The organism is Weissella fangxianensis, assembly GCF_024718545.1.
Classification (GTDB): Bacteria; Bacillota; Bacilli; order Lactobacillales; family Lactobacillaceae; genus Weissella; species Weissella fangxianensis.
The window spans coordinates 115,343-173,013 of sequence record NZ_JAMXDB010000001.1 but is presented as its reverse complement, the minus strand read 5'-3'; the positions used below and the strand labels follow the sequence as shown (position 1 = coordinate 173,013).

Here is a 57,671-nt window from a genome sequence, read left to right as displayed (position 1 = left end):
TATCCCAAGGTCCTGGTTGAGTAGCCTTAATTGACAATGAGATACGCTCACGTTCTGGATCCAAGCCCAAAACCTTAACCTTAACTTCTTCACCAACTGACAAAACGTCTGAAGGTTGTGAAACGCGTTCGTGTGAGATTTCAGATACGTGTACCAATCCATCAACACCACCAAGGTCAATAAATGCACCAAAGTTAGTCATACGAGCAACTTTACCTTCAATTACATCACCAACTGAAAGTTCATCAAAGATGCGTGCCAAAGCAGCTGAACGCTCTTCATTCAAAACTTCACGACGTGACAAGATCAAACGGCTATCTGCTGCGTTGATTTCAATAATCTTTGCACGGATAGTTTGACCCTTGTATTGGTTCAAATCTTGCACGAAACGGTTCTCAATCATTGAAGCAGGTACGAATCCACGTACACCTTCAACATCAACAACCAAACCACCCTTAACGGCTTGCGTTACTGGTGCTTCCACAATGTCGTCAACACTGTGCTTGCTTGCGATTTCTTCCCAAGCACGACGAGCTTCAAGACGACGCTTTGACAATAGGTATGATCCACCTTCCTTGTCAGAACCGATAGTAGATACTACTACCAAATCCAACACGTCTCCGACCTTGACAAGGTCATTTACGTCCGCATCGCGGTCAGTTGTCAATTCGCGCAAAGGAATTACACCTTCAACACCGGCACCTTCAATACCTACGATAACTTGACGATTATCATCAATTGCCAAGACTTCACCCTTAACTACATCGCCAACTTTAACTTCGGCTACGCTGTCAAGAGCTGCCAATAGCTCGTTGTTCTCTTCGTTCATTACAATATATCCTCCTGGTCACACGACTCTAATGGTTATTATACCTAATCTTGATATATATTACCAGTGTTTTTTACATCTTTTTGAGTTGTGATTATTAATTTCGTAATTTATTTTCAATAATGCGCTTTACTTCAGCTACTACTTCTTGGATTGACAATCCAGTAGTATCTAATTCTGTCGCATCAGATGCTTTCTGCAACGGCGATATTTCGCGATGAGAATCTAAATAATCTCTTTTCTCAATCGCCGTTTCCAATTCTTCTAATGTGGTAGCCATCCCTTTTGCTTGATTTTCCTTAAAGCGACGAACTGCTCGCTCATGGACAGAAGCAATTAAGAAAATCTTCACTTCAGCATCCGGCAATACCGTTGTACCAATATCACGACCATCCATGACAACACCACCAGCGGCCGCTATATCACGCTGTAAGTCTGTCATTGCCGTACGGACATCCCCATAGGCTGAAACAGCTGAGACATTTGCTGTCACTTCAACTGATCGAATATCATCGGTTACTTCTTCATCATTTAAGAAGACACGCTGTACTGGGTTACCTGGCTTAAATGAAATATCGATCTCTGGCAATAATGCGACGACCGCTGCCTCATCGGTCAACTTAATACCTGCTCTAATGGCAGCAAGGGTAACAGTTCTATACATCGCTCCTGTATCAACATATACAAAATTCAAGTCAGTAGCCAAGATTTTAGCAATCGTTGACTTGCCAGCCGAAGCTGGTCCATCAATTGCAATCTGAATTGGGTTCATGATTCACATCCTTATTCAATTTATTACTATTCTATTTTACGCCTAATTCGGTGGAAACACTAGGCATATTTAATAAAAAAAGTTGCGACATTTACTATGTCCCAACTCGATTATATTTAAAATTTATTATTGTACTTGAAAACTTCTACTTGACCTTCAAGCCCTTACCGTAGAAAGTCGCATAATTGCTTGATGTTAACCCGGGATTCAAACTATATAACTCTTCAGGAGTTGTATTATTGGCACGGGCAAAGCTATATAAGGTACCAGAATCAAATGATACTGTTTGCCCTTCTTCTTCAGATGATGCCGCTGCTTCGGATGAAGACTTTGCTGCTGCTTCTGCCTCTGATGAAGATTTGGCTGCTGCCGCCTCACTCGATGATGCTGCCTCGGCCGCTTCGGATGAAGACTTTGCAGCCGCTGCTTCGGATGAAGATTTAGCTGCTGCCTCACTCGATGACTTAGATGCGGCAACCTTAGCCTTTGATTCTGACTTCGCTGTATCGGTTACTTTATTCGTTGATGTTGTTGTTTTTGTTGATGAAGCAACTGGCAGCTCAGTATTTGTTGTGTTATCAGCAGGTTTATTTAGTTCTTGTAGATATTTATATACAGGAACAAAAGACAACACAATAACAATCAATACCAAAATCCCGACAACCATACTAACACGTTTCGATTTACGCCGGTTTTGCGTTCTTGAATACTGCTTGGTTGTATCATCTTTAAAAGATGCCTCCCATGGCTGTTGTTTATCCTTTTTTTCGGTCATGATTGGTGGCTCTCCTTACTATCTTTTTTTACTATCTTTAATAATACACTAACCGCCTTAAAATAGTTAGTGTCACACCTAATCTTTACTGTAAATTAAATAGTTTTTTTAGCTGTTCAGACCAATTTAACACCTTTAACTGATGTTTGCCATCTTCTTTTCTTTCTAAGTGCAATTCTTTTGGATGCCAGTCTGTCACACCCACACTTTCGTCAGTTTGCGATAAACCATCTGTTTCATTACCAAAATAGTCGCTGATTTGATGACGCAACTGACCGTCAGATTTTGCATAATTGATCATTGATAACAAATTATTCTGTCTGATGCGCCGCCGATTATCAAAAATCCGACTAATTTCAACCGTTGTGAGCTGATTAGATTTATAAAAATCTAATAGCCTTATCTGTTCATGGTTTAATATGGTCACCTCAGACTGTTCAACATAACTTTTGATTGCATATGAATCTGGAATCGTTTGATCAATCAAATTAAACTGAATGCTTTCATCGCCAGGAACATATAATAGAATTGCCACCGATTGTTGACCATCACGACCCGCACGACCAATTTCTTGCAAATAATTTGAAAGATCATTACTCAAATGATAATGAATGACAAAGCGAATATTTTCTTTATCGATCCCCATACCAAATGCTGAAGTCGCTGTAATAACATCGATTTCACCTTGCATAAACTGTTGTTGTACACGGTATCTAGCCATCGCGCTCATCCCCGCATGATAGGCAACAACACGCTGCCCAGTTTCACTAGTTAACCATTCAGCCATACTTGTTGCTAGCTTACGTGAAGTAAAATAAACGACCCCTGGTCCACTCGTTGTCTGTAGCAAATACTTTAATCGTTGTTTTTTCTCAAACTCATTTGCCAATTTCTCAGTATGCAAAAATATATTTGGCCGATCAACAGGTTGTTGATAGACAAACCACTTTTCCGGTACAGAACGGAAATTTTCAATAATTGCAGTTATCATACTTGGCGTTGCCGTTGCCGTTAGTAACAGTAACTGCGGTTGATCAAGTTGCTTATGAATGGTTGGTAACGCGAGATAGTCCGGTCGAAAATCTTGTCCCCATGTCACCATGGTATGAACCTCGTCAATAACCATCAAATTAATTGGCACTTGTTTTAATGATATTTGCACCTGCTCTTGGTTTAACATTTCAGGTGAAATGAACAAGAAATGGTATTGTTTTAAGTGCTTTAGGACATTCTTTTTATTTTCAAATGTCAATGTTGAGTTCAAAGCAATCACATTTTTTTCACCAAGGTAATTCAAACGAGCCACTTGGTCCTGCATTAAAGACAGCAATGGTGTCACGATGATCACTAAACCGTCTCGAACAGCACCCATCATTTGATAAATCAGTGTTTTACCACCACCAGTTGGTAAAATTGCTAGCGTCGATTGCTTGGCTAACAAGGCAGTTAAAATTTCCTTTTGACCAGTTTTAAAAGTTTTGAAACCAAACTTAGCTTGTAAAATTTTATCTAAGTTAATCATTGCCATGGTTTACGCTCCCTGTTTGGTCAAATAAATTTCATATAATCGAAAAACGAAAAATTCATCCGGATTATCTGATGTTCGAATATCAGCAAACTGCCAATCATCAATATTACCAGCTAAATGTTCCTGTAAATATCGCAACGTTTCCGGTGTTAAAAATAAGTCATACGGAAAATCTGTTTTAGGTAACCACACCGCTGCCGTTAACAAATGTTCTCGTACCGTACCGATTTTCAAGCGCCGTTGCTGACTAATTGTTGCTATTGATAATCCCTGGTGAACCTGTTGACATGTTAGTTGCACACTTGGCGACAAATTCTGTTGCTGTTGTGTCAGTTGCCACAATTTTTTTAGTTCACTGTTACTATCGGACTGAAGTAAGGTTTGACTCCAAAAAATAAATAAATCAAATTCCCACAGATAAAAGTCGGTAGCCGTCCATGTTGCTGGTAACCCTAATTGATCAGCATTCCGCCCTGGCAGTTGATGGCCAACCCAAGTCGCCACAAATTGATTGGCTGTTTGCTGATCTAATTGTTTTAAAAATTGGGTTAGAGCCATCAGCCAGTTATCGATCAAATGCGATTTATCAGTCTGACGATACCATTTTTTCACTAACATTTTGGTTTTAACATCAATTTGTAACGGATAGTAGCGCTTATTATGATAAGCTGTTTCCGAAATAATTTGATTTGCCAACCAGAATACTTCCCGAAACTGACGAACATTTGCTAAAGGTTGCGTTGTTAATGGCATATACTGCAATTGATAGTGATGCTTATGATATTCCTGCTGGGCAACTACCCCCTTATCTGTCAACAATAACTGACCAGAATTTGGCTGCTGTTCAATAAGCAAACCATTCTTGATGAGCTTTGCAATTTGTTCATCAAAAGTTGTCTTTTCTAATTGAGGAAACAGACCAACAAATGGCAACAATTGGTAGCGTAATCCCCAGTATTCTGTTGACACTGTTAAACGACGCCTTAATAAACCAAAAATCACCCGATGTCGCCGTGGTTGTACCGACGAAAATAGGGTGATCAAAAAATCAGTTATCACAACATGGTCCACCTCTCGCTATTACTAATGACTAGTTTAAGAAAATAGCGTTATAAGTGCAAGCCACATGCTTTAATTTAATTGTGAATGCATATTACTTAATACACGTTGGAATGAGAAAAAGACAGCACCTGAGACCACACCCAGAATAATCCCTTCAATTAAGTTGAAAGGCACGACCATCCAAAGAAGATAACGTCCCATACCAATCGTTGCTTTAATATCAAAATTTGCAAATATGGCATATAGTGGCACCGCATAAATATAGTTTAAAATGACCATCACAATGGTTAAGCCTATTGTTCCTAATACGATCCCCCACATAAATTGTCCTTTTGACAATTTCGTACGTCGCATGACTAGCACAATTATCGTCATAAAGACAGCCATCCCCATAATATTCATTGGTATACCAATCAAATCGCCGGGGCCCTCATTATTAAGCAGTAATTTCAAAACTGACCTTAGAATTAAAATCGTATAGCCCTGTTTCAATCCTAAGAGTAAAGTTCCCAGCAATACAGGAACAATCGAAAAGTCAATTTTCAAAAAGCTTGCTCCGGGCAAGATTGGAAATTGTGGGAAAATCATTAAAACAAATGATATTGCCGACAATAAAGCAATGATCGTTAAGTGACGCGTTTTATTCATGTTACTACCTAATCCTCCGCACTGAAAAAAAGACGGTTTTATTTATGCCAGGGCGACACAAATAAAACCGACTCTATCAGTCAAATTCATTAATTCTTCTGCATACCAGACTTTACTGTCGGTTATGGATTCACACCATATCAACCACAAAACTGTGGGTCGCGGACTTTTTCGTCAAAACGAAATTACCGCCGGTCGGGAATTACACCCTGCCCTGAAGATATTTAGTTATAATATTATAATAACTTTCTAATATATAAATGTCAATAGACATTCAATCAGCCTTTTACCAACGTCCTGCCGACTTACGGAATTGCCGACCAGACTTTAAGGCCTGCACTTCTTCATGCCGTAGTGGTCGATACTCCCCTGGCGTCAAACCAGTTAAGTCAAGCATACCGTAACGCTCACGAGTTAACTTAATCACCTCATGACCGACAGTTCTTAACATCTCTTTTACTTGATGATACTTTCCTTCATGAATTGTTAACTTCACGATAGCTGTATGCTTTTTCTTATCACTTGATAAAATTTCTGCATGAGCTGGGGCTGCTTTAAAGGTATAATGACGACCTTTTTGGACCGTTTTCACTGTCACACCGTGTCGTAATTTCTCTAACTCGTCATTTGTTGGAATTCCCTTGACTTTAGCAACATAGACTTTATCAATTCGATACTTTGGATGCATCAACTTGTTGGCCAAGTCACCATCATTCGTCAGCAACAAAGCACCCGTTGTATCATAGTCCAAACGACCTACTGGATAAACACGTTCTGGTTCATCGACAATATCTGTTACCGTTTGACGACCTTTATCATCGGAATTAGTTGTGACAACACCACGTGGTTTATCCAATAAGAAATAAACTAATTTCTCTTTTGAATCAATGGGGGTGCCATTCACTTCAATATGATCGCTGGGTTCTACTTTTGTACCTAGTTCTCGAATTACCTGTCCATTAACGGTCACTTGACCCTCAGTAATCAACTTCTCAGAAGCGCGTCGTGATGCCACCCCTGCCTGAGCCATGACCTTTTGTAATCGTTCTGCCATTATTTTTCCTCATTACTTTCTGATTGATCTGTTAATTCAGCAATTGTGATATCAAATGAAGATTGTTGTTCTTCTGATGGTAATAACGGTATGGTAACTCCTTGCTGACTTTCTAAATCTTCTAGTGCCTTCGCTGTAACCAATGGTGGCAGCTCATCCAAACTTGTTAATCCAAAATAATTTAGGAAATAACTTGTTGTAACATATAAAATCGGCCGACCAGGCTCGTCAGCACGTCCTTTGCCAGTAACTAAATTACGCAGAACCAATTTTTGAATCGTTGACTGTGATTGGACACCACGAATTTCATCTACTTCAATACGCGTCACTGGCTGTTTATAGGCAATGATTGCTAATACTTCCAGTGAGGCTTGTGATAATGCGGTCGTCAACGGTGCTGTAAAAAACCGATGAATAGTTTCTGATAAATTGGTCTTTGTTACTATTTGATAACGATCATCTGTTTTAAGAATTTGAAATGCACAACTATCATCCTCAGCGTACTTAGTTGCTAATTCTTCTAGTAATCCAGTCACTGCTGGTTTTTGGAATTGTGTAGCTGCTGACAGCTCGGCCACCGAAATGCCTTCATCCCCTGCAACAAATAATAACCCTTCAATTTGCTGTAAGCTATTCTGCATCAGCTTCTTCATCCTCTCTATTTTCTTGATGATAAGGTATATTACCTCGTGAAATATCAATATTACCAAATAATTTATTTTGCATAATAGCCAAATGCTGATGGCGAACAAGTTCTAACATTGCCATAAATGTTGTCACCAACTCATCTTTTCCTGCATCCTCCGCAAAAAGCTGCTCAAACGTCACAACCTGATTGTTGTCTATTTGTACCATAATTTTAGTCATTTGTTGTTGAACTGACCAATTATCACTTTTCACCGAACGTGGCTGTACTTGCTTTCGGTAGCGCTTCTTTACCAGACGATTAAACGCATCCTGTAAGTCATGTAACTCTAACCCTTCTGGCAAAGGGGCCCCTTCGATATCATCTGGAATTGGCATAGGTGCTCTAGAAAACTGTAGCTGGCGCTCTTCTTCCCGAACACGTAAATCACCGGCCGCTTGTTGGTATCGTTGATACTCAATCAATTGCGTCATTAATGCCTCTCGTGGATCTTCTTCTTCAGTAACAAATTCCGCTAATTCTTCATCATATTGAAAGGTATCAGTCTTAGGTAGTAAGTAACTGGCCTTAATTGACATTAACGTCGCAGCCATCACTAAAAACTCACCAGCAACATCTAAATTACGCTCTTGTTCTGCATGTAAGAACACCAAATACTGTGCCGTAATTTCCACAATCGGAATATCCATGATATCCATTTCATTCACACGGATAAGATGTAGTAATAGATCCAATGGACCATCAAAATCCGCCAAATGATATGTTAGTTCTTCACTCATTGCATGTCTCGCCATTTCGTCACATATTTTTGCGTCGCAATTGATCCCATGATTACTTGATCTGGGTATTGATATTGCAATGCTTGATATATCTTACTACCAAGTTCTAACTTTTGGTCAGGTCGTACTTCCGGACTAAACACAATCCGCCGAATCACAACTGAATTGTAAACACTCGCAACCCCGAGCAATACCGTGAAGTGATGTGTATTTTCATCACGCCACAGTAAAATATCTCGGCTATCATCAGATTGATACCAATCGTATTCACGTTGCACGGTGACAATATCTGCCAAATTTGGACTATAGGATAGCAAACCCATAACAATTTTCGATTGATCTTTACGTACAATAATTAACATCATTTCCTCCAATCAATCTAAATTAAGCACGAGGATGTGCTTTCTCATATACCTCAGTTAATCTTTTGTTTGAGATATGAGTATAAATCTGTGTCGTCGAAATATCAGCATGACCCAATAATTCTTGGACAATTCGTAAATCCGCACCATTTTCTAAGATATGGGTAGCAAATGAATGGCGCAACGTATGCGGCGAAACATCTTTTGTAATGCCCGCCTGTTTGACCCATTGCTTAATTAATTTCCAAACGCCTTGCCGTGTTAATTGATGACCATGGTCATTTAGAAAAATGATATGTGAATCTTGTTGTTTACCTAACAATGGCCGACTATTATTTAAATAGTCTTCTAACCATTTAACAGCAACATCCCCAATAGGAACGATACGCTCTTTATCACCCTTACCAACCGTTTGAATAAGTCCCAAATCCAAATGTAAGTTATCTAAGCGCAAATTAACCAACTCACTGACACGTAGTCCGGTTGCATACATGACCTCAAGAATGGTTCGATTGCGCAAACCAAGTGGTGTCTTTATATCAGGTACTTGTAACAGAGCTTCAACCTCTTCCAAAGTCAATACAGCAGGTAAGTGTTGTGCCTTTTTCGGCGAATCAACTTGTTCCATTGGATTACTGGTTATCAATTTGTTCAGTTGCGCAAATTCAAAAAATTTACGTAACGTGGACACCATCCGAATAACCGTGTTACGCGACTTACCCTTTTGTTCTAACTGTCCTAGAAAAGTCATGATAATAAATCGATCAACCGATGCTAAATTATCATACTTCTCAGCAATTAAGTATTGAAAAAACTGCACAAGGTCTTGTTGGTACGAATGTTTCGTATTGGCTGATAAACCACGTTCAACGGTTAAATAATGAAGGTAGTCAACCAAAACATCCTCAAATGGTCCTACCTGCACTCTCATGCTATTCGCCTTCACTTTCTTCTATTAAGAAAAGTCCATTTTCATTTTGTGTAATCCGACGTTCCTTGTATAGACGACCAACTGCACGTTTGAATTGTGACTTTGACATACCGAAGTATTTCTTAATAGCCTTTGGATCAGATTTATCTGTGAACGGTAGGCTATGTGTTGTTGAACGTTCTAATAACGTAAGTAACATTTGGGCATCTTCAGGAATAGCCTCATATGCTCGTGGACGTAACGACAGGTTCAACACACCATCTGGTCGTACACCAATCACTCGTGCCGATACAACCTCACCCAAGCGTGGTTCACGTTGACGCTCATCCGGATGAATAAAGCCAAAGTGGTAATCCGATGTCACAACCAATGTACCCACCTTTTTCAAACGATAGGCGGTTGCTTGTACTTGCTTGTTATGCATATCTGGCTTTGCTGGAATTCGCACCGCCTGCAAAATATCTGAAGACACTAGTTCACCCCAAAGACGGTCTTTTTTATCAATGCGAAGTGTAACCATCAACTTATCACCACGTTGTGGCCATAATTCCTTAATTGTTGGTAATTCATCTAATGAAACCACGACATCTTTATTAGGCAAGCCAATATCAACAAAGACTCCCAAATCACGACGAATATCCGTAACCGTTCCCCAAGCATAATGTCCTAATCGAACTTCTGGTAGATTCTTGGTTATTTCTAATTGGTGTTTTTCATTTTCATAGGCGAATCCTGAAACTAAACCACCAACCTTTAATGGTTTCTTTAGTTCTGTTTTATCAATTTCGTATGTTTCACCATCGATTTGTGCATAGTAATAACGATCATTTTCGTCAGTTACTTTAGCTGTAACAACTTCTCCAAGTTTATGTGTCATTTTCTCTCCATCCTTTTACGTCAGCTGCATCTATATTATATAAGTCCGATGCCACAGCACTGGTAAAGGTTATTCATAACCAGCATCATAGCGCCAGTAATCTTGCTTACTATATCTAATTATCTTAACAGATATGTCATCGATATGATATATGTAAACTAGATTCTCTTGTTTATCTCACCAAAAATGATATTTTTTGCTAAAATAGTTATTAATAATTTGAAAGTGAGTTTAATCATTTATGAAAGCAATTGGTATGGAGCCCCAAGTATTAATCGACATTCTTGTGGGCGCCAAAATTGGTGTCGTCTATTCATTTGGTACTGAACACCGAGGTGATTTAGTAGTCACGTCATATGCCCTGAAGGAAGCTGGATTGCCATCAAACATGGCTGGGGCCGTTGTACAGTTAGAAGATGTTCAAGAAACTGCACCTGGTAACTTTGTTTGGAAATTCAATCCGGAAGTTACCTTGATTCGCCCATTTAAAGTGCACGGCACAATGGAACTATTTGATGTTAATGACCAACTAATCAAACCAGAACCAACAAATTGGTTTAATGTTGAGGCTGAAAATGCAGGACATGAAAAAATCAACAACTGGTTAGACAATTATTTTGCCGAGCATCCTGATCTTGATCGTGTGCCCCGGCAAGAAATCCCTGAAGATATTGCAACATTAGCTACATCATTTGATGATTGGCGTGCTGCTTATTTTGACTTCCTGTATATGCCAACCAAAGCACAAAAGCGCGAATTACGATCAAAGCGTTATGATATTGATCCACTGTAATTGAGAGAGCGAGACAAAAGTCGTTTGGGAACACGTTTAAGCTATAAAATTTATCGGCTTATAATTCGTTCATTTTTAACAAATAGAGGTTGGGACATTTCTTTTGTCCCAACCTCTTTTATATGTTTATTTATATTTTCTTCAACAATGGTCGTAGCATCAACGGAGCAATAATTGTTGAAACAATAATCACGATGACCATATCACCAAAAATATTTTTAGCAATTAGGTTTGCACTTAACCCAATTTGCGCAACAACCAAGCCCATTTCTCCTCTAGAAACCATCCCTGCACCGACTGCTCGTGCAGCTGGTTTATCTAATTTAGCAATTCTTGCCCCCCATTGTGCACCATAATACTTTGTCGCCACTGCTAACACCGTTAACACGATGATTAGTGGCCAAGTTTTCTGCAGACCATTCAATGAGATGTTCAAACCAATTGAGCCAAAAAAGATTGGGAAGAAGAACCAAACGCCTAATAAATTTGAATATTTCAAAATTTTTCCGGAACTGGCCAAGCGATTGACTATAAGCCCAATAATAAACACAATAATTGGTAATAAAGTCGATATACTTAATCCTTCACCACCAAATACTAATACATAGGCACCAACTAATAATAAAGCCAGCATATCATCCAAAACAGCAGCACCCAATACGACTGCCCCAACTTGTGACCCCAGTTGGCCGGCTTCACCAAGAACACTAATGGTTATTGAAATCGATGTCGCTGCAAAGACAATTCCCCAAAAAATCGCAATATCGTAATGATAACCTAATATCAAGGCAACAACTGTAAATAATAACAATGGCACCACTACACCCATCACAGCTGTTAATGTCGCCCCTGTTAAATTACGTCGTAACTGACCAACATCGGTTTCTAGCCCTGCTGTGAACATCAATAATAGGACACCTAATTCTGATAAAGAAGAAATAACTTCACCTGTTGCCACCCAATGTAATATTGCGGGTCCCATAATGATTCCCGCAACCAATTGTCCAACAACTTCTGCAAAACCCAATTTTTGACCAACACGACCTAAAATAATAGTCCCGACAATTAAGATGATCAATTGTACCACTATTCCCATATCAACCTCCAAAAAAAGCGTATACTTCAATCCTAACTGGTTACCCACCCAGGAACTTGAAGCATACGCCCAACCGAAATTCTATTTACTTTTACTTTGATAAATTACGTGAAAACAAATTGCTAAATGGTGATTCACCAGTGTTCGCAACCTGTGTCAAGAAGATTTTAATTGCCGTCTGCGTGGTTAAACCTTGTGACTTGAAAATTTCATCTGCTTTGTCTTTGACGTTGTCCTCAACGCGCAATTGGATTAACTTTTCTGCCATAATGTTACTCCCTTCACAATAGTTACTTTTTATATAAATATTATACCATAGCACAGTTTACATGTACCTTAAATATGAAACAAATACTACACGTTTTTATTCCTTTTTGCTAGTATTTTCTATTTAAATTCACGCATTTCACTTATTTTCAGTATCAAAGATGATTGTGACTGGCCCATCATTTATTAATTGAACTTGCATATTTGCACCAAACTCACCGGTTGCCACGGTCAGCCCGGTATCGGCAAGTTTTTTATTAAATAACTGGTACATCTTATCAGCAAAATCAGGAGCACCCGCCTTAGTAAAACTAGGGCGATTTCCCTTCTTTGTGTCAGCGTACAATGTAAATTGTGATATTGATAGAATTTGTCCACCAACATCTCCAATCGACAAGTTCATCTTACCAGCTTCATCTTCAAAAACCCTTAATTTCGTTATTTTTCTCACTAGGTAATCTAATTCAGCCTCGGTATCACTATCGGCGATACCAACTAACAATACGTATCCCGTACCAATTTGACCAACAACAGCCTCATTAATCGATACACTAGCAGATTTTGCTCTTTGTAGTACTACTTTCATTACTTGAATACTCGCTTTACTTCATAAACATCTTTAACATCTCGAATATTGGTCATAATTGATTCAAGTTGCTCTAAATTCCTGACACCAATACTAAGCGAAATACGCACATCATTGTTATGATCGACCCGACCATTCACAGAATTTAGTGAACGGGTCGTATTATTGACCATCCGAATCACATCATTCAGCAATCGATTGCGATTTGTCGCTGAAACTTGTAGGTCGGCATCATATTCGGTTTTATTGTTACCTTCAGGATTCTCCCACGCCACATCAACCAAACGGTTACCTTGAACTTCAGCGGCTTTCAAATTAGGGCAACTCAAGCGATGAACTGACACACCACGTCCCTTGGTAACATAACCAATGACTTCATCACCAGGTATTGGTGTACAACAATGCCCCAAACGGACCAACATATTATCAACACCTTGAATCACGATTCGATCTTCACGATGTGACTGGTTCTTAGCTGCTTTTGTTTCCTTCTCAAGGGTTTGATGGTGCTCTAAAATAGCTTTTTGTTCAGCTTCTTGACGAGCAGCTTCTACAGCAGCACGTTTCTCTTCAGAAAAACGATTAGCCACACCTTGTGGTTTGATATCACCAAATCCTAGTGATGCATACATGTCATCAACAGCCAAATAATGTAACTTCTCAGCGGCACGGGTCTCATTCTCAGGCTGCATTAATTCTTCAACATTATAACCTTCATCCTCTAACCAGTCAGCCACCATCTTTTTACCAGCTGCAATATTGTCGTCTTTATCTTGCTTACGGAAGTATTGTCTAATTTTGTTACGGGCACGCCGAGTAGAAACCATCGTCAACCAATCACGATTGGGCTGCGCATTGGGTGAGGTCAAAATTTCCACGATATCACCCGTCTTGATTGGAAAATCTAATGGGACCATTCGATCATTCACTTTCGCACCCACGGTATGATTACCAACATTTGTATGAATCGTATATGCCATGTCTAGGGGACCAGCGTCCTTAGGCATTTCGATAACATCCCCTTTAGGTGTGAACACGAAGATACGATCAGTAAATAAATCACCCTTCACTGACTCCATAAAGTCATCAGCATCTTGGGCATCATCTTGTAATTCTAAAATACCTTGAATCACATTTAACTTCTGCTGGTCTGCATTTTGCACATCGGCACCAGCAAAGTTACCTTCTTTGTAAGCCCAATGTGCCGCAATACCATATTCAGCAATTTCATGCATTTTGTACGTACGAATTTGTACTTCCAGTGGCCGACCACCTGGGCCAATTACTGAAGTGTGCAATGATTGGTACCCATTCGCCTTTGGTAACGCAATATAATCCTTAAATCTACCAGGCATCGGTGTCCAGCGAGCATGAATTGCCCCTAATACCGCATACGTTTCAGGAATCGTATCAACTAATACACGAATAGCTAATAAATCATAAATTTCTTCGAAGCGTTTATTCTTATCAACCATCTTCCGGTAAATTGAATAAATATGTTTTGGTCGACCATAAACTTCGGTATTTGCTAAATGTAAGTCGGTAATCGAATGTTTAATTTCATCAACCGCTTCATCAACAATTTCCAAACGTTCCTGACGACGCAAGTTCATCGACTTGGCAATATCATGGTAGGCATCAAAGTTAAGATAGCGTAAGGCCATATCCTCTAACTCCCACTTGATGGTCATAATTCCAAGCCGATCAGCCAATGGCGCATAAATTTCAAGTGTCTCAGCGGCAATTCTTCGCTGCTTCTCTTCTCTTAATGCAGATAAGGTTCGCATATTATGCAAACGATCTGCCAATTTAACAATGATGACACGAATATCATGTGACATTGCGAGTAACAATTTACGATGATTTTCAGCTAATTGTTCTCGTGAGGACTTATATTTAATTCGTGATAATTTCGAAACACCGTCAACAATAACGGCAACATCATGCCCAAAAGCCTGTTCAACATCCGCCAGCGTTGCCGTGGTGTCCTCAACGACATCATGCAGATAACCTGCAACTACCGTATCAGGATCCATATGTAATTCAGCCAATATCCCTGCTACCTGAATTGGATGAATAATGTATGGTTCACCAGATTTACGCTTCTGTTCTTGATGCAAGTGGATGGCAAACTGATAAGCCTTATCAACTTTCTTAACATGCTCATCGTTCATATAATCTGCGATTAAGTCATGCACATCCTGTGCCGTTAATTTTTTTGCTTCTGCCATAAAAATCATCCTTTGTTTTTAGATTCACGCCGATTGGGATTCATACCCGCAGCATCGTATCTTTCATCTATCACTCTGAATAGTTAATTTATTCTAACGCATTTCATAGCTGTTTGTATTGTATTTTGCTTTAAATTTTAATAATTCTCCAAAAAATTAGGGTGTTTTTTTAAATACAACATTATTTTTCCCCAAAAGTGCCTGCATCGCTGCTGTAGTTTTTTCATCATCAGCTAGCCAGTAGGTTTCATCCAAGGCAATTTTGCGGTGATTGCGTTCAAAAACAAGTAACACCGGATTAATACCACGGTGTTGTTGTAAAGTATTTTGCAACATCGGCATCACACCTGCATCTTCAGCCGATGCCATAATCCTCAAGTACCATTGACCAGTTGGCGTCATTTCCGCAGAATTTGGTGTCCGTGCCAAAAGTTCATCACCACTCACGATGCGATTAGCAATCATCTGTAAAGCATCTCGACCACGCTGCTGTTCAATTTTTCCAGTAATTAATAAGACTTTTTCATTAACTAACAATGGTGAAATTTCTTTGAATAGTTTTGGGAAAATGGTAATCGATAGTGTTCCCGTTAAGTCAATACCATCTACAAATGCCATCGGATCACCCTTTTTGGTCCGAATTTTCTTAATATTTTGAATATAAATGATAACTGTGGCCGCAGACAGCCCCACTGTCAAATTAGCAACATCAGTCCTTTGAGAATCAGGTAAGGCAGCTAAATAGGGTTCAATCGGATGACCACTTAAATACACTCCTAAATAATCATGCTCATAACCTAACTTCTCATTCAATGGAAATTCATCAACTTCATGCATTTTCGGTGTTAGTGATTCAAATAATGACATTGATTCACCAGCAAGTCCAATGGCATCAATATAGCCTTGCATAGAACCTAAGAGGGTTTTGCGGTTAAAGCCAAAACCATCTAAAGCACCCGCATAAATCAATGGTTCTAACTGAGAAACTTTACGATATTTGCTTGGTAAACGGCCAATAAAATTCGTTAAATCACGATACTGACCACCCTCTTGTCGTTCTTGAATCAGCGCCTCCCGAAAATCGCGACGCAAGCCACTAATAGATGCCAACCCCATTTGGAGTTCACCTTGCTTGTTCATACTGTAACCTTGCCAAGAATGATTCAAACTGGGGCGTAAAATAGTCACATGACGCAATTTTGCTTCAGAAATATAAATACCAATTTTTTTATGATCAGCAATTGAATCATTCAACACCGCTTTATAAAAAGCGGCTGGGAAATGGGTCTTAATATATGCCAGTTGAAAAGCCAGCTTCGAGTAAGCAACCGCGTGTGAGCGATTAAAACCGTATTGTGCAAAGGTTTCAATATAGCTAAATACTTGCTCAGCAACCTGTTGCTCATGGTGTAACGCCATCGCACCATCAATAAAATTCGACTTCATGGCAGCAATTTTATCATGATCTTTTTTTGACATAGCACGCCGGAGCAAATCGGCTTCCCCCAATGAGAAACCAGCAAAACGCTCAGCAACACGCATAACTTGTTCTTGATAGACAATGATGCCATAAGTAGGTGCTAAAATTTCGGCCATACTGGCATCAGGCACATCTTGTTTTTCTTTTTGATGCTTACGCGCAACGAAATGTGGAATGTTTTGCATGGGACCTGGTCTAAACAGCGCATTTGCGGCCACGATATCCTCAAAACTATCAGGAAGTAACTGACGTAAAATATTTTTCATACCACCTGATTCAAATTGGAAAACACCATTAGTCAAACCATTTTGAAATAGCTTTAATGTGGCTGAATCATCCAACGAGACAGTTGCAATGTTAAATGATTCATGATCAGGAATCTTTTGGATTTCACGAATAGCAATATCCAATATATTCAAATTAGATAACGCCAAAAAGTCCATTTTCAACAAGCCAAGCGCCTCAACAGGTCCTTTGGGAAGTTGTGTGACTAAGCGACCATCATCACCAAGCTGCACCGGCATGTAATTGGCCAGTGGTTCAGCGGATAACACAACCCCGGCCGCATGTAATGACGCGTTACGTGGTAAACCTTCTAGTTTTAAAGCTGTTTGATACAACAATTCACCGTCAACAGGCAAATCTAATAAAGCATTACGGAATGGTAAAGAATCTTCGTATGAAGCCTGTAAGCTTGCCGTCCCTCTTGGCATTGCTTTTGATAGATTATCGATTTGTGTGGGATTCAAGCCAAAAACTCGGGCAACATCACGAATAACTGCCCGCTGAGCCATGGTTGAAAACGTAATAATTTGCGCCACCCGTTCATGACCATAATGTTCATGTAAGTATTCCAAAATCTCTTCACGGCGATTATCAGGAATATCAATATCAATATCTGGCATTTGATGACGTTCCGGATTAAGAAAACGTTCAAAAAGCAAATCATAAGCAATCGGATCAACGTCCGTAATCCATAGCACATAGGCGACTAACGATCCAGCAGCTGAACCACGTCCCGGACCAGTACGAATCGATTTTTTGTGCGCATAATTTAAAACATCCCAAATAATCAAGAAATAATCCGCAAAGCCCAGTTCATTAATAATTCGTAGTTCTTCTTTTAATCGCGCTTCGTATGGCGCCGGATTAATATCCAAATTATGTAATCGATTCGTTAGTCCCGTTGTGGCTAATTCAGCCAAATAATCTTTAGAAGATTGACCCTGTGGTGTGGCATACTTTGGTACCGTCACTGCTGACTGTTCAAGTGTAACCTCGCTGTGCGCTGCTATCCAATCTGTGTTCGTGACTGCTTCAGATAACCCGCGACGTTCATATTCGTTAGACCAATCGACACTTTCTTTTAAATAAGCTGTTGCTGCCTGCTTTTGCGCCAAGCCAACATTAGCAATAATCTCTCCCTGACCCAATTTTTGAATCACTTGGGCTGAAAATTGATCAGACGCATTAGGATATAAGACCGTCTCACTGGCAACTATTCGGGTACCAGTCTGGTTCGCTAGTTCTTTCATTGATTGCATCGTATCTTCACGTAAATTCAATGAAACACCTAAGAAAACATGTGTTGTATCAGTTAATGAAATCACCTTTTCAACTAAGTTTGTTGCTCTATCTGGTTCAGTACCGAGCACGACCGTTAGTTCACCCATACTTGGCAAGATAATATATAATCCAGCCAAATATGGCTTTAATTCCTTTAACGTCGGTTGATCATCTTGTGTATTAATGACACTACTAATCTGCAATAAATTGTGATAACCAATTTGGTTTTCAACTAGAAAAACGATTGGATACGTTTGTGAAGACTGCATGCCAACCAGTTCTGCAGTCAAACCTAAAATCGGTTGCATGCCAGCTTTTTTTGCTGCTTGATAGAAATCATACATACCATACAGCACGTTATAATCCGTCAAGGCAACTGCCTGATAGCCTTTTTCTTGGGCAGCCTTTATCAATTGTTGAGGGGTCATCGGGCTCCGCAACAAACTAAATGCCGTCATGGTTTGCAGTGGTACCATAATAGCCTCCTTCTTTAAAACTTCCAATTGATGAATGTTTATTTTAACTTAATTTCATTATAGCCATTAAAAATAAAAAAGACCACCTGTGACAGTGATCTCCTTCTTACTTATTTTGTTAATGATCATTATTTGTCTGCATGAGGTGCAGCAGATTTTGAAATTGCCACATAAGCAATTGTTCCAATCATACCGATAACCACTGAGAACAAAGAAGTCATGGTTGCATCATAAGTTGCACTTTCAAGCGCACTACCAATGTAGCCAAGAACTTCTCCCAAAATAAATGTCCAAACAAAAACTACAATATACTTCATATTGACACCTCTTAGCATACCGCCAAAATGTTTTACACTCTTATTTTACGCCCCCATGGTTAGTTTGTCACATGTTAATTAATTCACAGTGAACTAACGTCGCGTATATTTCATCAACTGCCAATCATAATCATTATCAGCATCGGCAGGGCCTTGGTCAATGACCTCACCTTGCCACACAGTCGTATCGACCGGTGGCATCTTAACATCCCCAGACAAGTCAGTCTGTAAATATGTCACATATAAGGCATCGGCTGTGGCCATGAAGGTTTCATAAATTGGCTTGCCACCAATAACTTGTAATTTTAAGCCAGCATCATCAGCAAGTTTTTCAGCTTCAGCGATGCTGTAAACCTTTCGAAATCCGTCAGGCACTTCCAAACCTTGATTGTGCGTTAAGACAACGTTTAAGCGGTCCGGTAATGGACGCCCATGAAAACTAGCCATCGTATGACGTCCCATCAAAGCCACCTCATGCACCGTTGCTTGTTTAAAAAAATGCAAATCTGCTTTTTGATGCCAAGGAACCTGGCCATCAATTGCAATTGTACCGTCTAAAGTTTGTGCCCAAATCAAGTTTTGCTCAGCCATTTTATGCACCACCTTCTACAAGTTCAGATAATTCTTCCCATCGTGTCATCTTTGCTTCTAATGCATCATTAGTTTCATCTAATTCTTTTTGTAAATCAGCCAGTTTTGTGAAATCATCACCGCTCACATTCATTTCTTCTTCAATATCACTGACCTTCGTCTCTAACTGAGCAATATCATCCTCAATCGTTGACCATTCTTTCTTTTCGTTCCAAGTTAATTTTTTCTTCTTGGGCGTTGGCGCTTTATCAGCTTTGTCTTCTGTAACAACAGACGATTTACTCTCTTTTGTTGTAGCAAGCGTAGGTGCGCCATACGTGGCCAAATAATCGCTAAAACGACCATTATAGCGATCGATGTCACCTTGACCTTTAAAAATCCAAAGCTTGTCAGCAATCTTATCTAAGAAATAGCGATCGTGGGAAACTGTAATAACAGTTCCAGCAAATGATTGTAGATAATCTTCTAACACCGTTAATGTCCCAATATCCAAGTCATTTGTTGGCTCATCAAGTAGTAACACATTAGGCTGTTGAATCAATAATTTCAACAAATATAGGCGTCGCTTTTCACCACCAGAAAGTTGACGGATCAGCGTCCCATGCATAAATGGTGGGAACAAGAACTGTTCCAATAACTCGGCTGCTGAGATATGGTTACCATCCTGATCCACCACTTCTTCAGCAACTTCACTCAAATAAGCAAGCACACGCTTATCTTCGGGAATTGGCTCGGTAATTTGTGTGTAGTAAGCCATTTTAACTGTTTCACCTATTTCAATCACACCACTATCTAACGGTTGCTGTCCCGCAATCGCATTTAAAAGCGTTGATTTACCAGATCCGTTAGGACCCGTAATACCAATCCGTTCATTTCCCTGCACTAGCTCACTAAAATCTTTTAAAATAGTCAATTGATCAAAGGCTAAATTAGCATTTTCAATGTTAATGACTTTTTTACCTAAACGCGTTTGACCAAGATTGACCGAAACTTCGCCTTCAACTTGACGGGTGCCTTGTTGGGCTTCCAATTCTGCAAAGGCATTTTCACGTGCTTTTTGTTTAGTCGAACGCGCTTTGGCCCCTGCATGCATCCAAGCTAGTTCTTTTTTATACAGTTGTGCTGACTTATGCTCAGCAACTGCTTCCGCACTGACACGTTCGGCCTTAGCAGTGACATACTTTTCATAATTACCCTGATACTCATACAACTTACCAAATGATAATTCAAAAATACGATTAGTGACGCTATCTAAGAAGTAACGATCATGAGTCACTGTCATTACAGCACCACGATAATTAGCCAGATACTTTTCCAACCAAGCGATTGAGTCAAAATCAAGGTGATTAGTTGGCTCGTCTAACAACAATAAATCAGGTGCTTGAATCAGCACTTGTGCCAGACCAACACGTTTACGCTGCCCACCTGAAAGTGCTGAAATTTGCAAGTCTAAGTTAGGTAAATGCAATTGTGTCAGGATATTTTTCACTTCTGACTCAGCCAACCAAGCATCTTGCTGGGTCATCTGCTGCTCTAATTTGGTATAACGAGACAATTTCTTTTCGTCTGTTGGATTTTCTGAATATTCAGCTAATGCCGATTGATAATCACGAATGAGTTGGAAAACCGGTTGCGCACCACTAAAAATAGCATCCATCACCTTTTTATTATCATCTAGCGGTGGCTCTTGTTGTAAGTAACCAATTGTGTAATCCTTCGGTGTATCTATGTTCCCATTATCTGCTGGTACAATTTCTGCAATCGCATTTAATAGGGTTGTTTTACCAGTCCCATTTACACCAACAATGCCGACGCGATCGCCAGTCTCCACCAAAAATGACACTTTGTCTAACAGTGTTTTTTCACCATAAACACTATGCAGATTTGTTGCCCTTAATTGCTTCATTTTATATTATTTCTTCTCTTTCTCTACAATGTCAGCCGCAGCCTGTAGCAAGGCTTCTTTGTCATTCACCTGTTCGCCAATAACAACCAAGTGTTCTAAATCTGCCAATATCTTACCAAACAGTGGCCCAGGTGTCAGGTGCAAGCTTTTCAATAATTCGCCACCATTGATTGCTAACTCTTTTTTATGCTTAATAGGTAGTGCCTGATAACGAACAGATAAGTCTTCAACGTTAGCTGTAACTTCACTTAGCCTAATCGTTGCTAGTGCTGTCGTAATAGCATCTTGCGTTTGATATAGATCCCAATCACTAACATCACCTAATCGTAACTTATTCATCAACGTAATGACTGATTTGGCCGTTTGAATCATATCATTTGGTTGCTTCCATAACTTTAAAAACTCACCAGTATCCTTGGGGCTTAATCCTAACTCAAATGACAATAATGACCAAGCCTGGTTATCATCGGTGGGTTGCGCATTTTGTAATAATTCAGCATACGCAGCTAGGTCCTGATCAGTATTTGCTAAGCCAGGCATAAAATTAACCAAACCACTCTTAATCATCTCAATTAATCCATAACTAGCTGAAGTTCCCTGCATAAGTTTTGTAAATTCTACATTGGTCCGTTCTACGGCAATATTTGCTAACAAAGGCGCATTTTCTGCAATCGCTTTTTGTGTTGCATCATCAATCTTAAAATCTAACTGAGCAGCAAACCTAACAGCGCGCATCATCCGAAGTGCATCCTCATGAAAGCGTTCCTCTGGTTTACCAACCGCACGTAATACCTGTGCTGACATGTCTTGAACACCGCCAAACAAATCAATCACTTCGCCGTCTTTTGTTAAGGCTAAAGCATTGACCGTAAAATCACGGCGCTTTAAATCCTCATCTAAAGACCTGACAAATTTCACCTCATCTGGTCGACGAAAATCGGTGTAAGTTGATTCTGTTCGAAAGGTCGTTGTTTCATAGCCGGTACCATGGTCTAAGATCATCACTGTACCATGCTCAATACCGGTATCTACCGTACGTTTAAATATCTTCTTAATTTCTTCAGGGTAAGCCGAGGTCGCAATATCAACGTCATGAATTGGTTTACTGAGCATTGTGTCTCGCACCGATCCACCAACAAAATATGCCTCATAACCTGCCTTTTCGATTGTTTCCAAAATCGGTAAGGCATCAATAAATTCCGATGGCATCTTATTTATTTTCATGTTTGGCCTCCTCTTTTCTACTATTACTAAGTATACCAGACACCCTAACTTTTTTACGACTTGTACCGTAAGTAGTCACTTTTTATAAATGAATAAGCATTCATTTATCCATTAAGATTCACGACCGTTCAAAACATCTTTAGCCAATTGTAACGCGTGTTCCGCTGTGTCTACCACAGCCATGAACCCTGTCCGATGAATAAAAACAATGCCCTCTTCTTTTATTTGAGGAATTGCGTGCTTCACTTCAAAGCTACCATGGGCAGCTGGAACACCTTGAATCATCCAATTACCATCCTTACGAGGCAAAACAGCAAATACTAATTGATCAAACTGTTCTGCGTAGTCTTTCCATGGGCCTGAAATTGGGACGAATAAAATTTGGTCCGACACAAAAGTCGCTTGTGCAATCACATCTTGTTGGGCAATTTCTTTGGCAACCGTTTTCTTCACACGGTTCTCTAAAATCATTTTTGCGAAAGCCAACGCACGGTCAAAACTATTGGCTTCATCATCTTCTTCATAAAAATCATTAATGATATCGGGTACGGTGAATACCTCACTTTGATATGCTGACACGCCATTGTCTAAGGCATCGATACCAACAATGAAATGACTATCAATTTTCTCATACACTGCTTGCGTTATTGTCGGTGCCAAGTCTGGATTTAAATCAGCAATGTATTGTTTCCCAAATTGTTGCCAAATCAAACCAAAAGCAGCCATGGGTACACCGTTATCATGCTGACGTGTATCATCAATCCCATGATGGTCAAACTCACCACCACCAACGTCGTACACAAAATTGCTTTGATCACCAGTCATTGTTTCATCACGAGTTCTAACAATTGTTAGTGTCGGAAAAAGACGTGTCATAATGACACTCGCAAAGACATCATCAGCATGAAACTTCCCATTATGTGTAACTAAATTTTTATACATTGTTAGTCCTCCAAACCATTTTTCCTATCCTCTATTGTACACGTCATACAATGATAAAAAACGCTGATTTGTCTAAACAAATCAACGTTTAATAATTTTTCTATTGAACAGTAACTGACTTAGCCAAATTACGTGGATGATCAACATCCAAGCCACGGCCTAGTGATGTATAGTACGCCAATAATTGTGTTGGCACAACACTAACCAATGGTGTCAATAATTCATTGATATCTGGCAGAATCAAGTCATCTTCAGGCTTAGCGACTGCTTGACTCACAATCGTATAAGTCTTAGCGCCACGTGCTTGCGTTTCAGCTAAGTTACCACGAACCAAACCAGCCAAGCGTGGTTGCGTCATCATCGCAATCACGGGTGTATCTTCCTCGATCAAAGCTAATGTTCCGTGCTTCAACTCACCAGCAGCGAAGCCTTCCGTTTGAACATATGAAATTTCTTTTAATTTCAAAGCAGCTTCTAGGACGACGGCTGAATCAACCCCACGACCAATATAAAAGGCGTGATGTGCTGGCACCAACATCTCTTCGGCAACTGCTTGAATTTGCTCTTTGTCATCAATGATCCCTTGGATGGCAATCGCAATCTTTGATAATTCTTGTTCTAAATCAACATCTAATTGCTCACGATCAGCCAAAGCATAGGCCAAAATAGCTTCGACCGTTACTTGCGCAACATAGGCCTTCGTTGAAGCCACCGCTATTTCGGGACCAGCAATCAAAGGTAACGCATACGTTGCTTCACGCCAAAGCGTTGACTTTTCAACGTTCGTTAAGGTCAATGACTTAAAGCCTTGGGCATTGATATTTTGCAAAACCTCGCGTGAATCGGCAGTTTCACCCGATTGTGATAAGAAAATAAAGAATGGATTTTCTGATAATAATGGTTGCTCGTAGGCGAATTCTGATGATACATGTACTTCAGTTGGAATACCTGACCAACGTTCGAACAAACGAGCACCCACTAATCCAGCATGATAAGACGTACCAGCAGCCACAATATAAATGCGGTCGGCAGCTCGCATATCCTTCACAATACCTTCACCAATTTGTGGCTGACCATCCTTAGGTAAGTAACGTGAGATCAAGTGACGAATCACCACTGGTTGTTCATCAATTTCCTTTAACATATAGAATGGATAAGCACCCTTATCAGTCTCGGTTGCATCAATATCCAAATGGAAAGGTTCACGATCCATCGCTTCACCAGCAGCACTAAATAATTGCACATTATCTGGATCAACGATAGCCACTTCCCCGTCATGTAATTCAATAAAGTCATGGGTTTGGTCAAGCATCGCTACAGCATCTGACGTCACAACATTAAAATCAGCCCCAATACCAATCAACAAAGGTGACTTTTGCTTAGCAACGTACATCCGCTCAGGCTCTTCACGATCCATCAATAGGAAACCATAAGCAGAATTACTATCTAACAAAGCAATCAACTTTTTCAAAGCTTCAAAAGTGGTTGCCCCCTCCTTAACAAACTTATCAATCAATTGGACAGCAACTTCAGTATCCGTGTCTGATTGGAAAGTCACGTTGGCTAGATAGTCATCTTTTAATTCAAGGTAATTTTCAATCACACCATTATGGACTAAGTAAAAGCGACCGTCTGCAGAAACGTGTGGATGAGCATTGGCAACCGAGGGACTACCATGGGTTGCCCAACGAGTGTGCGCAATCCCAGCAGTTCCTTTGACGTTTTTTTCTGAAACCAATTTTACTAATTCTGAAACACGACCATTCTCTTTCACAAGTTGATCCGTGCCATCAGCCTGATCTGCCACGTATAAACCAGCAGAATCATAGCCACGATATTCTAACTTTTGTAATCCCTTTAATAGAATAGGTGCTGATTGGTAATTATTTCCCGTAAATCCAACAATTCCACAGAACATGTTTTTCTCCTTATACTACTAATACAACGTTTTCACTAATGGTATAGTATTTTTTGTTTATTATTTTAAGTTCAATGACCATTATCACGCGTTGCTTAATATCCGTCAATGACTTTATAACGTTTAACATTGTCTTTTGGTATAAATTGGTATAGTCTTTGATTCTTGGATTATTTATGCTTAAATCTCCCTTAATTATAGCCGAAGATTTTTAAACATAAAAAAAACTGGAACATTACCTGTTGTTCCAGTCTCTTAAATATTCAGCTCAAGTGACCAATAGTGGTCAGAGCCCAGTTAATCATCGCCTAATTAGTGCATATCGTGATGATGATGGCACTTATCCGGGTGGCGCTGAATATCCATGTTTTTATATGCACGAACAGCGCAATCAACTTTTTTGTTCAACATATTAATTCCAAACATAAATTTACCTCCCTTAGTATTTATTCCATGTAAAGATAGTCTTTACATTTCTGTAATATTAACTTGCGGACTAATATTAAACTATTTACCTTAAAAAGTCAATAAATTAAGCATTAACTTCACCATGCAGGTCATAATCCAGTCCATCTTCCTCAATAGCTTCATCAACTCGTAACGGTGTTATCAAATTCACCAACTTAGCAATAATGAACGTTAGGATGACAACGGCAATAATCGTTACTAAGATAGCCCCAAGTTGTGTTCCCATGACTTGCCAACTAACTGATACCCCAGCTAAAGGTTTCGAGGCAAAGACTCCTGTTAAAATACCACCAATGACACCACCGACACCATGCAGACCAAATGCATCAAGGGTATCATCATAACCCAATCGATATTTCATAACGGTTGTTGCAAAGTAAGCACCAATAGCAACTAGCACGCCCATAAACATGGCACCAACTGGTTGTACAAAGCCAGCACCTGGTGTAATAACAACTAGTCCAGCAACACCACCGGAAATTGCCCCGGAAATTCGAACACGCTTGAATAAAATAAAATCAAGAATAACCCATGTCAACATCGCAAATGCTGCGGCGATATTAGTATTAGTAAAAGCAACAATGGCTACCCCATCCGCAGCTAAAGCTGATCCAGCATTAAATCCGAACCATCCAAACCAAAGCAAGCCACCGCCGATAACCGTTGCCATTAGGTTATTACCAGTTGTGTCAGTATTTACCCGCCGCTTGCCAATCATCAGGGCTAACACCAAACCAGATACACCTGATGAAATATGAACCACATCGCCACCAGCAAAATCAAGGGCGCCATGTTGGGCTAGAATACCACCACCCCAAATCATGTGTGCCAAAGGTATATAAACGAGTAACATCCAGGCAATTAGAAATAGGATAAATGCCTTAAAGTTCATCCGACCAACTACTGAGCCAGCAATAATGGCCATGGTAATCATCGGGAACATCCCCTGGAAGAGAGCAAATAGTCCGTCAGATATTCCTAAGTCACGTGTACCCTTGGTCATCGAAACATCATGTAAAAATGCTGCATCTAGGTTACCAATAATTGGACCTGACCCACTAAATGCTAATGAGTAACCGACTGTAAACCAAATGACGCCACCAACGGCAATTGCAATCATCACCATCGCCAATGTGTTAACTGTTGTCCGTGTTTCTGACAAGCCACCATAAAACAATGCCAATCCTGGCACCATCAACCAAACTAACCCTGCGCTAATTAATACCCATGCAACGTCTGCACCATTCATTTTTATCACCTGCGCTTTCTTGAAATAATAACATCAGTATAAGCACATCTCGAAAGGTCGTCAGGAATTATGTTAACAATGCTAACATTCAGTGGTATAGACAAATAAAAAAGTAGTTGGAACATTGTTTTGTTCCAACTACTTTGTCTCGCACTAAAATATATTAATTTGTTGGTACACCAAGTGAATTCATTTCAGACACTGAAACATTACCACCATATAGTGGTCCAGTTTTAGCGGATTTTAGATCCAATGATTTACGTAAGACATTTGTTGCCCGTTGTTTCTCATCACTCGATACAACTTCAGTCGAACCAGATGACAAACTGTAACTATCTCCTTGAATATTATCATTAGAGATATTGCCAGCTGCCTTCGCATACTTACGCGCAATGGTAATCATATCATTGTAAGTTAAGTCAGTTTGCGTTGATGAAGAAACTGAATTTAAGAAGCCAGAGTCCAATAACTTTGTTGGATTATCCTTGGCAGCTTCAATAATTCCCTGCAGAACTAATCGCTGACGAATTTGGCGACCATAGTCGCCCTTCGGATCATCATAACGCATACGCGAAAATGCTAGCGCTGCCTTACCATTCATCTTTGAGTATGTTTGCCCATTATGCGAATAAGTACTTGATCCCTCAGTAAAGCTGTAAACATTGTTACCAGTAGCATGGGCTGTGTCTGGGTTAAAATCAAAGGTTAATGGTGAATTTACTTTTACACCACCAATTTTGTTAACAACCTTCTCCATACCACCCATGTTGACCAAAGCATAATAATCAATTGGGACATTTAGCCACTTCTGAACAGTCTTAATCGTTGTGGCTGCTGAGCCATATGAATAAGCCGAGTTGATTTTTTGTGGGAATGTATTTTCATAACCATCAATCGCAATCAACGTATCACGAGGAATTGACATAATCGTTGTTTTATTTGTTTTTGGATTGATTGTCAAAACCATCATAGAATCGGTACGACCTTTATAATTACGATTTAATTCCCCCGTATCGGTACCCAATAACAAAATTGAAATGGGCTTACCCTTCTTAAGAACACCTGAAACGTCACGTGCTTTTTTGATATTCGGCGCAACATAGGCCTTATCAACAGCACCTTTGGTTTGCATGTATGCATAACCAAGTAAACCAGCTACCGCTAATATCAATAATAACAAAATGCTTAGAATCGTATTTCGTACCTTATGCGATTTCTTTTTGCCTTTTTTATTATTACGTGTTGAGCGAGATACTTTTTGCTCGTCATCCATGAGCTATCCTCCCTAATTGCCACCTATAAAAATTGCTGGCATTCCTACTCCTGAAAACAGGCGTTATTTTGTGTAGTATATTCCACCTATAAAGCATTATACACAAATAAATCGTTAAATAAGCAATGAATTTATTAAAAAATAAAAAAGAATTGAGAACAATTGTCCCCAATTCTTTTTGGAAATTAATTATTGACTAAATCGTCAACAATTCTTTTTCTTTATCAGCAGCAATCTCGTCAACATTCTTAATAGCAGCATCTGTTGCTTTTTGAATGTTATCTTCAACGCTATGTGCTTCATCTTCAGACAAGTCGTTGTTCTTTAATGCCTTTTTAGCATCATCCATCGCATCACGACGAACATTTCGAACGGCAACCTTTGCTTTTTCTGATTCTGCTTTAACTTCTTTAGCTAAGTCTTTACGAGTTTCCTCAGTTAATGCAGGAATAACCAAACGAATGACTGAACCATCGTTTGCTGGTGTTAATCCCAAATCAGAAGCAAAAATAGCTTGCTCAATTCCCTTTAAAGCTGTCTTATCAAAAGGTGTAATCAACAATACACGTGCTTCAGGTACCGTTACCGATGCTAATTGATTAAGTGGTGTCTCTGCCCCATAGTATTCTGCCGTAATATTACGTAGAATTGATGGATTAGCAACACCTGCACGGATGTTACCTAACTCACGACGTAATGCATCGCCAGCTTTGTCCATACGTTCTTTTGCTGATTCAATAATTGCATTAGCCATAATTCTAATCTACCTCCACGGTCGTTCCGATATTCTCACCTAAGACAACACGTTTAATATTGCCAGATGTGTTCATATTAAAAATCACCAGATTAATATCGTTGTCCATTGATAATGTTGATGCAGTAGAGTCCATTACCTTCAGACCCTTAGCAATAATCTCTTTATGCGTTAGCTTTTCAAACATTGTTGCTTCTGGATTCTTACGAGGATCATCACTGTATACACCATCAACACCATTTTTAGCCATTAGAATAGCCTCAGCATTAATCTCGGCGGCACGCAAAGCAGCCGTTGTATCCGTTGAGAAGTATGGTGAACCAGTACCGGCACCAAAAATCACAACGCGTCCCTTTTCCAAGTGACGAACTGCCTTACGACGGACATAGGGCTCAGCAACTTGACGCATTTCAATAGCAGTTTGTACACGTGTTGGAACATCGTGTGATTCAAGTGCATCTTGCAATGCCAAGGCGTTCATGGTGGTTCCTAACATACCAACATAGTCAGCTTGTGCACGTTCCATTCCCAACTTTGCACCTGCTTCACCACGCCATAAATTACCACCGCCAACAACGATTGCAATTTCAACACCTAGTCCATAAACTTCTTTGATTTCCGCTGCGATATTGTTAACCGTTTCTGGATCAATGCCATAGCCGCGTTCACCAGACAATGCCTCTCCTGATAACTTTAACAATACTCGTTTGTACTTTACATCTGCCATTATTCTAATCGCCTCGGTCTCTATTAGCCCATTTGTGCTGCAACTTCAGCAGCAAAATCATTAGCAGCCTTTTCGATTCCTTCACCAACTTCGTAACGAACGAATGAAACTACCTTGCTGTTCTTGCTCTCAACGTACTTAGCGACAGTTTCCTTACCATCACCCTTAACGAATGGTTGGTCAACCAATGCAATTTCGGCCAAGAACTTGTGCAAACGACCTTCGACCATCTTTTCCTTGATGTTATCTGGCTTACCTGCTAGATCATCTGACTTCAATTGCACAGCCTTTTCGTGCTCCACAACTTCAGCAGGAACATCTTCAGATGAAACGTACTTTGGTGCAATAGCAGCAACGTGCATAGCAACATCCTTAGCAACTTGTTCATCAGAACCATCCATCAAAACAAGTGATGAAATACGACCACCCATGTGTGAGTATGTTCCGAATACTTGGCCCTCGGCCTTTTCAACAACTGCAAAGCGACGTAGTGTGATCTTCTCACCAGTAATTTGTGTCGTGTGAATAATCATGTCGTTAACAGTTTGATCATCAGATACCTTCAATGCCAAAGCTTCTTCAACATTTGCAGGTGCAAATTCAACAATTGCATTTGCAACAGCATGTAGCAACTCGTTAAATTCTGCATTGCCAGCAACAAAGTCAGTTTGTGAGTTCAATTCAATGATGGCAGCCTTGTTGTCCTTTGAAACAACGTAAGTCATACCTTCAGCAGCAACAGCATCGGCCTTCTTAGCAGCCTTTGCCATTCCCTTTTCACGCAAAGCATCGATAGCCTTGTCCATATCACCTTCAGTTTGAACCAATGCCTTCTTGGCATCCATCATACCAACGCCGGTCTTGTCACGTAATTCTTTAACTTGTGAAGCAGTAATAGCCATTTTATGGTCTCCTTGTATATGCTAAATCTTATCTCAACTAGTATACACGAAAATATGATGATTTTCTATACACTTATTAGATATCTAGTACCATTTTACATGAGTTTTGCCTAGAGCGCAAAAAAAGCTTATTCCCATAATAGGAATAAGCTTTTTGTCACTTAGCAAAAGATAATTAGTTCTTCTTACCTTCTACAAGGTCAGTTAATTCTTCGATTGATGCAGGCTTGTCACCTTCAGCTGCAAATTCAGCTTCATCAACAGAATCTTCACCTTGGTTACCTTCGATGATAGCATCTGCCATCTTTGAAGTAATCAAACGTACGGCACGGATTGCATCATCGTTTGATGGAATCTTAACGTCAATTTGATCAGGGTCAGCATTAGTGTCGACCATAGCCACGATAGGAATGTTCAACTTGTGTGCTTCTTGCACAGCCAATTGTTCCTTGTGAGGATCAACGATGAACATCAAATCAGGAATCTTAGGCATATCAGCAATACCACCCAAGAACTTGTCCAACTTCTCACGTTGCTTGATTAGCAAAGAAACTTCCTTCTTTGGCAAACGTTCGAAAGTACCGTCGTCTTCCATTGCACGCAATTCCTTTAGACGGGCAATACGAGCTTGGATAGTCTTCCAGTTAGTCAAAGTTCCACCTAACCAACGGTGGTTAACGTAGAACATGTTTGCACGAGTTGCTTCTTCAGCAATTGAGTCTTGTGCTTGCTTCTTAGTACCAACGAACAATACCGTTGCACCATCAGCAGCTGCATCGCGAACATAGTTATATGCTTGGTCAACCAACTTAACTGTCTTTTGCAAATCGATAATGTAAATGCCGTTACGTTCCGTAAAGATGTAATCTGACATCTTTGGGTTCCAGCGACGAGTTTGGTGTCCGAAGTGTACACCAGCTTCAAGCAATTGCTTCATTGAGATTACTGCCATGAGTATCTGCCTCCAAATGTTTTTTCCACCTAGCCTCGCATGTAGCCTGGCGACCCGGTAAAGGGGCACCCGTCAAACTATTGAGAACTAGTGCGTATTTTTTTGGTATAAAACCAATAACTAATGTTACTCACTTTTACGCAATATGTCAATTAAAAGTTTTCTTAGCAAGTGATACACCATGATCTTGCAAAAAATCTTCTTTCTGCTTACGAGTTAATTTTTTAAACATCGCTTCTGCATGTAACGCATCGTGTTTCTTGGTAAATGCTTCAGCGTAAACAAGTGTTAATGGATGCCGTTTAGCGGGCCTAGTAAATTTGGCACCCTTGCCTGCTTCATGCGTCGCAAGTCTTTTACCGACATCGTCCGTAAAACCACAATACAACATATTATCTGCTGTTAACAGGACATACATGTAATAAGGTTTATTCATGCTGCTGACGCCCTTCATAGATTGACCAGACGGCATCTGTATAAGTGTCATCGGCATTATGCGTCACAATTGGTGGTAAAATTTTGGCCCCGGTCAACTTGCCATCTTTGATTGCATCAATCAATACAATATTGGCTGCTTCACCCACTTTAGGATAAACAAATTGAATCTGTTTAGGTGATAAATGATTTTTCTGTAATGACGCTAAAATTTCAAATAAACGATCTGGTCGATGAACCATAAAAAAATGGGCTTTGTTCTTCAACAACTTTTTTGCCGTATATGTTACCAGATCCAAATCTGCCATCAATTCATGCCGGGCAATGGCATAATGTTTATTTTCGTGCATGACCGTATGATCATTATCTACCATAAAGTAAGGCGGATTTGATACCACCATATCTGCTGACCCTGGACGAATATCACTAAAAATATCCCGCATGTCAGCATTCATAATTTGAATTTTATCAGTCAAATCGTTCATTTTAACCGATCGCTGCGCCATACCGGCTAGACGTTCCTGAATTTCTACGCCAACAATTTGACCAGCAAGCTTGTGAGCCATAAACAATGACACAGCGCCATTGCCAGCACCAAGATCAACGGTTAACCCCCGGCCATTCTTACGTGGTTCAGCAAAGTTAGCTAGTAATACGGCATCCAGTGAAAATGAAAAGACCGATTTACTTTGAATAATATGTACGTCATCGTTATATAACATATCGATACGTTCGTCAGGTAACAGTTCAACTTTCATAATTTCTTCTCCTTATGTTGGTCTCCGTTTGCCAAAAGCGCCTACTGTGTGGGATAATAAGGCGTTATTATTAGGGAGGATGAACAACATGTTCTATTCATTCATACGTTATGTCGTTGCAGGAATCGTTTGGCTGATCAACGGTCGTTACAAACTGCTGGGCACAGACAAACTACCTGAGGGCAACTATATTTTAGTGGGTCCACACCGTACTTGGTGGGAGCCCCTATTCTTCGCTCTGGCAGGTCGGCCACGTAAATTTAGTTTTATGGCTAAAAAAGAGCTTTTCAAGAATCCTATTTTACGCTGGATTCTTGTCCATGCCAATGCTTTTTCGGTCGATCGCGACCATCCAGGTCCATCAGCAATCAAAACACCAGTAAAGAACCTAAAAAAGACTGAACTCAGTCTAATTATGTTCCCTTCTGGTAGCCGTCATTCCGAAGAAATGAAAGGTGGCGCATTAATGATTGCAAAACTTTCTGGTGCACCTTTAGTACCAATTGTCTACCAAGGACCGCTAAAGTTTTCAGGGTTATTCAAGCGTAAAAATGTCACCATGGCATTCGGTGACCCCATTTATGTTGACAAACGTGTCAAAATAAACGAAGAAACCACAGCTGAGTTAGGTGATAATCTACAAGCCGCCTTTAATAAGTTGGATGATGAAATCGATCCTGATTGGGTTTACGTTGATCCAAATCCAAAGAAAAAAACTGAAATTAAATAAGGATGCCACTAAAAAAGTAACGGGGTTAGAACACTAGTATGTTCCAACCCCGTTGCTTTTTTATTAATTGCCATAACAAAAAAAGTTGAGCATTTATAACTCAACTTTTTATCGTCACTTACTTCTTTTTTGAAGAAGTTTGTACTTGGTTTTTCATTTGTGCCATCATTTGGTTCAAACGCTTTTGTGAAGGCTTTTGACCCATTGATGTCATCATAGATTTCATCATTTCTTCTGAAATTGGCGGATTGTTCTTAATGTACGTCTCCATTGAGCGACGTGCGATGAAGAAACCAGCGACAGCGCCAACTATCGCGGCAAGAACGACAATAAAAATCCAAATTGTTGTGCTCATTTTATTACTCCAAAATTATATTCAAGTACCATTATAGCGAACTATCCGCTATTTGACTAGTTGCCTGAACAATTAATTACCGCGTAATCCCTTATCACGCTGCATCTTTTTCACCTTTTCAGGGGTTACTTCTTTACCATTCTCATCATAAACTTGTAGCATTTCTACTTGAGAACGGAAAGACTTTCTAAAATTATCCAAAAATTCAGCCCGCAAATCCGCACGTTCCGCAACTTCATCCTCTGTTAATCCCTCTGGAGATTTTGCTTTTGCGGCTAGTTCGTTAATTCGTGAACGAACAGCCATCATGTGATCTGTCTCAGCCATGTTATTTCCACCTTTTTTTGAATTTAATGTTACCATTTTAACATATTTTACTGAAGAATATTCAGGTTAACTAATGTTTCCGCAACCAGATATTTATCGTACAATATTCTTTAATGACAAAGGAGCTACCCCATATGCCACAGAAGCCAAGAAAACAATTAGAAATATTGCAATTCATTTATGACAAACAACTAACCAATGGTTATCCGCCTACCATTCGTGAAATTGGTGCAAAGGTTAGTTTAGCATCATCTTCAACAGTCCATGGACACTTAGAACGTCTACAAAAGAAAGGTCTGATTACAAAAGATGCCGAGAAAACCCGAGCAATCAAAGTTACTCCGCAAGGTATCGCCTTATTAAAGCATGGTCATCATGATCCTGAAATGGATCTATCAATCACTGAAAAAACGGCCCAACATTTGTTTTCTTTTGATGAAGATGTTTTTATCCAGCAACAACATAGTAATAGCATGCTTAATATTGGTATTTTAAATAATGACTATTTGATGGTTAAAAAACAACAAACTGCCTTTGATGGTGATATCGTCGTTGTTAAAATCAATGATGAAACAAATGTATACCGCTACTTTAAAGAAGGTAATCATTGTCGATTACAGCCGGAGAATAGTAATCTAAAACCCGTTACGATGGCAAACCCAACCATTATCGGCCGTGTCATTGGCGTCTATCGTGATTATGTTAATTAGCCTTTATCCTGTCTATAATCCCAGCTCCCAACTCAAATCAATGTCAGTAGCTGCCATTATCTGACCAATATCCTCTAATGAATAATTTCGTGGCGTCGTGACAGTCAAGTCAATCGTCAAACCGGTTTCCGACTTTTTTAGTCGCGATACTTTGCTGGAAATATTTTCTGATGTCAAATAATCACGTAACTTTTTGACGTCGTCAATTGTTGTTAAATAAACTCGAATAGAAAAAGATTGGCGTAAATTAAAGTCATTAAAATAATGAAATGCTAACTGCAAAACAACAATAATAAATGTTGCAGCAAATCCCACCTCGTATAAACCAGCACCAATTGCCATCCCCACACCAGCAGTTGTCCAAATTCCCGCTGCCGTGGTTAGACCACCGATTACATTAAAGTCTGGGCTACGCACAATAATCATGCCGGCACCCAGAAAACTGATTCCACTAACGATTTGGGCCGCAATACGCGATGGATCCAAATTCACATTAGCATTTCCTAAGACAGCAGCAAAGCCATACTGAGACACAATCATCATTAGGGCGGCCCCTAAACTGACAATAGCATGCGTTCGGAGGCCCGCAGATTTTGACCTAGTCTGCCGTTCAATCCCAATTAGCAATCCTGCCAGTGTTGCTAATAACAAACGAATCAATAGTTCATTGGTTGTCATTTTCTTCTCCGTTCCAAATACCAGCTACACAATAACTAATATTTTTATGCTATTTACTACATACTTTTTATTAAACCAAAAAAGTACGTATTTGTGAAAAAAAGACTCTGGTAACAGTATGTCACTATTACCAGAGTCCTAAAATTTACTTGTCACGATTATCATAATAAGCTTGCTCTTGTTGTTCCCAATAGTCTTTATCATCGGATGTAATGTCACGCATAACTTTTGCCGGATTTCCGACGGCGACTGCATTGGCTGGAATATCTTTCACAACCACAGCACCGCCACCAATAATAGCATTATCCCCGATAGTGACACCTGGCCCAATAAAGACATTAGCGCCAATCCAAACATTATCTCCAATGGTAATTGGCTTACCAAACTCTAGGCCACGATTCCGCACCCCTGAATCAATCGGATGCCCAGCCGTGATGAGGCTAACTCGTGGTCCAATCATCACATGATCACCAATATGTACTTCACATGTATCTAGAATAGTTAATCCGGTATTACCATAGAAAGCCTCACCAACATAAACATTCTTACCATAATCAATATAAACGTCTGGCTCAATATAGCTTCCCTCACCAACGGCACCCAGCATGTCTGCTAATAAACCCTGTACCTGATCTTCCTCCTCATGAGCTACCTGATTGTACAAGGCAACGCGACGTTTACATGCCTTCCGCAAGGCAATTAGTTCTTTATCAGCTGATGCATACAGTTGCGCTGACAGCATAATTTCACGTTCAGTTTTCATTTAACACTCCCCTATCATATATATGAATTATCTAATTTTAACATGCCTTCTTCACCCTGACTAATTGTTAATGAGGTTGTTAAATGATAATATTTACTAATATCGAACATTCCCAATATTGGGGCTAAATGTATGTTTAATTGAAAGTAGAGGAAATTAACTTGCAATGATAAAAAAGCGTTATGTATGGTTAGATATTGCACGATTAGTCGCTATAATATGTGTGATTTTAAACCATGTCAATGAAAACTTAAACCAAACCCCAATAACAAAGCTGACTGTTCTTCTACAATTAATAGGACGTATGGGCGTGCCTTTATTTTTAATTATTTCTGGCTACTTAATGTTAAACAGAAACTATACGACAAGCAGTTCTATCGATAAATTTACACATCACAATATGATGCCGATGGTTTATTCAGCTATTTTATGGACTGTGCTTCTCTCCCTATATACATATTTTATTTTAGATAATAAATCTATCCCTTCACTAATTCAAAATCTAACTTTTCAAAGGCGACCAATGCCTCAAATGTGGTACATTCAACTGTTACCGATAATTTATGTTCTAATTCCTATATTTTCTATCGCAAAACAAACCTTTAGTAAGTATTTAGTTAGTATATTCTTAACCGGAACAATATTATTAGGAACTGGTACACTAGTTGCTAATTTTACACGACATCAATACGTACCATTCCAATGGAACATGAGTGGCTCGTGGGGACTAGTCTTTATCATGCTAGCCTTATTGGTATTCGGTAGTTATTTAAATGAGATTTCTACGTCAAAGAAATCTTTTTCGTTCATAGGCGTCTGTGCCCTATTAAGCTTTGTTTTGTTTATCGTAAACACAAAACAATTATCATCTGCTGGTATGATGCCTACGATTTGGTACACACAAGCATGGGTATTTATACCAGGATGTTTTTTCATACTAGTTATTAAAAAATTAGACGCTATATTTGAACGTGTATTATCTCATGCAAAAAATTCAAAAAAGTTTATTACTACCCTCAGCGGATTAACATTTGGTGTCTATATTGTGCACTACGCTATTTTGGATTTTATTTTATCTTTTAATGTTTTTCATTCAGGATTATTAAGCACGATTCTATTGACGCTATTAGTATTATGTGTTTCATTCATTGCTATTTGGTTAATAACAAGAATTCCTAAATTTCCTAAATTTATATTTCTTACAAAATAAGTCAATCGACTGACTACTTTACTATAAAGGCCATACTTCGGAATGCTTCCGCAGTATGGCCTTTGATTATCTATATACTGACATGTACCATCACTCTGACCAATTGTTAATGTGTCAGTTAGATGATAATATTATTTTTGGTAATTTTATTTCAGAAAGGTAATTATATGACAGCCTCTAAAAGAAATCTCTCCTTTGATATTGCGCGTGCCATAGCGATTTATCTCGTAATTATCGGTCATTCCATGACCGGTCTATGGGACACCTGGCAATCTAATTTTATATTTGCAGCTAATTTGCCGATATTCTTTATCATTTCAGGTTACTTCTATCATTCAAAAAGGATCAAAGATGTTGTTCAAACGGGTGTTAATACACTGCTAATTCCCTTTTTCATCGTTACCTTACTCTATATAACCTTACGAACAGCTTTGGGCGAAATCGTCCAACACGTTCACTATCTAAACTTTCAAACCCTTATCCCACTTATATATGGTAATGGCGCAACAGGTCAATCGCCATTTGGTTTTGAACTGAGTTCTCACGCCGGCGCTGTTTGGTTCTTACCAACCATGTTCATTGCCAACATTATTTTCCATTGGTTAATGAAGTCTAATAAAGAAATTATCCGTTTCACGTTTGTTATTATACTATTTGGATTGGGTTATTCATTAGCTCAGGTCGTTTACTTTCCCTGGTCACTACAAGCAGCTTTGGAAGTTCAAATTTATTACCTATTTGGTTACTGGTTAGCAAAACTTATTAAGCAATATTCACAAAAAACTATTTTTGCTAATCCATACATACTATTAATTTCACTTATTTGTTGGATTCTGAGTGCAACGAGCGGTAGCTATGAATTAAACCGTGGTTTGGCTGATAATATGTTTATCGCAGTTCTTGGTGGTTTTGGGAGCGCCATTGTGCTATTAGGTATCGCATTTTTTATTGAAAAGCATTGGCATCAAATTGCTAAAGGTCTTAGTTATGTTGGTCAGTATTCATTAGTGCTACTATGTGTCCATTCCCTTGATATTGGCTTATTAGACACTGAAGTCATGAACTTTTTAGAGTCACAGGCCTGGTTCTCAGACTACAGTCTATTTGCTTACCTAGGATTAATGCTATTAAGAATTCTATATACAACATGCTTCACATGGACCTTACTCAAAATAAAGTTTATTTATAACTTATTAGTCGACCGTAACTTTCCCCTTCAAAAAGCCTAAAAATAAAAAGCATCTTGTCTCGAGTACGCCCTACTTCATGTAGCTTGCGTTTTTGACAAGATGCTTTATTTTATTTTTTAGTAAAACTCTTTGACAGATAATGTTCGCCTGAACTCAAGTCATATTGCACTAACTTAAATTCATGTAGTAACTTTTTCTGCTTCTTAGTTAAATCTTTTGTTTTTAAGGTATGACCATTATTATCAACAAATTTACCACGTGTATAGTTTGCGAATGCTGGTAATTCTTTCGTTACCTTGGTTTGCAAAGCATAGAATGGTGTTAATTTACTATTCGTTGCCTCTAATGCCAACGCTGGGAAATCACTTGGTGATGCATAGGCACGCTGGTTTTGATTTGTCGTTGCCTTACTCTTTTCACGAGCAGCCTTATTTTGGTAAATAAAGTAGTCCGTCTCATGAGAACGCTCTAGTTGCTTATCCTGATTAACAAATGTGAACACGCCTGGCCAATGATCGCCATAAAAGACTAGGGTCACTGGACGAGAAATGTTTTCTAGTTTATTAACCAAATTCTTAGTGGCTACGTCAGTGTAATGCACACCTGCAATATAACTCTCGACCGTTTCCTTTGTATTACCTGAAACCGCTGGTTCTGACATCTTGTAATTACTATCAGGATACTGGTTAGCAGAATAAGGCATATGATTCTGCATTGTCATCAACTGTAAGAACTGTGATTTGTTCTTATTCGCTGATGTAATTTTCTTTGTTAAGTAGGCATAAGAAGATTTATCGGCAGGATAATTATCCTTAGAACCAACAGGCTTCGTATACTTGTCTGGATACTTATATTGCTTGCCATCGGTTGTATAGAACTTTTGGATACCAATCTTTTTATAAGCATCACGACGATTATAGAAAGTACCAACATAAGGATGAATCACTTCACGATTTTGGAACAAGTTGGTAATCGTTGGTATTTCATTAGCAACCGGTACTAATTGCGTATAAGGTACCACCATTTCTGGTGCAAAGGTTGCTAACGGGAAGCCTGCCAAAGTCATATACTCGATATTCGCAGTTCCACCACCGTAACCTGAAGACAACATTCTACCAGAGAAAACAGAATCCTTTTGTATTTGTTTAATATTTTTAAATACATCAGTCCCTTTATATTTTAATCCAGGAACTTCATCAGGATTTGTCAGTGACTCACTTAAGACATAAGCCACCGTTTGTCCCTTAAGATTATCCTGCCTAGTTTTATTTAACGAGTCAGAATATTTTGTATATTTCTTTTCTAATGCAGCCATTGATTTTTCTGAATAACCAGCTGGTTCTCGCATAATAACACTTGAAATGTTAGATACAAAAGTCATGACAGGTCCATTCAGCATCGCATCTTCACCAGTATTAAAACTCTGCCACTGATATTTAAAATGATCCAATATCGCACGATTCTGATCGGCATTGGCGACAAAAGGCGCTGCCAACGTTAGAAATGTTGCTAATAGTACCGCGATACGTGTACCTGTTTGTTTAATCATCATTCGCTGAATAGATGCCGCGAAACGGCCAGCCTTTTTACGATGAACCCAAAATTCGAGTAACCCGGCACCAACAAAAACAATAACAATGCCAACAATCGCAATGATCAATAGGTTCTTATCAACCATTTGTGTCAAGCCGCCAACAGCAGTAACTTCTGACATATCACTAAATAAAATAGGTTCATTTCGTGACTTCATCTTCATGTATTCCGCCACAAATGTCACAACTGCTAACGTCAAGTAAATGGCCATACCGACAAATAAACGGTTTACCAGAACGACAATAAACACAAATAAAATCAAACAAGCAAGAATCGTAAATAATGCTTGTGGGCGTATTAGAAACTTAAGAGATGTCCAAATAGCTTGGCCCAAATCTAAGGTCTGATCAAAACGCCCCCACACTTGAAAATACATTGCAAATTGTAAAACAACAGTCGTTAAGACACTTAAAGACAGCCCAATAAGTAAAAATTTCATCCAATTATTGAATGTTGGACCATTAAACTGTTGCTTACTTAAAAACTTTTTCATATCAATCACCTTTTTGATCACGAACGACATTTACGGTTTTAACAATACCGAGCTTAATGACGAAGCTAATAATTAACATGAGTAACCAGATAATGATAAAGCTAATCATTCCGGCAGGTAATATACGACCAATGTAATTATTCATCGGTATCATTGTTTTAATAAATATGAACACAGCGAGGCTTAAACTAAAGTAGCTACCAATATTGATAAATAAGTTTGCTAGTTTAGCTAGTAGCGTACTATTTACAAGTTTATTAGCTATCACAACTAATCCAGCCAAGCTGATCAAGGCAGTTAACGTACCCAAAATCCAAAATGGTGTGTAGGCAACTTCCATGGTCAAGCCTGTTGAAGCTGACATTGTCAGATTTACTAGCAATGCCGCCAAAATAGTTGCAATACCCGCTGACCAATTAACTAATCTATGATAATAAAGACCAAACAACATAAAAGGCAAAGCAATAAATGCTGGTTCTAGTGACCAAGGGATTTGAATGAAAGTTGCAAGGTAAAACCCAACACCAGCTAACAAAATAACAATTAAAATTGCCAATGGCACTTTTTTAACTTTAGCAATAAGAACCGTTAAAATCGTACCGACAAACAACGCCATTAGTAACCAAAGTAACCCAATTCCTGTATCGAAAAAGCCAAAAATAGTTGTAACAGGTGTGCCGTTACCATATAAGAGAGCCTTCAATCCAGTACGCATTGCCGGAAATGGTGCATTGACCCACGTGTTTAATTGCAGGAGCTGAACTACTTTATTAATAACGATCATTAATAAACCAACCACCAGATACGGTATTAAATAACGTTTAATCGCTAAGACAATAGATTGTCCAATTTTTAAATTAATATTGATATAATAACCAGCAATAAAGAAAATTGTTGGCCAAGTTAACCATGTGAAAAAATTATACAAAATACTATGATCTTGTGGATTGATAATGCTAATAAAAATCAACATTATAATTGCCAAACCTGCCAGTATTTGTACCGTTCTATCTTTATCTTTACTATTCATCACCATTCCAGATGCTCCCATATAAAAACATAAAGGAGTCGGATAAATATAAACCCGGCTCCCTTAATTACTTAAAAGTATTATAAATTATATTCCAAAAACCAAACATAAATTTTTCTTATTTTAGTAATCCATTAATGACAAAATATCATAACCTGCAAGCTTTTCACGACCATGTAAGTCATTCAATTCAATCATAAATGCTAGCCCTGCAACTTCACCACCTAATGATTCAACCAATTTAATGGTAGCAGCAATTGTACCACCCGTAGCAAGTAAATCATCAGTAATTAAGACTTTCTCTCCTGGTTTAATCGCATCTTTATGCATTTCCAAAGAAGCTTCACCATACTCTAGAGAATAATTTTCACTAACTGTTTCCCGTGGCAATTTGCCTGGCTTACGAGCTAAGACAATCCCAGTTCCCAATTCATGAGCTACTGGCGCCCCAACTAAAAAGCCGCGTGATTCTGGACCAACCACAACGTTGACATCACGCATCTTTGCAAAATGCGCGATGCGATGTGTTGCCTCTGCATATGCTTCTGCATTTCCCCATAGTGGTGTGATATCACGGAAAATTATACCCTTTTCTGGAAAATCCGGAATAGAGGCAATATAGTCATTCAAATCCAACATCAGTCTAGCTCTCCTGCTTACTTAATTTCATTAATAAAGTTTCTAATTCAGCTGTTGTACTGTAAATTAATTGTTGTTCAAGATCTCGCTGCGCCATAAATCGTTGAAACGTCTGAGTCTGTGTTAACTTCATCGGTGTCGGATTTGGCACAGCATTCAAAACACCATTGTCAATTGTAACAAATTTTGCCTCTAAAAACACCTTTAAAATTAGTTTTAGTGTCATATTAGAGATTTTCAGATGCTTAACCATCGCATCATATTGCGTTTGCAAATTAATATCCTTGAAAGAAAGCACAAACTTATAGACATTCGAGAACACTTGCTTACTTGGTACTTTCTGGAGATAAACTGGTGATTGCACATAAAACATCGGTGCAAGTCGGCCAGGTATACTTGTTTGTAATAAAGTTTGCAGTTGATCTAATGAATCCGGCAAATCCACTAGTACCATGGTCTGTATATTTGACATTTGCAATGCATCTTGCCACATCAACGCCTGAGCTGCAGGATCAACATACGCTGCCAGCTGCTGTAAATGTTTTTCTTTGAAAAAGACATAGGTCACTGGCTTACTAAATGTTTGTTTTGTCAGATGGCTTGTTCGCCAATCTAAAATAGCCGCCCCTTTTGCTGACATATCCCGTAGCATTAATTGATATGATATATTTCCTCGATACGAATTTTGGCTCATCGTACCAACAATCTGTAATGAAGAAAAATGACCGGCAAGTGCACTAGCTTGGTTCCCCCAGCCGAAGGCAACGACAGGTAATTGATCAGTATCTGTCTGCGCAATAAAACGTAGGTGCTTCCCCTCACTCATGGTCTTAACTTGGTTCACACCGCGTAAGTCCAACATAAATAATGGTTCTGGATTACCTTCACCAAATGGGGCTAATACTTGTAAATTATCAAAATTTTCCTTGGTAAAGTCGGCAGCTGTTACCGTTGTTGCGATTTGCATGTCTGCTTTTTGCGCTGTAGCTAACTGTTGTTGTGCTGCCTCATCACGTAAAGCAGCTCTTAAAGCTGTTAAATTATTGGTTGGTACGGTCATCCCCGCTGCACTGGCGTGACCACCAAAGGTCGTCATTAGATCTCGATGTCCGGCTAGGGCCGTAAACAAATCAAAGGCAGCCACTGAACGACCAGAACCTTTCATCTCATCACCATTCACATTTAAGACAATCGTTGGTTTACCAGTCTGTTCGACCAATTTACTAGCAACAATTCCTAATACCCCTTCATGCCAGTTTTCACCAGCAACTACAAGGACAGGATCCTCGCTTAGCTGCGCCGCTTGTTCTTGGGCAGCAGTCGTAATTTTTGTGACTAATTGTTGTCGTTCCTGATTTAAAGCATTGACATGATCGGCCAAAGGCTTTGCTTCTTCAAGCTCATCCATTAATAGTAATTGGACACCAGTTGTTGCATTCTCTAATCGACCGAGTGCATTCAATCGAGGCGCAATTGTAAAACCAATTGTTGAAGAATCAATATCCGATAACTGAGTACCAGCAGCAGCTAGTAATGCTGCTACACCTGGCCGTGGGTCTAACTTTAGACTCTCAAGTCCTTGCTTAACAATAATACGGTTTTCATCTGTCAATGACATGACATCAGCAACAGTACCTAAGGCAGCTAAGTCTAAGACCTCATCGGCAGGCTCTTCAAGTAAGGCGGACACCACTTTAAAAGCAACGCCTGCTCCTGAAAGGCCACCAAATGGATATGAACCTTCTGGATGACGTGGATGAACAATGGCTGTCGCTACTGGCAATTCTTCAGGCAACTCATGATGGTCAGTGACAATAACATCAATACCTTGTGCCATTAACCAAGCGATTTCGTCTTTTCCTGAAACCCCATTATCAACAGTCACTAATAACTGCATCCCTTCAGCAGCTAACTTCTGATAATTAGCTAAATTAGGACCATAGCCATCGCTAAAACGACTCGGCACAAAATAATCGACGTTAGCGCCCATTAATTCTAATGCCCAGGTCATAATGGCTGTACTCGTCATACCATCGACATCATAATCACCATAGACGATAATCTTTTGACCACTATCAATGGCTTGCATCAACCGTTCAATCGCTTTATCCATATCATGAAGTAAAAATGGATCATGTAGACCTGACAACTCAGGTCGTAAAAAGGCATTCGCAGCTTCAACAGTATCATAACCTCGATTAACTAAAATCTTTGCAATCAATTCAGTGATGCCGAATGTTTCACTGAGTGTTTTAATTGCCTTTTGATTGCTTACCTCAGGAAAACGCCATTGATAACGTGAATTAATCATACTGCCTCCTTGCTACTCAACCTCATTTGTTACGGTTAATTTCATCGGTTTCGTATTTCCTTGCTTACCAAATGGCACATCAAAAACGTCAAAATCATTGACGACACGAGTATTAGAAAAAATAGCTCGTGCTTGATAGGCCAATTCATTAGCAGCCTTACCAGCATAGCGCGCCGAAATATGCGTTAATAGCAATCGACCCACCTGCGCTTGATCAGCAATAGCGGCTGCTTGTACACTCGTTGTATGGAAGTGATTACGGGCTTGCTTACCTTCCCCCTTACCATATGTTGATTCATGTACCAAAACATCTGCATTCCTTGCAAGGGTCATCGTATTATCTGTTTTGCGAGTATCACCCATAATGGCGACACAACGTCCTGGTTGTGGATCCCCAATAACATCTGCACCGTGAATCGTACGCCCATCAGCCAACGTTACATCTTTACCCTGCTTTAACTGTCCGTACAACGGACCAGCGGGTACATTTAGGTCTCGCAAGCGTTCAACTAATAGCTCACCTGGATGTGCATGTTCAGTTACCCGGTAACCAAACGAAGTGATGCGGTGATCTAGTGGTAATGCAGATACTGTAAATTTCTCTGTCTGTAAAACATCCCCACCAGTTTCTGGTAATTCAACGAATTTAATTGGGTAAGTTAGACGTGTCTGTGATACACGTAAACTAACCTCAACAAACTGTCGAATGCCTTTGGGACCGTAAATCGTTAATTCATCTTCACCACCCTGAAATGAGCGTGACGAAAGTAATCCTGGCAAGCCATAAATATGATCACCATGTAAGTGTGTAATGAATATTTTTGTTACCTTGCGGGGACGAATGGTCGATCGTAGCATTTGACGTTGGGTTCCTTCACCAACATCAAACAGCCATACTTCATTAATTTCTTCAAGTAAACGTAACGCAATACCAGTTACATTACGAAAGTGTGCTGGTGAACCAGCGCCAGTTCCCAGAAACTCAATTTGCATAGTTAGGAACTCCTTATCTTTTTTTAAATGTCTGTTCATGGATAAGTATCAAACTTATTCAAAAAGAAAACCGCCTAAAACGACGGTCAATACTACTTATAATATTATCATTTTTCAACGGTTTAATACAGCTGTTTCAATCTGTTAAAACGTAATTGTATTAACTGCAGAAGGTTTTTCAATTTCGTTACCGGCAGAATCTTTTACCGTGGCAAACTGCACATTAAGTGACTTTAAGTTCGCAACATCCTTTTTCGGTACCAAAACGGTTGTTGTTGTAACAACCGTACTATATGGCACAACACCAGCCGTATTTAACTGACCATCATTGTAAATACCACTCAATGCTGACATCGTTGTACTACCAGGGTACTTAACCGCTGTAATGCCCGGTGTTATAGCCGTCACTGCGTTATTATTAGTCACTCGGTAATTAATTACCAAAGTCGTAAACTTATCAGAAATATTTCGATCATTTAATGTATGTCTAGCAGATACTAAAGCATTTTGTGTCCTAGCCGTATTTTTGATGACATTAATTTGTTCAATCTTGTAGTCAAGCGTACCGTTAGTAATTGTTTGATTTACTTTTTTACTATCGACCCACTTCTGAACAAGACCGTTCTCGGTAATCTGATATTGGCCGACTTTTTTAATTTGCCCAGTTTGGACAAAGTTTTTGTTGGCTAAATCTTTTTTCGTTGGTTCATACTTACCATCATCACTACCTTTTTTTGCAAAAGGTTGCTTATTATGTTTTAGGTTTACCTCAGCCATCGTTCGAACACGGGTAGGCTGCTCATTACTACGATATAATACTAAGACAACAATAATGGCAACGATGCCGATAATTGTTGCTAAAAGCCATCCGATTCGTCTTTGCATACTTTCCTTCCTCAATCAGCCCAACACAATAACATCTTGAATAATGCGGTAGCCGTAAATTTTGTGTAACACTTGATCACGATCACGAACAACTATTTCTAAGTTATCATCTTGATACTGCTGTAAATCACTGACTGTTGTTACTTGATTCTTATCTATTTCTAAAATCAAATAGTGCCCATCTTTGCCAACGATTCTAATTGATTCAAAATTAGGGACAAATAGGCGGGTTGCAATTGGACGACTTAAAGACATACCATTTACTGATACTTTTAATTCCCCTAATTGCAAGTCGCACACCCCTATCCATCAGTATATTATGACATATAAAAAAACAAGCAACCTTAAACAAAGGTCACTTGTGGTTATTTATTAACCGAAAAATCCTTTTTTATGCTCGCCAGTCATTGTCTCACGGAAAGCTTCAAGGGCCTTCTTTTGCTCCTTGTTCAATTTCTTTGGCACTTCAACATATAATGTCACGATGTGATCACCATTGTTGTTGTTATTACGCATGTGAGGAGCACCCTTACCACGCAATCGGAAATTAGTCTCCGTTGCTGTTCCAGCTGGTACCTTAAGTTTAACCTCACCGTTTACTGTTTTAACGGAAATTTCACCACCCAATGTTGCAGTAGCAAAGTCAACACCCATTCGTGAATAAACCGTAGCACCTTCACGCTCGAAACCATCCTTAGATGGTGCAACATGGAATACAACAAACAAATCACCATAAGGTCCGCCGTTAAAGCCAGCTTCACCTTGACCAGATAAGCGCATTTGTTGACCATTTTCAACTCCTGCTGGCACAGTGACCTTCAGTTCTTTACTTTCTTGCTTACCATCATCAGTAGAACGAGTGTACGAAATTGTCGTATCTTTACCAAAGACCGCCTCTTCGAACGTCAAGTTCATACGATATTGTAAATCTTGTCCTTTACGAGGGCGATTTGGATCTTGGAAGCCACCACCAAACATTTGGCTAAAGATATCACCAAGGTCAGAGAAGTCACCATATTGGGCACCGCCGCCACCGAAACCGCCAAAGCCGCCGAAACCACCTTGACCGCCACCAGGTTGGCCGTCAGTAGCACCATATTGGTCGTACATGGCACGTTTTTGCTCATCACCTAGCGTCTCATAAGCTTCTTGAACTTCCTTATATTTTTCCTCGGCACCTGCCTCATGGTTAATATCGGGGTGATATTTCTTAGATAACTTACGGTAAGCTTTCTTAATTTCATCTTGTGAGGCATTTTTATCAATACCTAAACGCTCATATAATTCAGTATTATTCATGAGGCAAGTCCTCCTAAAAATTTAAATATGTATCGCCCCGTGAGCTGCTATTCTCACAAGGGCGTATGATCTGTAACGTAGGGTTGTTCAGATCAGATCGTTAATTTTTACTTTTTGTCATCATCTGAGACATCTTCAAAGTCACCATCAACAGTGTCATCATTACCTGATTGACCGTCTTGTGCGGCTCCGTCATTGCCTCCTTCTGGTTGTGCTTGTTGATACAACTTAACGGCTAATTCTTGAGAAACCTTCTCCAAAGCTTCCTTCTTTGCCTTCATATCTTCTAAGTCGTCAGCTTCCTTGGCTGCCTTCAAATCAGCAACACCGTCTTCAACTGGCTTCTTATCATCATCTGACAACTTGTCGCCTGCTTCTTCCAATGTCTTTTCTGATTGGAAAATCAATTGGTCAACTTCGTTACGCAAGTCAGCTTCTTCCTTACGCTTTTGGTCAGCTTCTTCGTTGGCCTTTGCGTCATTCATCATACGCTCAATTTCATCTTCTGACAATGAACCTGAACTTTGGATGGTAATCTTTTGTTCCTTGTTGGTACCCAAATCCTTAGCAGAAACAGATACAATACCGTTACGGTCAATATCGAACTTAACTTCGATCTGTGGTACACCACGAGGAGCTGCAGGAATATCAGCTAATTGGAAACGACCCAATGTCTTGTTATCGGCAGCCATTGAACGCTCACCTTGCAAAACATGGATATCAACGGCTGGTTGGTTATCAGCAGCAGTTGAGAATGTTTGTGACTTTGATGTTGGGATCGTTGTGTTACGGTCAATCAACTTTGTGAAGACACCACCCATTGTTTCAATACCCAATGATAATGGCGTAACATCGAGCAAAACAACGTCCTTAACGTCACCAGTAATCACACCACCTTGAACAGCTGCACCAAGAGCAACAGCTTCATCAGGGTTGATTGAGTGATCTGGTTCCTTACCAGTCAATTCCTTAACTGACTCTTGAACGGCTGGAATACGAGTTGAACCACCGTTTAGGATAACCTTATCAATGTCACCCATTGAAAGACCAGCATCCTTCAAAGCGCTACGAACAGGTGCTTCGGCACGCTTTACCAAGTCAGCTGTCAATTGATTGAATTGCGCACGTGACAAAGTTGTTTGCAAGTGCAATGGACCTTCGTTAGTAGCTGTAATAAATGGCAAATCAATTTGAGCTTCAGTAGCTGATGACAAAGTCTTCTTTGCAGTTTCAGCAGCATCCTTCAAACGTTGTAATGCTAATTTATCATTCTTTAAGTCAATGCCGTTTTCTTTCTTAAAGCCATCGGCTAACCAATCAATAACCTTTTGGTCAAAGTTGTCACCACCAAGGTGTGTATCACCATTAGTTGATAGTACTTCGAACACACCATCACCTAATTCAAGAACAGAAACATCAAATGTTCCTCCACCCAAATCATAAACCAAAATCTTTTGGTCTTGGTCAAGCTTATCTAGACCATATGCCAATGATGAAGCAGTTGGCTCGTTAACGATACGCTCAACTTGCAAACCAGCAATCTTACCAGCATCCTTAGTAGCTTGACGTTGGGCATCGTTAAAGTATGCAGGTACAGTAATAACAGCCTTATCAACTGTCTCACCTAAGTAATCTTCAGCATACTTCTTGATGTATTGTAGAATCATTGCTGAAATTTCTTGTGGTGTGTAATCCTTACCATCAATCGTTACCTTGTAACCAGCTTCACCCATGTGTGACTTGATTGACAACACAGTATCTGGGTTGGTAATTGCTTGACGCTTAGCAGTGTCACCAACTTGTGTCTCACCGTTCTTAAATGAAACAGCTGATGGTGTTGTACGACCACCGTTTGGGTTAGTGATAATCTTTGGAGATCCACCTTCCATAACAGCAACAGCAGAATTTGTAGTTCCTAAATCAATTCCAATGATCTTTGACATAATAATTTACCTCTTATTGATCAGATTTTTTATATATTAATTAATAACTAGTTGTTTAATTATAAACAGCTACCATTGCTGGTCGAATTACTCGATCAGCTAAAACATAACCCTTTTGAAGAACCGTCGCAATTGTATCGGCAGGATGATCATCATCTGCAGGTACTGATTGAATTGCTTGGTGGAAGTTCGGATCAAATGCTTCACCAGTTTCACCAACTGCCTTAACATCATGTTCTTCAAGTGCTGAGATTAGCGTTTTGTAAACCATCTCAACCCCATCCTTAATTTGCTTAGCTGCACCATCTTCGACTTCAACTTGTAGCGCACGCTCCAAGTTATCTACAGCTGGCAAAACTGAAGCAGCTAACTTTTGATTTGCAAACTTAACCGCTTGTGTTTGTTCCTTCGCATAACGAGATTGCATGTTTCGCATCTCAGCTTCTGCACGTAGATACCTGTCTTCGGCTTCGGCAACCTTTGTCTCTAGTTCAGAAATTTGGTCTGCCTCTGTCTTTGGCTCTTCAGCCTCAGTAGCTTTAGCTTCAGTGTCAACATCCGCTTCTTCATTGACGACCTCAACTTCTTCTTCAGGAGTCTTCTTTTCTTCTGACATGTCAACACCTCTTTTCTAACTAACGATAATATTCTAATAACTGTTGCGATAAAGCACTGCGGAACGCATCAACCAAACTAACCATGTCAGCATAGCGCATCGATGTTGGCCCTAAAATAGCAATGGCACCAACACCATACTGTGCAACACGATATGTGGCTGACACAAGACTATATGGTGATAATAAATTATTACCATTTTCATCACCAATTTGTACGATCACCCCATCATTAGCCGTTCCAACAACCCGTCTCATATCTTGCGCCGAATCAAGCAACTGGTATAGTTGCTTAACATCTTGCAAGCTTGAATCAACGGTGAAGTCAAGAACATTTAAATAACCACCGATAAACACGTTATCATGAATCGATCGTGCTAATACGTCACCAAACAATTGTAAAAATGCAACTGGTGTACGAATAACTCGTTCCATTTGCCAAGGTAAATCACCAGTTAATGTCCTTAATACTTCGACAATGGGCTGATTAACTAACGTTCGATTAATATAATCAACCATATCGTCAAGATTTCTAATAGACATCCCCTCTGGTAATCTAAAACTTTGACTCGTAACTTGTCCATCATTAGTAACAATAATAGCCATGATTTGCTGGCCATTTATGGGTACTAAGCGGAACCCTGAAAGCCGAATATCAACTGATTCAGGTTTAAGGGCAACAACCGTATAGCCTGTCAGACTCGCTAACTCATCTACCATCGTCTGCATCAAATCGTCAATCTCTTCGAAATTTCGATTAAATACACGTTCTAATGATTTTTGAACAACTCTTGATAGATGATGTTGATGCATTAATTCATCAACATAATAGCGGTAGCCCCGTTGTGAAGGCACGCGACCCGATGAAGTGTGCTCTTTTTGTAGCAATCCCAATTCCTCTAGTAGTGCCATTTCATTTCGCACAGTTGCTGAGCTGACTGCTAGATCTAATTCACTTAACAGTGTTTTAGATCCAACAGCTTTGCCGGTTTTTGCGTAATCGCGAATTATTGTGGCTAATATTAGCCGCTGTCTCTCCGTTAACATACGCGTCACCTTTCTTAGCACTCTCAACTACTTCGTGCTAACAGTTATTATAGTACACGCCTTATATTAACTTGTCAACACCTTTTAGCACTCTTTATTATTAAGTGCTAATTGTAGAAAATGAACTACGCAAAATCTTGCGTATCCGTTGCCTTATTACTACTTTGTCAGTGCCTATACAAAGACGTTGATTGTCACCATCTGTCCATTTTTTATTTCAGCGCTTTAGTAATTGGATCAAAATAGTAAGCAGTCTGATCGATTATTTGCCAATCGGTCAACAGAATATTGTTTTTGGCATACTGTCGCTGTCCTTGTTCATTCGTTTGCCAACCATTCGAAACAAATAATGACTGATTTGATATATCCAGCGGCATGACAGATCTGTTTAAAACCATAAAATTTACAATAGTAGTGCTCATTAGTTTGTAAGTCATACTATTTGGATGAACACCATCTTTGATAGAAAAATAGTCATACGAAAATCCTGCCTGTCGCCAATTCAAGACCGGTATGCCAAAAGATTGGTAAACTTCTGTCAGAGCCATTCGTAGTTCTGCTAATCTATAATAACTTCTTTTATCTTTCATATATGATTCAAACGGCAATAAACCCATAATTTTTACATTTAAATTAGCTGAATGTAATCGCATAATATTCGTTTGCAGTCGTTGCTGCACATAACCAATATTATTATCACTGTAATTTAAATCATTAACACCTAACGACAACAATAGAATATCTGCAGACTGGAATTGTGGATCCAGAATAATTTTCGAAACGTTATTGGTTAGATCGAATGTACGCATCTGTTGATTACCACTAATTTGCGCACCAGAAAAAGAGTAGTCATTATTAACTCTTGCGTGGCTGACTTGGGAAATAAATTTCGGGCAATTCTCTTTTAATAACTTTGTGCCATCCCGCCCGACCATCAACGAGTCACCAACTATCCAAATTTTTTTATTCTGAAAATAAAGTAATTGTGGCAAATTCGACTGTTCATCCTTTTTTCGCACAGCAGTCAATACACGATATTGTTTTGGATGGCCAGTATGAAAAGACAACGCGTGTGCCATCACGTTATGTCCATGATTGATTCCTAATAAACATACGACAATCGCTAAAATTGTTTTTATTCCTAACATTGTAAATACCTCATGATATTCATTATTTCTATACTAATGGATATTATTGGCCTTTTTATCAGTAAAATTAAGCGTTAAAAAAACAGTAGTTAACGTCAAAATACGGCGTTAACTACTGTAACTAATTAATGATTAACTTTTTTATTTTTAGCAAATTCAACCTTTGGACGGAAGACCCAGCCCGTAACGGTACCCTTAACAATCATTTTCAAACGCAAACGCATATTTGGCTTGTGGTTAAGAAATACTCTAAAAATTTCATATAAGACTTTTAGATGTGTTCTCATATACAATAAGAAGCCACGTTGGCGACTAAAATACATTTGATTTCTAAATGCATAGAAATAACGGGGAACACGATTGATTGTGTCTAATGAAACATTTGAGGCAATGTTATTTGCCATCTTATGGATGACACGTGAAGTTGGCACCATATATCCAGGCAATACACGCGCTGAACGCTCAGTATACTCAATGTCGTCACCCCAAATAAAGAACTCCGTAATTGGCAAGCCAATATTTGCAACCATTTCACGGCTGAACATCACTGACACAAAGGTTGCGTTTCGTAGTGGCTCTAGTTCAGTTGCATGTAATGAAATTTTATGGAAACGTTTCTTAGGTGATGGTAAGTTCATCAACGCACGTGAATTATCTGTCCAACGAACATCAGAAGCTAAGAAACCAAATTGGTTGTTAATCTTCTTAGCTGCATTGACCAATTCAGTCAGGGCTGTTGGTGTTGGCACTGTGTCATCATCCATCAACCAGACATAATCATCCGTTGTTTCTTCCATAAAGTAACGAATACCTTTATTAAAGCCACCGGATCCACCGATATTTTCTTTTAGGCGGACATACCGAATAGCATCGCCCAAACTGGTTAGATACTCTTGCGTATCTTCTTTACTATTGTTATCAACGACGATGATATTATCTACCTTCGTCTCAGAATTTTGTAAGGCTTCAATGACCTCTTTTAACATTGGTAGCCGATTATACGTTACCACAACCGCACTCACAGTCATATCAGATAGTCTCCCAACTATTAACTATTTTTATAAAAGAACCTCTTTTAAAAGCTCCATTACATTTATACATTTGCGACCTAAAAATATGCTTAGATTACTTTACTTTTCTAGCAACATAGATTGGGCGCTTCTTCACTTCTAAATAAATATTTGAAATATACCGACCAACAATACCAAGACTCAATAGTTGGATACCACCCAAGGCTAAGATAATAACAACCATTGATGGCCAACCAAAGACTGACGTATCAGGATATAGTAGTGCACGAATGAAAACAAGGATTGCGCCAAGCAATGCCAAAACGAAAGCAATACCACCTAGCACAGACACAAGCAGCAATGGTGCCCGTGAAAAGTCAATAAATCCTTCAATAGAATATCTAAATAGTCCCCAGAAAGACCAAGAAGTCTTACCGGCAACACGGTCTTGGTTTTCATAATTCAAATACTTTTGCTTAAAACCAACCCATGAGAAGATTCCCTTTGAAAAACGATTGTACTCTTGCATGCTCAAAATAGCATCTACCATTGGTCGACCCATGACACGGAAGTCACGAGCGCCTTCAACAATATGGGTATCAGACATTGAGTTGATCAATTTATAAAACAGATTTGAGAACCACGAACGAACCACTGGTTCCCCTTCGCGACTTGTACGACGGGCACCAACTGCATCCCATTCGCCAGATGAAACCCCAGCTAACATTTCCGGTAACATTGATGGTGGATCTTGCAAATCAACATCCATCACAGCAACATATTCACCAGTTGCATGTTCAAGGCCAGCGTACAAAGCTGATTCTTTACCGAAATTACGGGAAAACGATACTGTGTGAACATGACTATCTGCTGCAATCAAATTGTCCACAGCGTCCATTGTGTTATCCGTAGATCCGTCATCAATGAACCAATATTCTAATTCATAATCGGCAAAATTCTTATGTTCCTCTTCTATTGCATCATAAAATAATTTTACTGTGTCTTGTTCATTAAAGACCGGTACAATCAAAGATAATTTAGCCATTTCTTCCCCTTTTCGAAATCTTACTGCATTCTATTATAGCAAAATTCCGCTTATTTCCTATCTTTTATAAATTTTTTAACAAAACCAACACTTTCCGTAACGAGTTTGGCACGTAATATGAAAATGATGGCAAAATAAATAATTGCACCAACCACTATACATACTACCGTACCAGTTGGATTTGCTTGTAACCTTATTGTCATCGGTACAATAACGGCAAACATAATCGCTCCAGCAACCAAATACTTCCATGTTCCGGAGAATAACATGCTAATCGATAAGTCATGACGAACGACTATCAGCTGATATAAGGTCACGACACCTTCTGACAAAACAGTTGCAACCGCAGCACCATACAAACTCCAAAGTGGAATAGTCACAAAATTAAGCAAAATATTTACTAATGCACCAATCGTCACTGACATTGTAAAATCTTTTGTTCGACTAATCGGCATTAAATATTGGGTTCCTAAAACGTTACTCCAGGCAATTAGGACAATAATCGGTGACAAAATCGAAATTGTCCAACCAGCTGGTAGGAAAGATGGTCCCATATACCAAATGGTCATTTTAGGACCTAAAGCCATCATACCAAACATTAACGGTACCGATAACGCGGTGACAAAGTCCATCGACTTATAGATGGCTTTATTCACTGCTGCAAGATTACCCTTTGAAAAGTAATTGGCTACTCGTGGCAGCATAACCGTTCCTAACGCTGTTACCAGTGCCAACGAAACTTTAATAATCTTATCCGCATTTTCATAGAATGCCGATAATCCGATTGAGTCTGGTTGGAATAATGGCAACATGGTTTTGTTTAATTGTAAATAAATCTGCGTGGCAATTGTCGGCATAAACAAACCCAAAGTTGGCAACATATGCCGCTTAAATTCTAATGTTTTAAACTTAGGGAATTTAACTTGGCCCGGAATATAAAACCACATGGTAATGTTACCAGCCACCTGAGTCAGCGCCAATAGCAAAATGTAGTTATTCACATCGTCAGGTGATTTAACAACCAAAAAGATTAGAATAACCATCGCAATTTTAACCAAAGAATTACGAATAACCGTTTTTCTAAAATCTTCTAACCCCATGAAGTACCATGAGATATCTAATAAACCAGAAACAATGACCCAAGTTTGTAAATAAAGTTGATGGGTATTCTGACTAAATTCACCCGAAACATGGCGCATTGAAAACACAAACACAATATAAGCAATAATCGCAATCAAACTAACACAGGTGTGCAACAATTGAATTTCCCAAAAACGTTTGTTACGCAAGTCAATGTCATCGCGCACATAAGCAATTTCGCGTTGACCATAGAGTGTAATCCCTAAAGTCGCAAACAACAGAAAATAGCTGACGATTGAGTTAGTCCAGGCTTGGACCCCCATCCCTTCGGCACCCAATACGTGCGACAGATAGGTCATCGTGATTAAGGGCGCTAAAACAACTAGCAGCTGATAAAACACATTATATAAATAATTTTTAGCGACTTGCATGGTTCCATCCTCTGTTTGTAATCATTTCTTTTGATTACGGAATAATTTTATTTAAGACTGGTATCTTTTTAAATATAAGTATAATAATGAGACAAATAATCCAGACAATCAGTGGTAATCCGAGTAAGTGAAATAATGACTCCGGACTAATATGTAGCACATGCGTCATTATTTGAATGATAAATTCGTGAACAACATATACGCCGAGCGAAGCCCCAGAAAGTCGTTTCAACCACAAACCTATTCTAGGATTTGGTTGCCACGTCATTGGAAAATGGTGTTGGAAAAATAACCAGATTCCTAATGGCAAGATAAAACCACCAATTGAAAAGATGTTATACACTTCACGGGCAGTTTCGCCATGACTGATTGAAAGGAAAACTGTCAATAAGAACATAAATAGCACACTCAGGCAAGATAGACCGTATATTATCCGCCGTTGTTTATCTGATGTCTTAAAATTATGCAGATACCAACCAACGAAAAAGATACCAATTCCCATACTCAACGCTAAAGGAATATTTGATACAAGTTGACTAAATGGCCGATGTATCAAACTATACCCATAGTTGATGATGCCAGTTCCAATTATATACAGCCAGATAATATATTCAACGACTTTTTTATTAGCTTTCGTTGCCAAAAGTGATAGAAACGGCATAGCGATATACACTGGAATAATATAGTAAAAGAACCAAAAAATAGGCTGAATCTGATCCTGTTCGATGCCATTAATCAGCCCCTTAAATGACCAATCGGGATTCCCCATTATAAAATGATTCCAAGCATACCAAATAACGGACCAGATAATAAATGGCAATAATACTCGCCAAGCCCTTTTCTTCAAAAACGTCTTGGTATCATATCTTTCACGATAATTTAGTAGATTAGCTCCTGATATCATAAAGAATATCGGCACAGCCCAAATAAATAGTACCTGAATGAATACACTAAGATACCATTTTGGATCACT

Annotated in this window: 56 protein-coding genes and 1 riboswitch (2 of these 57 running past the window's edge); of the genes, 5 read left to right on the top strand and 51 right to left on the bottom strand. The window is 39.3% G+C overall.

Going from position 1 to position 57,671, the window contains the following annotated elements:
• The 12 genes from rpsA to NGR58_RS00705 form a co-directional block, all read right to left on the bottom strand.
• Positions 1-829: the 5' portion of a 30S ribosomal protein S1 gene (gene rpsA / locus NGR58_RS00760; RefSeq protein WP_075269506.1), read on the bottom strand. 389 nt of this gene lie to the left of the window's left edge; only the first 829 of its 1,218 coding nucleotides appear in the window; its start codon is at positions 827-829; its stop codon lies off the left edge, out of view.
• 97 nt (positions 830-926) lie between these two features.
• Entirely contained in the window at positions 927-1,601 is a 675-nt protein-coding gene (cmk, locus tag NGR58_RS00755; RefSeq protein ID WP_075269505.1) for a (d)CMP kinase, read from the bottom strand.
• Between the two features lie 145 nt (positions 1,602-1,746).
• The gene (locus NGR58_RS00750; RefSeq protein ID WP_258087834.1) at positions 1,747-2,376 is read right to left on the bottom strand and encodes a LysM peptidoglycan-binding domain-containing protein; all 630 of its coding nucleotides are present in this window, start codon (positions 2,374-2,376) and stop codon (positions 1,747-1,749) included.
• Positions 2,377-2,461: 85 nt separating this feature from the next.
• Positions 2,462-3,904, bottom strand: coding sequence for a RecQ family ATP-dependent DNA helicase (locus NGR58_RS00745; protein WP_345791587.1), 1,443 nt, complete (start codon positions 3,902-3,904; stop codon positions 2,462-2,464).
• 3 nt (positions 3,905-3,907) lie between these two features.
• Positions 3,908-4,963, bottom strand: a complete 1,056-nt coding sequence (locus tag NGR58_RS00740) for a helix-turn-helix domain-containing protein (protein WP_258087833.1) — start codon at positions 4,961-4,963, stop codon at positions 3,908-3,910.
• A 72-nt stretch (positions 4,964-5,035) separates the two neighbouring features.
• Positions 5,036-5,614, bottom strand: a complete 579-nt coding sequence (locus NGR58_RS00735) for an ECF transporter S component (RefSeq protein ID WP_258087832.1) — start codon at positions 5,612-5,614, stop codon at positions 5,036-5,038.
• Between the two features lie 89 nt (positions 5,615-5,703).
• Positions 5,704-5,840, bottom strand: a riboswitch (FMN riboswitch).
• Between the two features lie 60 nt (positions 5,841-5,900).
• A complete protein-coding gene (locus NGR58_RS00730) occupies positions 5,901-6,668 on the bottom strand; it encodes a pseudouridine synthase (RefSeq protein ID WP_115470493.1) in 768 nt (255 codons plus the stop codon).
• The gene (gene scpB, locus NGR58_RS00725; protein ID WP_258087831.1) at positions 6,668-7,309 is read right to left on the bottom strand and encodes an SMC-Scp complex subunit ScpB; all 642 of its coding nucleotides are present in this window, start codon (positions 7,307-7,309) and stop codon (positions 6,668-6,670) included. The genes NGR58_RS00730 and scpB overlap by 1 nt, the downstream gene beginning before the upstream one ends.
• Entirely contained in the window at positions 7,299-8,093 is a 795-nt protein-coding gene (locus NGR58_RS00720; RefSeq protein WP_258087830.1) for a segregation and condensation protein A, read from the bottom strand. Before NGR58_RS00720 ends, scpB begins: the two co-directional genes overlap by 11 nt.
• A complete protein-coding gene (locus NGR58_RS00715) occupies positions 8,090-8,455 on the bottom strand; it encodes a reductase (protein ID WP_258087829.1) in 366 nt (121 codons plus the stop codon). Before NGR58_RS00715 ends, NGR58_RS00720 begins: the two co-directional genes overlap by 4 nt.
• 22 nt (positions 8,456-8,477) lie before the next feature.
• Entirely contained in the window at positions 8,478-9,386 is a 909-nt protein-coding gene (gene xerD, locus NGR58_RS00710; protein WP_258087828.1) for a site-specific tyrosine recombinase XerD, read from the bottom strand.
• Between the two features lies 1 nt (position 9,387).
• Entirely contained in the window at positions 9,388-10,263 is an 876-nt protein-coding gene (locus tag NGR58_RS00705; protein WP_258087827.1) for a CvfB family protein, read from the bottom strand.
• 241 nt (positions 10,264-10,504) lie between these two features.
• On the opposite strand from NGR58_RS00705, the gene NGR58_RS00700 reads away from it, so the two are divergent.
• Positions 10,505-11,056: a hypothetical protein gene (locus tag NGR58_RS00700; protein ID WP_258087826.1), complete on the top strand. Its 552-nt coding sequence runs from the start codon at positions 10,505-10,507 to the stop codon at positions 11,054-11,056.
• Between the two features lie 130 nt (positions 11,057-11,186).
• On the opposite strand, the gene NGR58_RS00695 is transcribed toward NGR58_RS00700, so the two are convergent.
• The 19 genes from NGR58_RS00695 to NGR58_RS00605 all read right to left on the bottom strand — a co-directional run bounded on the left by NGR58_RS00695 (position 11,187) and on the right by NGR58_RS00605 (position 33,174).
• Positions 11,187-12,152: a cation:proton antiporter gene (locus NGR58_RS00695; protein ID WP_258087825.1), complete on the bottom strand. Its 966-nt coding sequence runs from the start codon at positions 12,150-12,152 to the stop codon at positions 11,187-11,189.
• A gap of 91 nt (positions 12,153-12,243) precedes the next feature.
• Positions 12,244-12,420 carry a type II toxin-antitoxin system RelB/DinJ family antitoxin gene (locus NGR58_RS00690; RefSeq protein WP_002827374.1) on the bottom strand — a complete coding sequence of 59 codons (177 nt, stop codon included), beginning with the start codon at positions 12,418-12,420 and terminating at the stop codon, positions 12,244-12,246.
• 138 nt (positions 12,421-12,558) lie between these two features.
• A complete protein-coding gene (dtd, locus tag NGR58_RS00685) occupies positions 12,559-13,005 on the bottom strand; it encodes a D-aminoacyl-tRNA deacylase (protein WP_258087824.1) in 447 nt (148 codons plus the stop codon).
• Positions 13,005-15,236: a RelA/SpoT family protein gene (locus NGR58_RS00680; protein ID WP_258087823.1), complete on the bottom strand. Its 2,232-nt coding sequence runs from the start codon at positions 15,234-15,236 to the stop codon at positions 13,005-13,007. The genes dtd and NGR58_RS00680 overlap by 1 nt, the downstream gene beginning before the upstream one ends.
• A gap of 156 nt (positions 15,237-15,392) precedes the next feature.
• The gene (locus NGR58_RS00675; RefSeq protein WP_258087822.1) at positions 15,393-18,758 is read right to left on the bottom strand and encodes a DNA polymerase III subunit alpha; all 3,366 of its coding nucleotides are present in this window, start codon (positions 18,756-18,758) and stop codon (positions 15,393-15,395) included.
• Positions 18,759-18,886: 128 nt separating this feature from the next.
• Positions 18,887-19,075, bottom strand: coding sequence for a YjzD family protein (locus tag NGR58_RS00670; RefSeq protein WP_075269490.1), 189 nt, complete (start codon positions 19,073-19,075; stop codon positions 18,887-18,889).
• 93 nt (positions 19,076-19,168) lie between these two features.
• Positions 19,169-19,666 (bottom strand): dihydrofolate reductase, encoded by a 498-nt coding sequence (locus tag NGR58_RS00665; RefSeq protein ID WP_258087821.1) that lies wholly within the window; start codon positions 19,664-19,666, stop codon positions 19,169-19,171.
• A gap of 1 nt (position 19,667) precedes the next feature.
• Complete coding sequence (locus NGR58_RS00660; RefSeq protein WP_258087820.1) at positions 19,668-21,572, bottom strand: ABC-F family ATP-binding cassette domain-containing protein; 1,905 nt, start codon at positions 21,570-21,572, stop codon at positions 19,668-19,670.
• Positions 21,573-21,578: 6 nt separating this feature from the next.
• A complete protein-coding gene (locus NGR58_RS00655) occupies positions 21,579-22,796 on the bottom strand; it encodes a CCA tRNA nucleotidyltransferase (RefSeq protein ID WP_258087819.1) in 1,218 nt (405 codons plus the stop codon).
• Positions 22,797-22,907: 111 nt separating this feature from the next.
• Positions 22,908-23,738: an MYG1 family protein gene (locus tag NGR58_RS00650; RefSeq protein WP_258087818.1), complete on the bottom strand. Its 831-nt coding sequence runs from the start codon at positions 23,736-23,738 to the stop codon at positions 22,908-22,910.
• A gap of 100 nt (positions 23,739-23,838) precedes the next feature.
• Positions 23,839-25,656 carry a glutamine--fructose-6-phosphate transaminase (isomerizing) gene (gene glmS / locus NGR58_RS00645; RefSeq protein WP_258087817.1) on the bottom strand — a complete coding sequence of 606 codons (1,818 nt, stop codon included), beginning with the start codon at positions 25,654-25,656 and terminating at the stop codon, positions 23,839-23,841.
• Between the two features lie 532 nt (positions 25,657-26,188).
• Positions 26,189-27,373, bottom strand: a complete 1,185-nt coding sequence (locus NGR58_RS00640) for an ammonium transporter (RefSeq protein ID WP_258087816.1) — start codon at positions 27,371-27,373, stop codon at positions 26,189-26,191.
• A 163-nt stretch (positions 27,374-27,536) separates the two neighbouring features.
• Positions 27,537-28,646, bottom strand: coding sequence for an LCP family protein (locus tag NGR58_RS00635; protein ID WP_258087815.1), 1,110 nt, complete (start codon positions 28,644-28,646; stop codon positions 27,537-27,539).
• 196 nt (positions 28,647-28,842) lie between these two features.
• Positions 28,843-29,400 (bottom strand): ribosome recycling factor, encoded by a 558-nt coding sequence (gene frr, locus NGR58_RS00630; protein ID WP_075269482.1) that lies wholly within the window; start codon positions 29,398-29,400, stop codon positions 28,843-28,845.
• A 4-nt stretch (positions 29,401-29,404) separates the two neighbouring features.
• The gene (gene pyrH, locus NGR58_RS00625) at positions 29,405-30,127 is read right to left on the bottom strand and encodes a UMP kinase (protein WP_075269481.1); all 723 of its coding nucleotides are present in this window, start codon (positions 30,125-30,127) and stop codon (positions 29,405-29,407) included.
• Between the two features lie 23 nt (positions 30,128-30,150).
• Positions 30,151-31,029: a translation elongation factor Ts gene (tsf, locus tag NGR58_RS00620; protein WP_075269480.1), complete on the bottom strand. Its 879-nt coding sequence runs from the start codon at positions 31,027-31,029 to the stop codon at positions 30,151-30,153.
• A gap of 175 nt (positions 31,030-31,204) precedes the next feature.
• Positions 31,205-31,981 (bottom strand): 30S ribosomal protein S2, encoded by a 777-nt coding sequence (gene rpsB / locus NGR58_RS00615; RefSeq protein ID WP_075269479.1) that lies wholly within the window; start codon positions 31,979-31,981, stop codon positions 31,205-31,207.
• Between the two features lie 148 nt (positions 31,982-32,129).
• Entirely contained in the window at positions 32,130-32,417 is a 288-nt protein-coding gene (locus NGR58_RS00610) for a GIY-YIG nuclease family protein (RefSeq protein WP_258087814.1), read from the bottom strand.
• Positions 32,410-33,174 carry a tRNA1(Val) (adenine(37)-N6)-methyltransferase gene (locus tag NGR58_RS00605; protein ID WP_258087813.1) on the bottom strand — a complete coding sequence of 255 codons (765 nt, stop codon included), beginning with the start codon at positions 33,172-33,174 and terminating at the stop codon, positions 32,410-32,412. The genes NGR58_RS00610 and NGR58_RS00605 overlap by 8 nt, the downstream gene beginning before the upstream one ends.
• 88 nt (positions 33,175-33,262) lie before the next feature.
• Between NGR58_RS00605 and NGR58_RS00600 the strand changes: the two genes are divergently transcribed.
• On the top strand, positions 33,263-33,904 hold the full coding sequence (locus NGR58_RS00600) for a lysophospholipid acyltransferase family protein (RefSeq protein WP_258087812.1): 642 nt from the start codon (positions 33,263-33,265) through the stop codon (positions 33,902-33,904).
• 118 nt (positions 33,905-34,022) lie between these two features.
• On the opposite strand, the gene NGR58_RS00595 is transcribed toward NGR58_RS00600, so the two are convergent.
• Together NGR58_RS00595 and NGR58_RS00590 are read right to left on the bottom strand one after the other, a co-directional pair.
• Positions 34,023-34,259 carry a YneF family protein gene (locus tag NGR58_RS00595; protein WP_258087811.1) on the bottom strand — a complete coding sequence of 79 codons (237 nt, stop codon included), beginning with the start codon at positions 34,257-34,259 and terminating at the stop codon, positions 34,023-34,025.
• Positions 34,260-34,331: 72 nt separating this feature from the next.
• A complete protein-coding gene (locus NGR58_RS00590) occupies positions 34,332-34,586 on the bottom strand; it encodes a DUF896 domain-containing protein (protein ID WP_258087810.1) in 255 nt (84 codons plus the stop codon).
• Between the two features lie 134 nt (positions 34,587-34,720).
• Between NGR58_RS00590 and lexA the strand changes: the two genes are divergently transcribed.
• Complete coding sequence (lexA, locus tag NGR58_RS00585; protein WP_258087809.1) at positions 34,721-35,296, top strand: transcriptional repressor LexA; 576 nt, start codon at positions 34,721-34,723, stop codon at positions 35,294-35,296.
• A 12-nt stretch (positions 35,297-35,308) separates the two neighbouring features.
• Here the strand turns inward: lexA and NGR58_RS10220 are convergent, their stop codons facing one another.
• Positions 35,309-35,974: an MgtC/SapB family protein gene (locus tag NGR58_RS10220; protein ID WP_345791586.1), complete on the bottom strand. Its 666-nt coding sequence runs from the start codon at positions 35,972-35,974 to the stop codon at positions 35,309-35,311.
• Positions 35,975-36,119: 145 nt separating this feature from the next.
• Entirely contained in the window at positions 36,120-36,737 is a 618-nt protein-coding gene (locus tag NGR58_RS00575; RefSeq protein WP_258087808.1) for a sugar O-acetyltransferase, read from the bottom strand.
• A gap of 166 nt (positions 36,738-36,903) precedes the next feature.
• On the opposite strand from NGR58_RS00575, the gene NGR58_RS00570 reads away from it, so the two are divergent.
• Both NGR58_RS00570 and NGR58_RS00565 read left to right on the top strand, forming a co-directional pair.
• The gene (locus NGR58_RS00570; RefSeq protein WP_258087807.1) at positions 36,904-37,947 is read left to right on the top strand and encodes an acyltransferase; all 1,044 of its coding nucleotides are present in this window, start codon (positions 36,904-36,906) and stop codon (positions 37,945-37,947) included.
• Between the two features lie 167 nt (positions 37,948-38,114).
• The gene (locus NGR58_RS00565; RefSeq protein WP_258087806.1) at positions 38,115-39,176 is read left to right on the top strand and encodes an acyltransferase family protein; all 1,062 of its coding nucleotides are present in this window, start codon (positions 38,115-38,117) and stop codon (positions 39,174-39,176) included.
• 70 nt (positions 39,177-39,246) lie between these two features.
• On the opposite strand, the gene NGR58_RS00560 is transcribed toward NGR58_RS00565, so the two are convergent.
• The 16 genes from NGR58_RS00560 to NGR58_RS00485 form a co-directional block, all read right to left on the bottom strand.
• On the bottom strand, positions 39,247-41,223 hold the full coding sequence (locus NGR58_RS00560) for an LTA synthase family protein (protein ID WP_258087805.1): 1,977 nt from the start codon (positions 41,221-41,223) through the stop codon (positions 39,247-39,249).
• A gap of 1 nt (position 41,224) precedes the next feature.
• Positions 41,225-42,259 carry a hypothetical protein gene (locus NGR58_RS00555; RefSeq protein WP_258087804.1) on the bottom strand — a complete coding sequence of 345 codons (1,035 nt, stop codon included), beginning with the start codon at positions 42,257-42,259 and terminating at the stop codon, positions 41,225-41,227.
• Between the two features lie 117 nt (positions 42,260-42,376).
• Entirely contained in the window at positions 42,377-42,895 is a 519-nt protein-coding gene (locus NGR58_RS00550; RefSeq protein WP_258087851.1) for an adenine phosphoribosyltransferase, read from the bottom strand.
• A 1-nt stretch (position 42,896) separates the two neighbouring features.
• Complete coding sequence (gene recJ, locus NGR58_RS00545; RefSeq protein WP_258087803.1) at positions 42,897-45,203, bottom strand: single-stranded-DNA-specific exonuclease RecJ; 2,307 nt, start codon at positions 45,201-45,203, stop codon at positions 42,897-42,899.
• A gap of 12 nt (positions 45,204-45,215) precedes the next feature.
• On the bottom strand, positions 45,216-46,196 hold the full coding sequence (rnz, locus tag NGR58_RS00540) for a ribonuclease Z (RefSeq protein ID WP_258087802.1): 981 nt from the start codon (positions 46,194-46,196) through the stop codon (positions 45,216-45,218).
• Positions 46,197-46,340: 144 nt separating this feature from the next.
• Positions 46,341-47,081 carry a hypothetical protein gene (locus NGR58_RS00535; RefSeq protein ID WP_075269464.1) on the bottom strand — a complete coding sequence of 247 codons (741 nt, stop codon included), beginning with the start codon at positions 47,079-47,081 and terminating at the stop codon, positions 46,341-46,343.
• Positions 47,082-47,096: 15 nt separating this feature from the next.
• Positions 47,097-47,372, bottom strand: coding sequence for a hypothetical protein (locus tag NGR58_RS00530; RefSeq protein ID WP_075269463.1), 276 nt, complete (start codon positions 47,370-47,372; stop codon positions 47,097-47,099).
• An 81-nt stretch (positions 47,373-47,453) separates the two neighbouring features.
• Positions 47,454-48,380 (bottom strand): DnaJ C-terminal domain-containing protein, encoded by a 927-nt coding sequence (locus NGR58_RS00525; protein WP_258087801.1) that lies wholly within the window; start codon positions 48,378-48,380, stop codon positions 47,454-47,456.
• A 107-nt stretch (positions 48,381-48,487) separates the two neighbouring features.
• Complete coding sequence (dnaK, locus tag NGR58_RS00520; protein ID WP_258087800.1) at positions 48,488-50,323, bottom strand: molecular chaperone DnaK; 1,836 nt, start codon at positions 50,321-50,323, stop codon at positions 48,488-48,490.
• Between the two features lie 55 nt (positions 50,324-50,378).
• A complete protein-coding gene (grpE, locus tag NGR58_RS00515) occupies positions 50,379-50,939 on the bottom strand; it encodes a nucleotide exchange factor GrpE (RefSeq protein WP_075269460.1) in 561 nt (186 codons plus the stop codon).
• 19 nt (positions 50,940-50,958) lie between these two features.
• A complete protein-coding gene (hrcA, locus tag NGR58_RS00510; protein ID WP_075269459.1) occupies positions 50,959-51,984 on the bottom strand; it encodes a heat-inducible transcriptional repressor HrcA in 1,026 nt (341 codons plus the stop codon).
• Between the two features lie 212 nt (positions 51,985-52,196).
• Entirely contained in the window at positions 52,197-53,132 is a 936-nt protein-coding gene (locus NGR58_RS00505; protein ID WP_258087799.1) for an SGNH/GDSL hydrolase family protein, read from the bottom strand.
• Between the two features lie 125 nt (positions 53,133-53,257).
• Positions 53,258-54,160, bottom strand: coding sequence for a glycosyltransferase family 2 protein (locus tag NGR58_RS00500; protein ID WP_258087798.1), 903 nt, complete (start codon positions 54,158-54,160; stop codon positions 53,258-53,260).
• Between the two features lie 97 nt (positions 54,161-54,257).
• Positions 54,258-55,187 carry a glycosyltransferase family 2 protein gene (locus NGR58_RS00495; protein WP_075269455.1) on the bottom strand — a complete coding sequence of 310 codons (930 nt, stop codon included), beginning with the start codon at positions 55,185-55,187 and terminating at the stop codon, positions 54,258-54,260.
• Between the two features lie 50 nt (positions 55,188-55,237).
• Positions 55,238-56,698, bottom strand: coding sequence for a flippase (locus tag NGR58_RS00490; protein WP_258087797.1), 1,461 nt, complete (start codon positions 56,696-56,698; stop codon positions 55,238-55,240).
• A 34-nt stretch (positions 56,699-56,732) separates the two neighbouring features.
• A protein-coding gene (locus NGR58_RS00485; protein ID WP_258087796.1) for an acyltransferase crosses the window boundary here: on the bottom strand, positions 56,733-57,671 show its 3' portion. Its footprint extends 120 nt past the window's final position; 939 of the gene's 1,059 nt are visible here — the last part of the coding sequence; the start codon falls outside the window, past its right edge; its stop codon occupies positions 56,733-56,735.

What these genes read in the sequence shown, in the direction of transcription:
- NGR58_RS00595 (WP_258087811.1), bottom strand. Translation starts at nt 34,259, where the DNA reads ATGAGCACAACAATTTGGATTTTTATTGTCGTTCTTGCCGCGATAGTT.
- scpB (WP_258087831.1), bottom strand. Translation starts at nt 7,309, where the DNA reads ATGCAGAATAGCTTACAGCAAATTGAAGGGTTATTATTTGTTGCAGGG.
- lexA (WP_258087809.1), top strand. Translation starts at nt 34,721, where the DNA reads ATGCCACAGAAGCCAAGAAAACAATTAGAAATATTGCAATTCATTTAT.
- NGR58_RS00610 (WP_258087814.1), bottom strand. Translation starts at nt 32,417, where the DNA reads ATGAATAAACCTTATTACATGTATGTCCTGTTAACAGCAGATAATATG.
- NGR58_RS00555 (WP_258087804.1), bottom strand. Translation starts at nt 42,259, where the DNA reads ATGGTGATGAATAGTAAAGATAAAGATAGAACGGTACAAATACTGGCA.
- NGR58_RS00600 (WP_258087812.1), top strand. Translation starts at nt 33,263, where the DNA reads ATGTTCTATTCATTCATACGTTATGTCGTTGCAGGAATCGTTTGGCTG.
- NGR58_RS00745 (WP_345791587.1), bottom strand. Translation starts at nt 3,904, where the DNA reads ATGGCAATGATTAACTTAGATAAAATTTTACAAGCTAAGTTTGGTTTC.
- NGR58_RS00735 (WP_258087832.1), bottom strand. Translation starts at nt 5,614, where the DNA reads ATGAATAAAACGCGTCACTTAACGATCATTGCTTTATTGTCGGCAATA.
- NGR58_RS00670 (WP_075269490.1), bottom strand. Translation starts at nt 19,075, where the DNA reads ATGAAGTATATTGTAGTTTTTGTTTGGACATTTATTTTGGGAGAAGTT.
- NGR58_RS00495 (WP_075269455.1), bottom strand. Translation starts at nt 55,187, where the DNA reads ATGGCTAAATTATCTTTGATTGTACCGGTCTTTAATGAACAAGACACA.
- NGR58_RS00680 (WP_258087823.1), bottom strand. Translation starts at nt 15,236, where the DNA reads ATGGCAGAAGCAAAAAAATTAACGGCACAGGATGTGCATGACTTAATC.
- NGR58_RS00660 (WP_258087820.1), bottom strand. Translation starts at nt 21,572, where the DNA reads ATGAAGCAATTAAGGGCAACAAATCTGCATAGTGTTTATGGTGAAAAA.
- rnz (WP_258087802.1), bottom strand. Translation starts at nt 46,196, where the DNA reads ATGCAAATTGAGTTTCTGGGAACTGGCGCTGGTTCACCAGCACACTTT.
- xerD (WP_258087828.1), bottom strand. Translation starts at nt 9,386, where the DNA reads ATGAGAGTGCAGGTAGGACCATTTGAGGATGTTTTGGTTGACTACCTT.
- NGR58_RS00535 (WP_075269464.1), bottom strand. Translation starts at nt 47,081, where the DNA reads ATGCAAAGACGAATCGGATGGCTTTTAGCAACAATTATCGGCATCGTT.
- NGR58_RS00635 (WP_258087815.1), bottom strand. Translation starts at nt 28,646, where the DNA reads ATGGATGACGAGCAAAAAGTATCTCGCTCAACACGTAATAATAAAAAA.
- NGR58_RS00590 (WP_258087810.1), bottom strand. Translation starts at nt 34,586, where the DNA reads ATGGCTGAGACAGATCACATGATGGCTGTTCGTTCACGAATTAACGAA.
- NGR58_RS00655 (WP_258087819.1), bottom strand. Translation starts at nt 22,796, where the DNA reads ATGAAAATAAATAAGATGCCATCGGAATTTATTGATGCCTTACCGATT.
- NGR58_RS00690 (WP_002827374.1), bottom strand. Translation starts at nt 12,420, where the DNA reads ATGGCAGAAAAGTTAATCCAATTGCGCGTTGAGGACAACGTCAAAGAC.
- NGR58_RS00500 (WP_258087798.1), bottom strand. Translation starts at nt 54,160, where the DNA reads ATGACTGTGAGTGCGGTTGTGGTAACGTATAATCGGCTACCAATGTTA.
- NGR58_RS00505 (WP_258087799.1), bottom strand. Translation starts at nt 53,132, where the DNA reads ATGTTAGGAATAAAAACAATTTTAGCGATTGTCGTATGTTTATTAGGA.
- tsf (WP_075269480.1), bottom strand. Translation starts at nt 31,029, where the DNA reads ATGGCTATTACTGCTTCACAAGTTAAAGAATTACGTGACAAGACCGGC.
- NGR58_RS00695 (WP_258087825.1), bottom strand. Translation starts at nt 12,152, where the DNA reads ATGGGAATAGTGGTACAATTGATCATCTTAATTGTCGGGACTATTATT.
- NGR58_RS00715 (WP_258087829.1), bottom strand. Translation starts at nt 8,455, where the DNA reads ATGTTAATTATTGTACGTAAAGATCAATCGAAAATTGTTATGGGTTTG.
- NGR58_RS10220 (WP_345791586.1), bottom strand. Translation starts at nt 35,974, where the DNA reads ATGACAACCAATGAACTATTGATTCGTTTGTTATTAGCAACACTGGCA.
- NGR58_RS00675 (WP_258087822.1), bottom strand. Translation starts at nt 18,758, where the DNA reads ATGGTACCACTGCAAACCATGACGGCATTTAGTTTGTTGCGGAGCCCG.
- grpE (WP_075269460.1), bottom strand. Translation starts at nt 50,939, where the DNA reads ATGTCAGAAGAAAAGAAGACTCCTGAAGAAGAAGTTGAGGTCGTCAAT.
- dnaK (WP_258087800.1), bottom strand. Translation starts at nt 50,323, where the DNA reads ATGTCAAAGATCATTGGAATTGATTTAGGAACTACAAATTCTGCTGTT.
- NGR58_RS00565 (WP_258087806.1), top strand. Translation starts at nt 38,115, where the DNA reads ATGACAGCCTCTAAAAGAAATCTCTCCTTTGATATTGCGCGTGCCATA.
- NGR58_RS00490 (WP_258087797.1), bottom strand. Translation starts at nt 56,698, where the DNA reads ATGCAAGTCGCTAAAAATTATTTATATAATGTGTTTTATCAGCTGCTA.
- glmS (WP_258087817.1), bottom strand. Translation starts at nt 25,656, where the DNA reads ATGTTCTGTGGAATTGTTGGATTTACGGGAAATAATTACCAATCAGCA.
- NGR58_RS00560 (WP_258087805.1), bottom strand. Translation starts at nt 41,223, where the DNA reads ATGAAAAAGTTTTTAAGTAAGCAACAGTTTAATGGTCCAACATTCAAT.
- hrcA (WP_075269459.1), bottom strand. Translation starts at nt 51,984, where the DNA reads ATGTTAACGGAGAGACAGCGGCTAATATTAGCCACAATAATTCGCGAT.
- cmk (WP_075269505.1), bottom strand. Translation starts at nt 1,601, where the DNA reads ATGAACCCAATTCAGATTGCAATTGATGGACCAGCTTCGGCTGGCAAG.
- NGR58_RS00730 (WP_115470493.1), bottom strand. Translation starts at nt 6,668, where the DNA reads ATGGCAGAACGATTACAAAAGGTCATGGCTCAGGCAGGGGTGGCATCA.
- NGR58_RS00650 (WP_258087818.1), bottom strand. Translation starts at nt 23,738, where the DNA reads ATGTATAAAAATTTAGTTACACATAATGGGAAGTTTCATGCTGATGAT.
- NGR58_RS00640 (WP_258087816.1), bottom strand. Translation starts at nt 27,373, where the DNA reads ATGAATGGTGCAGACGTTGCATGGGTATTAATTAGCGCAGGGTTAGTT.
- NGR58_RS00575 (WP_258087808.1), bottom strand. Translation starts at nt 36,737, where the DNA reads ATGAAAACTGAACGTGAAATTATGCTGTCAGCGCAACTGTATGCATCA.
- rpsB (WP_075269479.1), bottom strand. Translation starts at nt 31,981, where the DNA reads ATGGCAGTAATCTCAATGAAGCAATTGCTTGAAGCTGGTGTACACTTC.
- NGR58_RS00525 (WP_258087801.1), bottom strand. Translation starts at nt 48,380, where the DNA reads ATGAATAATACTGAATTATATGAGCGTTTAGGTATTGATAAAAATGCC.
- NGR58_RS00705 (WP_258087827.1), bottom strand. Translation starts at nt 10,263, where the DNA reads ATGACACATAAACTTGGAGAAGTTGTTACAGCTAAAGTAACTGACGAA.
- pyrH (WP_075269481.1), bottom strand. Translation starts at nt 30,127, where the DNA reads ATGGCAGATGTAAAGTACAAACGAGTATTGTTAAAGTTATCAGGAGAG.
- NGR58_RS00720 (WP_258087830.1), bottom strand. Translation starts at nt 8,093, where the DNA reads ATGAGTGAAGAACTAACATATCATTTGGCGGATTTTGATGGTCCATTG.
- NGR58_RS00605 (WP_258087813.1), bottom strand. Translation starts at nt 33,174, where the DNA reads ATGAAAGTTGAACTGTTACCTGACGAACGTATCGATATGTTATATAAC.
- NGR58_RS00750 (WP_258087834.1), bottom strand. Translation starts at nt 2,376, where the DNA reads ATGACCGAAAAAAAGGATAAACAACAGCCATGGGAGGCATCTTTTAAA.
- recJ (WP_258087803.1), bottom strand. Translation starts at nt 45,203, where the DNA reads ATGATTAATTCACGTTATCAATGGCGTTTTCCTGAGGTAAGCAATCAA.
- dtd (WP_258087824.1), bottom strand. Translation starts at nt 13,005, where the DNA reads ATGAAAGTAGTACTACAAAGAGCAAAATCTGCTAGTGTATCGATTAAT.
- frr (WP_075269482.1), bottom strand. Translation starts at nt 29,400, where the DNA reads ATGGCTAATGCAATTATTGAATCAGCAAAAGAACGTATGGACAAAGCT.
- NGR58_RS00570 (WP_258087807.1), top strand. Translation starts at nt 36,904, where the DNA reads ATGATAAAAAAGCGTTATGTATGGTTAGATATTGCACGATTAGTCGCT.
- NGR58_RS00700 (WP_258087826.1), top strand. Translation starts at nt 10,505, where the DNA reads ATGAAAGCAATTGGTATGGAGCCCCAAGTATTAATCGACATTCTTGTG.
- NGR58_RS00665 (WP_258087821.1), bottom strand. Translation starts at nt 19,666, where the DNA reads ATGGCTGAGCAAAACTTGATTTGGGCACAAACTTTAGACGGTACAATT.